The following is a 57,081-nucleotide window of genomic DNA, read 5'->3' on the forward strand; positions in this document are numbered from 1 at the left end:
ACCACGCCCCGCCGCGTGGCCGCTACGCCCCCGTACCGGCTCCCCAGACCGTCGCCGGGAACCCGGTCCTGCGCTGGGCGGCCCCCGCGGCGGCCCTGGCCCTGGCCTCGGCGATCGTCCTGGGCCGCGCCCTGCGCAAGCGTCACTAGGCCCTGTCGTCAAACTCCCGTCTGCCCCGCGACGCCATGCACGCACTCACCTGACGCCGCAGGGCCGCCCTCCGCGCGACGACGGGAGTTTGACGGCAGGACCCGGCGCCCGCCGGGCATCAGCTCTCTGATGCCTCGCCCATGCCGAACCAGTCGTGGATCGGCCGTACCTCGACCGCCACGACATGGAAGTCGAGGACACGCTCGGCGATCTCGCGCGCCCGCTCCGGGCTCGCGCACTCGATGACGTAGTAGGCGGTGAGCTGCTCGGTCGTGTCCGTGAGCGGCCCGTCCGCCGCCACCGACCCCTGCCCGGCCCGGCGCAGGGTGGCCGTGTCCCTCGGGTAGCCCAGCCCGGCGCCGTTCAGCATCTCGCCGGTGTCCGCCAGATCCGCGTGGAGCGCTTCGTGCCTGCGGAACACCTCGGCGCGCTGCTCGGCGGTCATGGCCTCGGTCGCCGCCGGGTCGGCGTACATCAGCACCATGTACTTCACGTCCCCACCCTGGCACCGCGCGGACGGCACACGCCCTCTTGATCGCCCCAGTAGGGTCGTCCCGTGAGTAACGAAGACATCACGCTGACCGCGGGCGACGCGGAAGTGGTCGTGCGGCCCGGCAACGGCGGCCGTATCGGTGGGCTCCGGATCGGCGGCGTGGAGCTGCTGCGCCAGGGCGAGCGCTTCGGCTGCTTCCCGATGGTGCCCTGGTGCGGCCGGATCCGCGAGGGCCGCTTCCTGGACGGCGCCACCGTCCGCCAGATGCCCCTGAACTCGCCGCCGCACGCCATCCACGGCACCGCGCGCGACGGCGCCTGGCGCACGGCCCGCGTCGACGCGCACGAGGCCGTCATCACGCACGACCTGGCCGACCCCTGGCCGCACCGCGGCCGTGTCACCCATGTCGTCACGCTGACCGAGGACAGCCTGACGCTGACGATGTCCGTGGAGGCGTACGACGACTCCTTCCCGGCGCAGATCGGCTGGCACCCCTGGTTCCACCGGAGCCTGGGCGGTGAGGACGTCTCGCTGGACTTCACCCCCGCCTGGCAGGAGGAGCGCGGCGCCGACCATCTGCCGACCGGCAGCCGCATCGACCCGAAGCCCGGCCCCTGGGACGACTGCTTCGGCATGCCCGGTGGTGTCGACGTCACCCTCACCTGGCCCGGACAGCTGGAGCTGAAGGTGACCAGCCGCGAGGAGTGGGTCGTCGTCTACGACGAGCAGGCGGAGGCCGTCTGCGTGGAGCCGCAGACCGGTCCGCCCAACGGCCTGAACACGCTGCCCCGCCTGGTCACGCCCTTGGAGCCGCTGGAGGCGACGACCACCTGGAGCTGGCGGCGCCTCTAGGGTCTGTCCGGCGGACCACGCCGACTCCGGCCAACGGCGCCTGGTAATCACCCTGAGCGGGGTCTGGTGCGTGCAGCTGCAAGGCGGAGGAGGGAGTCGACGCGGAGCGTCGGCTAGTGACGACAACGCCGCAGATGCGCGTGCCAGGCCCCGCGACCGCGGTGTGGTCCGCCGGAGAGGCCCTAGGCTGTTCGCCATGACGGACGTACGCGGCGCGCTGCTGCAGCAGATCAAGGACAAGGCCGTGGTGCACGGCAAGGTGACCCTGTCGTCGGGCAAGGAAGCCGACTACTACATCGACCTTCGCCGGATCACGCTGGACGGCGAGGCCGCGCCGCTGGTCGGTCAGGTCATGCTCGACCTGACCGCCGAGCTGGACTTCGAGGCCGTCGGTGGCCTGACCCTGGGCGCCGACCCGGTGGCCACCGCGATGCTGCACGCCTCCGCCGCGCGCGGGAAGGTCCTGGACGCCTTCGTGGTCCGCAAGGCCGGCAAGGCGCACGGCCTGCAGCGCCGTATCGAGGGCGCCGAGGTCAAGGGCCGCCGTGTCCTCGCCGTCGAGGACACCTCCACCACCGGCGGCTCCGTGCTGACCGCCGTGGAGGCGCTGCGCGAGGCCGGCGCGGAGGTCGTCGCCGTCGCCACGATCGTGGACCGGGCGACCGGCGCGGCCGAGGCGATCGCCGAGCAGGCCGGGGTTCCCTACGTCTTCGCCTTCTCGAAGGATGAACTGGGTCTGGACTGACGCGCCGGTTTGACCTGGACTTGACCGGGGCGCCGACCATCACGTCATGTCTGGAAAGATGGGGACGACGATGACGTCGCCCCCAAGGTCTAGGTCAGGGCCGTAGTACGCAGATCGCCAACCCGCACACCCAAGGAGCGGACAGATGCCCATCGCAACCCCCGAGGTCTACAACGAGATGCTCGACCGGGCGAAGGCAGGCAAGTTCGCCTACCCGGCCATCAACGTCACCTCGACCCAGACCCTGCACGCGGCGCTGCGCGGCTTCGCGGAGGCGGAGAGCGACGGCATCGTCCAGATCTCCACGGGCGGCGCCGAGTTCCTGGGCGGCCAGTACAGCAAGGACATGGTGAGCGGCGCGGTCGCGCTCGCCGAGTTCGCGCACATCGTCGCCGAGAAGTACCCGGTCAACATCGCGCTGCACACCGACCACTGCCCGAAGGACAAGCTCGACGGGTACGTACGTCCGCTGCTCGCGCTCTCCGAGGAGCGCGTCAAGACCGGCCGCAACCCGCTGTTCCAGTCCCACATGTGGGACGGCTCCGCCGAGACCCTGGCCGACAACCTGGCCATCGCCCAGGAGCTGCTGGAGCAGGCCCGCCGCGCCAACATCATCCTCGAGGTGGAGATCACCCCGACCGGTGGCGAGGAGGACGGCGTCTCCCACGAGATCAACGACTCCCTGTACACCACGGTGGAGGACGCGATCCGCACCGCCGAGGCCCTGGGCCTGGGCGAGAAGGGCCGCTACCTGCTGGCCGCCTCCTTCGGCAACGTGCACGGCGTGTACAAGCCGGGCAACGTCGTGCTCCGCCCCGAGCTGCTGAAGGAGCTGAACGAGGGCGTCGCCGCCAAGTACGGCAAGCAGTCCCCGTTCGACTTCGTCTTCCACGGCGGCTCCGGCTCCACCGAGCAGGAGATCCTGACCGCGCTGGAGAACGGCGTCGTGAAGATGAACCTGGACACGGACACCCAGTACGCCTTCACCCGTCCGGTCGCCGCTCACATGTTCCAGAACTACGACGGCGTCCTGAAGGTCGACGGCGAGGTCGGCAACAAGAAGGCCTATGACCCGCGCACCTGGGGCAAGCTGGCCGAGGCGTCGATGGCGGCCCGTGTCCTCGAGGCCACGCAGAACCTGCGCTCGGCGGGCAACAAGATCAAGTAAGCGCGTCCGACGACGTCTGCGGCGGACCCGGTGCCTCGGCACCGGGTCCGCTGTATATCTGGAGGCATGCCCGCCGTCCGGATCGCCTCGTCCCAGGGCAAGTGGATCCTGTTCACCACGGTCCTCGGCTCCAGCATGGCCATGCTGGACTCCACCGTCGTCAACGTGGCGCTCCCGACCATCGGCCGCGACCTCGGCGCGAGCCTCGCCGCCCTGCAGTGGACGGTGAACGCGTACATGGTCACGCTGGCCGGCCTGATCCTGCTGGGCGGCTCGCTCGGGGACCGCTACGGCCGCCGGACGATCTTCGTGCTGGGGGTCGTCTGGTTCGCGTCGGCGTCCCTGCTGTGCGGCCTGGCCCCCACGTCCGGGGTCCTCATCGCCGCCCGGGCCCTCCAGGGCGTCGGCGGCGCGCTCCTCACCCCCGGCTCCCTCGCCCTCATCCAGGCCTCCTTCCACCCGGACGACCGGAGCCGGGCGGTCGGCCTGTGGTCCGGCTTCGGCGGCATCGGCGCGGCTGTCGGCCCGTTCCTGGGCGGCTGGCTGGTGGACGGCCCCGGCTGGCGCTGGGTGTTCCTCCTCAACGTGCCGCTGGCCCTCCTGTGCGTCCCGGTCGCCCTGCGCCACGTCCCCGAGTCGAGCGACGCACGCACCCACGGCCGCTTCGACGTCCTCGGCGCGACGCTGGGCGCCCTGGCGCTCGCCCTGATCACGTACGCGCTCATCGAGGCCCCCGGCGGCTCCCCGGGCGTGGTGCTCAGCGCGGTCGCGGGCGTGGCCACGGCCGTCGCCTTCGTCTACGTCGAGAAGCACCGCCCCGACCCCATGCTGCCGCCGGACATCTTCGCCTCGCGCCAGTTCACGGCGGTCAACCTGGTCACGCTGTGCGTGTACGCGGCCTTCGGCGGGTTCTTCTTCCTCACCGCGCTCCAGCTGCAGGTGGTGGCCGGCTACTCCGCCCTGCAGGCCGGTACGGCCCTGCTGCCGACGACGGCCATGATGCTGCTGTTCTCGGCCCGCTCCGGCGCGCTCGCCGACCGCACGGGCCCGCGCCTGCCGCTCACCGTCGGCCCGCTGCTGTGCGCCGCGGCGATGCTGCTGATGCTCCGGGTGGGGCCCGACGCGAACTACCTCACGGACGTCCTGCCGCCCCTCCTCGTGATGGGCACGGGCATGGTCGTCCTGGTCGCCCCGCTGACCGCCACGGTCCTCGCCTCCGTCGACACCGCACGGGCGGGCCTCGCCAGCGGCATCAACAACGCGGCGGCGCGGGCGGCGGGCCTGGTGGCCGTGGCCGGGCTCCCTCTGCTGACGGGCATGGGTCCGGAGGCGTACCGGTCCGCTGCCGCGTTCGACGCGGCGTTCGACCGGGCGATGCCGATCGTCGCGGGCGTGCTGGTCCTGGGCGCGATCCTGGCCTTCACCCTGGTCCGCCGACTCCCTCCGCACTGCCTCCACCCCGAATGCAAACGACACGGCTCCGTCACGTCCCCACCACTGGAGCCGGACCACGAGCCCAGGCTCTAGGGGATTGCAGCACCGTCGGCTGAGCCGTCCCGGTCACGGTGCGCCAGACTGAACACATGACGATTCACGAGAACCTCCTCGGCGGCCCGCCTCCCACCCACCTCCCCGACGACCCGGAGCCCCGCGAACTCCTCGCTCAGGGCACCGCGCCGACGGACGTTGCCGCCAAGTACCCCACCTCCTCCCTCGCCTGGGCCCAGCTGGCCGACGAGGCGTTCGAGCGGGGCGCGGTCGTGGAGTCGTACGCCTACGCCCGTACGGGCTACCACCGCGGCCTGGACGCCCTGCGCCGAGGCGGCTGGAAGGGCCACGGCCCGGTCCCGTGGGAGCACGAGCCGAACCGCGGCTTCCTGCGCGCCCTGCACGCCCTCGCCCGTGCCGCCCAGTCCATCGGCGAGCAGGAGGAGTACGAGCGCTGCTCGCAGTTCCTGAAGGACTCCTCCCCGACGGCCGCCCAGACCCTGGGCTGACCGCAACGGGAGTTCCCGGTGTGGCCCGTCTGGCAGCAGACGGGCCTTGCCGTATCCGGTGGGATTGCGGAGGATGCGGCTTGGGGACCGGGGCCCCCGTGCCGGCATCGGCAGGGGCGGACCGCTACCCGGAGTAACACACAGGAGACAGCGATGTCCCAACCGGCTCGCCCCCTTCGTGAGGCCGCTGAGCCCGAGACCCCGCATCTCGACTTCGCCGGCACGACGCCGTACGAGGACTACGTCAGGGCGGACGTGCTCACCCACCTCCAGCACACCCTCTCCGACGACCCCGGAGAGATGGTCTTCCTGGTCACCACCCAGGTCATGGAGCTGTGGTTCACCGTGATCGTGCACGAGTGGGAGACCGCCGCGAAGGCACTCCGCTCGGACGACGTCCCCACCGCCGTCGCCGCGCTGAAGCGTTCCGTGCGGGAACTGGAGGCCCTGAACGCCTCCTGGAAGCCGCTCGGCCAGCTGACCCCGGCCCAGTTCAACTCGTACCGCTCCGCCCTCGGCGAGGGCTCCGGTTTCCAGTCGGCGATGTACCGCCGCATGGAGTTCCTGCTCGGCGAGAAGTCCGCGTCCATGCTCGTCCCGCACCGCGGCACCGCGCGCGTCCACGCGGAACTGGAGAAGGCGCTGCACGAGCCGAGCCTGTACGACGAGGTCGTACGGCTGCTCGCGCGCCGCGGCCACGCGATCCCCGAGTCCGTCCTGCGCCGGGACGTCGCCCTGCGCTACGAGACCTCCGACGCCGTCGAGGCGGCCTGGACGGAGATCTACTCCGGCGACCAGAACGCCGAACTCGCCCGCCTCGGCGAGGCGCTGTCCGACGTCGCCGAACTGGTCTGGCGCTGGCGCAACGACCACCTGGTCGCCACCCGCCGCGCGATGGGCGCCAAGCCCGGCACGGGCGGCTCCGCGGGCGTGGCCTGGCTGGAGAAGCGTGCCGGCAAGAACGTCTTCCCGGAGCTGTGGACGGCGAGGTCCCATGTCTGAGCCGACTCTGCGCGCGAAGCAGCTGGACGCGGCCGACGAACTGGCCCCGTTGCGCTCCCGTTTCGTCCTCGACACTGCATCCGATCATGCGGCTGACGTCGCGGGCGTCTACCTGGACGGAAACTCCCTAGGCGCCCTGCCGGCGAACGTGCCGGCCCGGGTCGAGGACGTCGTCCGCCGGCAGTGGGGCGAGCTGCGCATCCGCTCCTGGGACGAGAGCGGCTGGTGGACGGCCCCCGAGCGGATCGGTGACCGCATCGCCCCGCTCGTCGGCGCGGCGCCGGGCCAGATCGTGGTGGGCGACTCCACAAGTGTCAACGTTTTCAAGGCACTTGTGGCGGCGGTCCGCATGGTGGACCCGGCCCGCGACGAGATCCTGGTCGACGCGACGACGTTCCCGACGGACGGCTACATCGCCGAGTCGGCGGCCCGCCTGACCGGCCGCACCCTGCGCCCGGTGGCCCCCGCGGAGGTGCCCTCGGCGCTGGGCGACCGTACGGCGGTGGTGCTGCTGAACCACGTCGACTACCGCAGCGGCCGGCTGCACGACCTGCCGTCGCTGACCGCCGCGATCCACGCGTCGGGCGCGCTCGCGGTCTGGGACCTGTGCCACAGCGCGGGCGCACTGCCGGTGGGCCTGGACGAGCACGGGGTCGACCTGGCGGTCGGCTGCACCTACAAGTACCTGAACGGCGGCCCGGGCGCACCCGCGTTCCTCTACGTCCGCCGCGACCTCCAGGACCGCTTCGACTCCCCGCTGCCCGGCTGGAACTCGCACGCCGAGCCGTTCGGCATGAGTCAGTCCTACAACCCGGCACCGGGCGCACTGCGCGGCCGCGTCGGCACCCCGGACATCCTCTCCATGCTGGCCCTGGAGGCGGCTCTGGAGATCTGGGACGAGGTCTCCGTCGCCGCGGTCCGCGCCAAGTCCCTGGCCCTGACGGACTTCTTCCTGGAGTGCGTCGCGGCGTACACCGAGCCGGGCCGGGTCACCTCCGTGACCCCGGACCGCCACGAGGAACGCGGCAGCCAGATCGCCCTGCGCTGCCCCGACGCGGGTGACGTGATGAAGCAGCTCATCGACCGGGGCGTGGTCGGCGACTTCCGCAACCCCGACGTCCTCCGCTTCGGCTTCAGCCCGCTGTACGTGAGCTTCGCCGAGACGGAGCGGGCCGCGCGGGTGCTGGCGGAGGTGCTCGGCTAGGCCAGTCGCGGCAGCTGGGGGCGGGGTGCGATCGCGCCCCGCCCTCACCGTGCGTGACAACCCCATGTCCGCGCACGTCACCGGCCTGATACCGTCCCCGCCAACGGTCGACGAAGAATCGCCGCCTGGTCTTCAAATCTGTTCCGTCGCTGAGAGGTTGGAGCATGCCGGACGACGCCGCCGCAGCCCGCGCCGCCGCCGAAGAGGAGTCCGCCTTCTCGCACCCCGCGGTCGCCCCCGACGTCACCGCCGTATACGGCGACCACCCCGACCAGGTGATCGACTTCTACGCCCCGCGGACCGACACGACCCTCGCCCCCCTGGTCGTCGTCCTGCACGGCGGGGCCTGGCGCGCCCCCTACGACCGCCGCCACATCACCCCCTTCGTGGACTACCTGGCCCGTAAGGGTTTCGCCGTGGCCAACGTGGAGTACCGGCGCGGCGGCGACCCCCAGATCCCCGCACAGAACATGGGACCCGGACCCGGACTTGGCGCCGGAGCCCCGCCCGCGCCCGTGGCGGGCCGCTGGCCCGACACCTTCGACGACGTGGCCGCCGCCATGGACGTCCTCCCCTCCCTGGTCCACGGGGCGCTTCCGCAGGCCGACCCCCGCCGCATGGTCCTCACCGGCCACTCGGCGGGCGGCCACCTCGCCCTGTGGGCAGCGGCCCGCCACGTCCTGCCCGGCGACGCCCCCTGGCGCACGGACGGCCCGGCCCCGCTGCGGGGCGTGGTCGCTCTCGCCCCCATCGCGGACTTCGCGGTGTCGGAGAAGCTGGACGTCTGTGGCAACGCCGCCCTCCAACTCCTCGGCGGCCATGACAAGTTCGCCGAGCGCCAGCCGTATGCCGACCCCGCGCTGCTGCTCCCGACAGGCATCGCGACGACCCTGGTCCAGGGCCGCGCGGACCTCGTCGTACCGCAGGCGGTCGCCGAGTCCTACGCGGACGCGGCGGCGAAGGCGGGCGAGGTGGTGGGCCTGACGCTGCTGGAGGATGTCGGCCACTTCCCGCTGATCGACCCGGTGGCGGACGCCTGCGCGGTGGTGGCGGAGGAGATCGCCCAACTGGCGTGGTGACCCCTGCCCTCTGCCCCCGTCATACCCGTAGTACCTGAGAGCTACCTCGCAGAACAGCTCCCTGGCGGGACGCCGACGACACCCCCTGATTCCTAACTTCCCTCTCGGACAAGCCCGATGGCCGGGCACTCCGAGAGGAACCGAACCATGGGGCAGACACCGCGTCCGAACACGACGCTGCGACCATCACCGGCGCAGCCGCTCCGGACCGACAACGCGCAGCCGCCGACGGCGAATCCGCCCCATGAGGGCCACCCGCACCTGACGACGAAAGCGGTACGGGTGGTGCGGGTGGGAACCCAGACCCGGCCGAAGGCCGGGTGCCCACCCACGCACCCGCACCCGAAATCGCACCGTATCTGGCGGCAAGCCCTCCTCACGGCCACCACAGTCGCAGCCCTCACCGCAGCCGCCCACCCCCAGATCCCGGCCCCCACCCCTCCCCCGCTCCCCGCCCCCACCGCGGCCACCCTCCAGTCGACCTACGAGGCGAACCGCGAGAACGCCACCCGCGCAGCCGACATGGCCGCCAACCACGGCGACCTCCACCGAGCCGCAGCCGACCGAACCTTCGCCACCCGTAACCTCCTCACTTTCGACGGCAGAGGCTCTGGCCAAGCAGTAGAAGTCCTCGGCGACCCGACCCGCGCGGACCACATCGCCGTCCTGGTCCCCGGCTCCGACACCACCCTCGACACCTACGCCCGCTTCCACAGAACAGCAGCGGCCCTCTATCAGGAAGCGCACCGCACCAAACCGCGCACAACAGTCATCGCCTGGCTCGGCTACAAGACCCCCGCCACGATCAGCACCACGGTCACGACGACAACCCGAGCAGACGAAGCGACCCCGGAACTCCGCGCTTTCATAGACCAGTTGCACAGGCTCGCCCCCAACCACACCTACATATCCCTCCTCTGCCACTCCTACGGCTCCGTCGTCTGCGCCCGCTCCGCCCCCGCCCTGCCCGTGGACGACATGGTCCTGCTCGGCAGCCCCGGCACGGCAGCGGACACCGTCGCCGGCCTGCACACCCCCGCCCGAGTCTGGGCGGCCCGTGGCAGCAGGGACTGGGTCGCGCACCTGCCCCATGTCCGTGCCGGCCTCCTCCTCGCCACCGTCGGCTTCGGCACCGACCCCGTCTCCCGCGCCTTCGGTGCCCGGGTCTTCGACGCGGCGGACGCCGACCACAGCGGCTACTTCACCCCGGGCTCGGTCTCCCTCGCCAACCTGGCCCGCATCACCCTCGGCGAGACCTCGGAGGTGACCCGTGCCTGAGCCGATCCTGAGCGCTCCCCGCCGCGCACTGCAGGCGATCCGTCAGGGCGCCCACCGCGTGGACGCCGCCACACCCGTCTCCCGGGACCGAGCGGTGGACGCCCTGCGCGCTTTCGCGATACTCGGTGTCGTCCTCGGCCACTGGCTGGTCACGGCACTGGTCGCGCAGGACGGCGGCCTGCACACGGCGAGTCCGCTGCAGCACATGCCCTGGCTGGCCCCGGTCTCCTGGGTCTTCCAGACCCTGGCGGTGTTCTTCCTGGTGGGCGGCCATGTGGCGACCCGCAGCCTGGCCTCGGCACAGGCGCGCGGCACGTCGTACCGCGACTGGCTGCGCACCCGCCTCACCCGCCTCCTGCGCCCGGTGGCAGCCCTGCTCGCCCTGTGGACGGTGGCCGCACTCGCCCTCCTCCTCACCGGCGCCCAGCTCGCCACCCTCCACACGCTCCTCAAACTCGCCCTGTCCCCCCTCTGGTTCCTCCTGGTCTTCGCGGCTCTGACGGCCGCGACCCCCCTCCTCACCCGCCTCAACCCCCTCTGGCCCCTGGCCGTCGTCCTGCACGTGGACGTCCTGCGCTTCGGCCTGCACACCGGCCCGTCCTGGCTCGGCTGGGTGAACCTGGCGGCGGGCTGGCTGGTCCCGTACACCCTGGGCGCGGCCTGGACCCGAGGCGAACTGGACAGCCGCCGAACAGCCTGGGTCCTGCTCATATCCGGTACGACGGCGACGGCGTCCCTGATCCTCTGGGCGGGCTACCCGGCCTCGATGGTCGGAGTCCCCGGCACCCCGACCTCCAACCTCAACCCCCCGACCCTGGCGGCCGTCACCTTCGGCCTGGCCCAATGCGGCCTGGCCCTGCTCCTCCGAGACCACCTGCACCGGGCAATGACCCGCCCCCTCGCCTGGTCGGCAGTGACTCTGATCAACCTCTCGGCGATGACGATCTTCCTCTGGCACCAGACGGCCCTGATGGCCACCACGGCCACCGCCCTCCTGGCCGGCCGCCTCCCCGGCCTCCACACCCGCCCCGACTCCCTGACCTGGGTGGCGTCCCGCCTCGCCTACCTCCCTCTCTTCGCCCTGACCCTGACCCTCTTCTGGCTGACGTTCCGCCACCACGAACAGGGCCCCCGCCGCCCCCGAAACCGCCGTTCCCGCCTCATCCACCACCACACCCCCCGAGCAAAGACCCCACACAATGCCTAAAGTTGACCAAGTGACACCCGCGGCCGCCGATGGCGCTTCCGCCCCACAGGGGCCACCCGCACCCGACGACGAAAGCGGTACGGGTGGTGCGGGTGGGAACCCAGACCCGGCCGAAGGCCGGGTGCCCCCCAACGCACCCGCACGGGAAAGCGCACCCCCCAAGTCCCGCCTACGCACCTGGCTAGGAGAAACCCCCTCCCCCCACTCACCCCCTTTCTCCAAGTACCGCTGGCTCCGCCTCCTCACCTACCTCCTCACCGCCTACACAGCACTGGGCATCGCCCTCGCCGGCGGAGACGAACTGCACACCTCCTACGGCCTCACCACAGCCGTAGCCCTCCTCACCGCCTCCCTCCAGGCCACCGCCGTCGTCCTGGCCCTGTGGCGCCCCACCCCCGCCTGGGCCCTCTCCCTCACCGCCGCCACCCTCACCGCACTGCTGGCCCGCCCCCACCTGGAGCCGTCCTCCACCCCCGGCCCCAACTGGCCCTGGACCACGCCCACTCTGCTCGCCCACATGGCCGTGCTCCTCCTCCTCGCCCTGCGCGTCCGCATACGCCTCACGCTCGCCGCCCTGGCCGTGACGACCCTGGCGACCTACGTCGTGCAAGGCCTGATCGGCGCCCAGAGCTACTCCTCGACCGGCGTCACAGCGGTCGCACTCTTCGCCGTCTCCGTCCTCATCGGCACCGCCCTGCGCGGCCGCAGCGAGGCCCGCACCCAGCTGATCGAGCAGACGACGATCACCGCGGAGGAACGCGCCCGCCGCACCCTCCTGGAGGAACGCAGCCGTATCGCCCGCGAGCTGCACGACGTGGTCGCCCACCACATGTCGGTGATCTCCATCCAGGCCCAGGTGGCCCCCCACCTCGTGGAGAACCCCTCGGAGGAGCTGAAGGAGAACCTCGCCGGGATCCGCAACAACGCCCTGGAGGCCCTCACCGAGCTGCGCCGCGTCCTCGGCGTCCTGCGCTCCGAGTCCCCCGACGACCCCGAGGCGACCGAGGACCCGTACCGGCTGACGGCACCCGGCACCGGTCCGGCCCCCGACGCCCCGCAGCCGAACCTCGCCCGTCTGGGCGCCCTGATCGAGAACACCAGGGCGGCCGGCCTGGACGTCGTCATCGACTACCGCGGCACGTCCCGCGCCTATCCACAGGGTGTGGAACTGTCGGCGTACAGGATCGTCCAGGAGGCGCTCAGCAACGCCCTGCGGCACGCCCCGGGTTCGCGGGTCCGGGTGGAGGTCGACCACCAGTCCGACGGCATCTTCCTGTGCGTGACCAACTCCCGCCCCCGCCGCCCGGTCCAGCCCTCCCCGGGCTCCGGGCACGGCCTGCTGGGCATGCGGGAGCGCGCGGCGATGCTCGGCGGGCACCTCACCGCGACCCCGAACCTGCACGGCGGCTTCATGGTGACGGCGTTCCTCCCCAAGACGGGCACCCGCCGTCCGCCCCGGCCGCTGCGCCCGGACTTCCCCCGCCCCGAGATCTACTTCCCGCCCCTGTCCGACGACGACCCGCACCACCCCCAGCCCCCGACAGGAGAACCGACCCCATGACGAGCGGCGCCGGCACCATCCGCGTACTCATCGCCGACGACCAGCAGATGGTCCGCCAGGGCTTCACCGTGCTGCTCAACACCAAGCCCGACATCGAGGTGATCGGACAGGCGGTGCACGGGCGCGACGCGATCGCCAAGGTCGCCGAACTGACCCCGGACGTGGTCCTGATGGACATCCGGATGCCCGAACTCGGCGGCATCGAGGCGACCGACCGCATCACGGCCGACCACCCGGGCGTCAAGGTCCTGGTCCTCACCACCTTCGACCTGGACGAGTACGTGTACGACGCGCTGCGCGCCGGGGCCTCCGGGTTCCTGCTCAAGGACGCCTCCGCCGACCAGCTCGCCGAGGCGGTGCGCGTGGTGGCGGCCGGGGACGCGCTGCTCGCCCCGGGCATCACCCGCCGCCTGATCGCCGAGTTCGCCCGCCTGGACGGCTCGCCCCGGGGCCCGCTCAAGCAGCGCGTGGGCGACCTGACGGAGCGCGAGACGGAGGTGCTCGCACTGATCGCGCAGGGCCTGTCGAACGCCGAGATCGCCGAGCATCTGGTCGTCGCCGAGCAGACCGTGAAGACCCACGTGGGCCGCATCCTGGTGAAGCTGGGCCTGCGCGACCGCACCCAGGCGGCGATCTTCGCCTACGAGTCCGGTCTGGTCCGCCCCGGCGGCCGCTGACCCCGTCCGCCCGGCACCCCTGGGTACCGTCCCGCCCTCTACCTGTAGTACCTGAGAAGGATCCCCGAGGACCCCTCTCCGAGGGGACGACCGCGACCCCGCCCGGGCTCTACCGTTTTCCACGTGACCGAGACGACGCACACCCAGCCGACACCGCCGGGCGGAGCCGCGAGGCCGCGCAGCCCGGAGTTCCGGCTCGCCGCGGACGCCCTGCGCGGGCTGCGGCAGGACCTGTTCCACGACGCCTTCGCCTACCGCCCGCTGCCCCGCAGGGTCGCCGACGGCCGGCTCGCCCGCCGCGGCGGCCGGATGAGGGAGTACGCGGCCTGGTCACGGCACACGGTCGTGGTCGTCCTCGGCACGCTGGCGGGGTTCCTCGCCGTGGCGAGCACGGACGACTCCGGACTGCTGCCGCTGCTGTGCGGGCTGCTGGCCCTGGGGCCGGTCCTGCTGACCCTGGCGCGTCCGGTGGGAGCGTTCTGGTTCTCGCTCGCCGCGACCACGGCCACCGCCGCCCTGACAGGCGGCGGCTGGAGCGACTGGCCGTGGATGCCGGGCAGCTTCCTGTCCCACCTGCTGGTGCTCACGGTCGTGGCGCTGCGCACCCGCCCGCGCACGGCGGCCTGGATGTGGGCGCTGACCGCGGCCTACGGCTTCGTCGCCGAGAGCGCCTTCGGCTGGAACCACTACGACACCAACGTCGGCCCGATGCTGATCCTCTCCGCGCTGATCCTGCTGGTCGTCACCGTCCGTCAGATACGCAGGGAGGCCCAGCAGGAGGTGACCGCCCAGCAGACGGTGACCGCCGTGGAGCGTTCGCGGCGCACGCTGCTGGAGGAGCGCACGACCATCGCCCGCGAGCTGCACGACGTGGTCGCCCACCACATGTCGGTGGTCGCCATCCAGGCGGAGGCGGCGCCCTACCGGGTGGAGAACCCGCCGCCGGAGCTGGAGAAGGCGTTCGCCACCATCCGGGAGAACGCGGTGGCGGCCCTGACCGAGTTGCGCCGGGTCCTGGGCGTGGTCCGCGCGGAGGACTACGAGGCGCCGGACGCCCCGCAGCCCACCCTCGCCGACCTGGACGGGTTGCTCGCCAATGTGCGGGAGGCCGGGCTGGAGGTGGAGAAGGCGGTGACCGGCGCGGTGCGCGAACTGCCGCAGGGCGTCGAGCTGTCGGCGTACCGGATCGTGCAGGAGGCGCTGAGCAACACGCTGCGGCACGCTCCGGGTGCGGGGGCACGGGTCGAGATCGGGTACGTGCTCGGTGGCCTGGGCCTGCGCATAGTCAACGGCCCGCCGCCCGCTTCGGCCCAGCTGAGGCCCTCGCCGGGCGCCGGGCACGGCATCACGGGGATGCGGGAGCGCGTCTCGATGCTGAACGGGGAGATGACGACGGGCCCGACGGCCGACGGAGGATATGAGGTGACCGTGTTCCTGCCGGTGCCGGCGGCGGACACCGCGAGCGAGGGTGAGGCATGACGATCCGCGTACTGATCGCGGACGACCAGATGATGGTGCGCGAGGGCTTCTCGGTCCTGCTGAACGCGATGCCGGACATCGAGGTCGTCGGCGAGGCCGTCAACGGCCGCCAGGCGGTCGAGCGGGTGCGGGAACTCGCGCCGGACGTGGTGCTGATGGACATCCGCATGCCGGAGCTGAACGGCATCGAGGCGACCCGGGAGATCGTCGCGGCGGACGACACGGCGAAGGTGCTGGTACTGACCACGTTCGACCTGGACGAGTACGTGTACCAGGCGCTGCGTGCGGGAGCCTCCGGGTTCCTCCTGAAGGACGCCTCGGCCCGCCAGCTCGCCGACGGCGTACGGGTGGTGGCCTCCGGCGAGGCACTGCTCGCCCCCTCGGTGACCAGGCGGCTGATAACCGAGTTCTCCCGGCTGTCGGAGACACCGCGCATGATGCCGTCGGCGCAGGCGGCGTACGGAGAGCTGACGGAGCGGGAGACGGAGGTGCTGGTCCTGATCGCACAGGGCCTGTCGAACGCGGAGATCGCCGAGCGGCTGGTGGTGGCGGAGTCGACGATCAAGACCCATGTGAGCCGGATCCTGGTGAAGCTGGGCCTGCGCGACCGCACCCAGGCGGCGGTGTTCGCGTACGAGGCGCGGCTGGTGACACCGGGCTGACGGACCTGGGAGGGGACCCGGCTGCACCGAACACCGACCAGCAAGGAGTACACATGGAGATCGAGATCCGGCCGCACGTCGGCGTGGGGCCTTTCCGGCTCGGCATGTCGGTCGAGGAAGCACGTGGCACCGTCCAGGAGCGGGGGCTTTTCCGAACCGTCGCGAGTGACGCGGACCCGGGACAGATCACGCTCACGCACGACGCGTCCCGGCTGAGCGTCGTGCTCGGGTTCACCAAGGGCGCGCTGAGCGATGTGGAGCTGTTCCGGTTCCAGAACGAGGACGCCGACGTGCGGGTGCTGCTCGACGGGCTCGACGTCTTCCGCACCCCGAGCGAGGACCTCTTCGAACAGCTCGCGGAACGGGGCCACACCATCGAGGAGAACGACCTGGGCTTCGACGCCCTGCCGGAGCTCAAGGTGATCCTCGCGAACGAGAGCAGCTACGAGTACCCGGTGGACGAAGAGGGCGACCCGATCCACTACGACTACGTCCTGGTCGCCGAACAGATCTGAGTGGCGAGCATGCCCGATGGGGCGGACACCCCTGTTCAGACGCCGGTCCGACGCGTTAGCGTCCCCGCATGGCAGGCCCTGACGACCTCGTGTTCGACCCCTGGGACCCCGCGTTCCTCGCCGACCCGTACCCGGCCTACGCCGAGCTGCGTGCCCGCGGCCGGGTGATGCGGTACGAGCCGACCGACCAGTGGCTGGTCCCGCACCACGCCGACGTCTCGGCGCTGTTGCGGGACCGGCGCCTCGGCCGGACGTACCAGCACAGGTTCACGCACGAGGACTTCGGGCGCACGGCACCTTCGCCGGAGCACGAACCGTTCCACACGCTCAACGACCACGGCATGCTCGACCTCGAACCGCCGGACCACACCCGCATCCGGCGGCTGGTGTCGAAGGCGTTCACCCCGCGCACGGTCGAGCAGTTGAAGCCGTACGTGGCGAACCTCGCCGGCGAGCTGGTGGACCGGCTGGTCGAGGCGGGCGGCGGGGATCTGCTCACGGACGTCGCCGAGCCGCTCCCCGTGGCCGTCATCGCCGAGATGCTGGGCATCCCGGAGTCCGACCGGGCCCCGCTGCGCCCCTGGTCGGCGGACATCTGCGGGATGTACGAGCTGAACCCGTCCGAGGAGACGGCAGCGCGGGCCGTCCGGGCATCGACCGAGTTCTCGGACTACCTCCGCGAGCTGATCGCCGAGCGCCGCAAGGAGCCGGGCGACGACCTGATCTCCGGGCTCATCGCCGCGCACGACGAGGGCGACCGGCTGACCGAGCAGGAGATGATCTCGACGGCCGTCCTGCTCCTCAACGCGGGGCACGAGGCGACCGTCAACGCCACGGTCAACGGTTGGTACGCCTTGTTCCGTAACCCGGACCAGCTGGCCGGCCTCCGCGCCGACCACTCCCTGATCCCCTCGGCGATCGAGGAGCTGATGCGCTACGACACCCCGCTCCAGCTCTTCGAACGCTGGGTCCTGGACGACATCGAGATCGACGGCACGACGATCCCGAGGGGCGCTGAGATCGCCATGCTCTTCGGCTCCGCCAACCACGACCCCGAGGTCTTCCAGAACCCCGAGAACCTCGACCTCACCCGCAGGGACAACCCTCACATCTCCTTCAGCGCAGGCATCCACTACTGCATCGGCGCCCCCCTGGCCCGCATCGAGCTGGCGGCATCGATGACCGCCCTGCTGCAGAAGGCCCCGACCCTGACCCTGGCGGCAGAACCGGAGCGCAAGCCGAACTTCGTGATCCGGGGGTTGGAGGGGCTGAGCGTCGAGGTGGGGTGATCACCCGTTCGGATGATCGCAGGGTGATCCGGATCGCTGGGCACACGCGGCTCGGCAAGCTGGTGCGTGCCTGCGAAGGGGGGCACCATGACGGTTATGGCGCAGCACACGTCTCAGATGTCCGTAGAGGAGTTCGAGGAGCTTGCTGCACACGTGGCCAAGAGGTTCGACGCCGTCAGGTTGGAGTTCATCAACGGACGGGTCGGGATCAAGGGCATGACGGACGGCAATCACAGCGAGGTCATCCGGTGGCTGCAGGAGTGCTTTCTGTTGGCCGGCTCCGGGCTGTGGCTGTACGGACGCGGTGAGTTGGGGCTGCGGATCGAGAAGTACCGCAAAGGCCGGGCGCTCCCGGACGCCGTGCTTGCGCCTCGGGGAACGTTCACTGGGAAAGGGGACTGGGCCGACACGCAGGGGGTGATCATGACGGTGGAGGTCACTTCCTACGACGCGGACACCCACCGGCGGGATCGCGAGGAGAAGCCCGCTGGGTACGCAGATGCCGGGATTCCTTACTATCTGCTGATCGACCGCGACGACTGCTCGGTCACGCTCTACAGCGATCCGGCCCCGAACGTGGGGTATCGCAGCGCTGTGAAGAAGGCGTTCGGAGCCAAGCTCTCGCTGCCCGAGCCGCTCGGCCTTGAACTCGACACCGAGGAACTCAAGCAGTACGTCGACTGACGCCCCGCCCTCAGGTAGTCAGGTCCCGCCGCCTCAACCCCGCAAGCCCCGCTCCCACGAGCGCCACCGTCAGCCCCGTCAGGGCCAGTACCGGCCCCCACTCCATCCCCCCACCCGGCAGCTTCGGCAGGTGGCCGAACGGGGACAGGTCCAGCACGATCTGGGGGGCGTTCAGGGCCGGGCCCACCCAGCCGATCAGGAGGATGGCCACGGCGATGCCCCAGGCGGCCGGGGCCAGGCGGGGGGCCAGGCCGTAGAGCAGGAGGGTCAGCGCGCCGATCAGCCAGACCGCCGGGAGCTGGACCAGGCAGGCGCCCAGGATCGGGGCGATCTCCTTGCCGTAGCCCACCGCGAAGCCCAGGCCTGCCAGGAGCATGATCAGGGCCGAGCCGGCGAAGGCGATCGTCAGGTGGCTCGCGGCCCAGCGGAGGCGGCCGACCGCGCAGGCCAGTACCGGTTCGGCGCGGCCGGAGGTCTCCTCGCCGTGCAGGCGCAGGACCGATCCGACCACGTAGAGCGCCGCGATCAGGCCGAGCATGCCGACCATCGCCGCCAGGAACGCGTCCGTGAGACCGCTCTGGCCGCCCATCCGCTCGACGATCTGCCGGGCCTGCTCGTTGTCGCCGACCAGGTCGGCCGCGCCGTCCGTGAGACCGCCGTAGACGACCCCGGCGAGGAAGAAGCCGAGGGACCAGCCGAGGACGCTGCCGCGTTGCAGGCGCCAGGCCAGGGCGGCGGCTGTGCCGAGGCGGCCGAAGGGGGGTCCGGGGCGCGTGGGCAGGAAGCTCATGCCGACGTCGCGGCGGCCCGCCAGCTCGTAGGCGATCAGGGCCTGCACGGCCACTGCCGCCGCGAACAGCAGCAGCACCCACCAGCGTTCGGCGGCGAAGGAGCGCTGGTTCTCCAGCCAGCCCAGGGGGGACAGCCAGGTCAGGAGGGACGAGCCGTCGTTCGTCGTCGAATCGCCCGCCGCGCGCAGGACGAAGGCCGCGCCGAGGACCGCCGCCGTCAGGCCGCGGGCGAGGCGCGCGCTCTCCGTCAGCTGGGCGACGATCGCCGCCATCGTGGCGAAGACCATGCCGACCCCGGCGAGACCGAGCCCGAAGGACAGTGCGCCCGTGGCGCCCTGCCCGGCGAGACCCGCCGTGATCAGCAGGGCCAGTGCGGCGTTGGCCGTTGCCGCCGCCAGCAGGGCCGCCGTGAGGGAGGCCCGGCGGCCCACCATCCCGGACGCCACCAGCTCCTGGCGGCCGCTCTCCTCCTCGTCCCGGGTGTGCCGTACGACGATCAGCAGGCTCATCGCGGCCGCGAGCGCGGCGGCGTACACCCCCACGCGCCAGGCCGTCAGCGCGCCGATCGAGGTGTCGAAGACCGGGCCGATCAGGGCGCGGAAGGAGGCGTTGGTCTGCAACTGGCCCACCAGGTCGGCACGTTCGGCCGCGGTGCCGTACAGGGTCTTCAGGGTGTTCGGCATGGAGAGGACCATCAGCGCGTTCACCGCGATCCACACCGGGATCAGCAGTCGGTCGCGGCGCAGCGAGAAACGCAGCAGCACTCCCGTGCCCGTGAAGGTCGTCATCGCGTGGCCGCCTCGTCGAGATCCTGGTAGTGGCGCAGGAACAGCTCCTCCAGCGTCGGCGGGGTCGAGGTCAGGGACCGCACGCCCGACTCGCTCAACTGGCGCAGGACCGAGTCCAGTTGGTCGGTGTCCACCTGGAGGCGGACCCGGTGGCCCTGGACGTCCAGGTCATGGACGCCGGGCAGGTGTGCCAACCCGTTGGGCGGGCCCGCGAGTTCGGCGCTCACGCTCGTCCTCGTCAGGTGGCGCAGGTCGGCCAGGGAGCCGGTCTCCACGGTCCGGCCCTTGCGGATGATGCTGACGCGGTCGCACAGCTCCTCGACCTCGCTGAGGATGTGGGAGGACAGCAGGATCGTCCGGCCGCGGTCCCGCTCCTCCTCCACGCAGCGCTGGAAGACCTCCTCCATCAGCGGGTCCAGACCCGAGGTCGGCTCGTCCAGGATCAGCAGGTCCACGTCCGAGGCGAAGGCGGCGACCAGGGCGACCTTCTGCCGGTTGCCCTTGGAGTAGGTGCGGCCCTTCTTGGTGGGGTCCAGCTCGAAGCGGTCGATCAGATCCGCGCGGCGCCGCGCGTCCAGCCCCCCGCGCAGCCTGCCGTACAGGTCGATGACCTCGCCGCCGGAGAGGTTGCGCCACAGGGTCACGTCGCCGGGGACGTAGGCGATCCGGCGGTGCACCTCCACGGCGTCCTTCCACGGGTCGCGGCCCAGTACCTGCGCCGCGCCCGCGTCCGCGCGCAGCAGGCCGAGCAGGACCCGGATGGTGGTCGACTTGCCGGAGCCGTTGGGGCCGAGGAAGCCGTGGACCTCACCGGTGTCGACGTCGAGGTCGAGGCCGTCCAGCGCGTGGGTACGGCCGAAGGACTTGTGGAGTCCAGAGACCGTGATTGCCTTGGTCATGCCTCCGAACGTACGCTTTCTTCAGAAATTTGTGAAGTTAAGGAAGCGTATGAACCCCGGATAGGGTGAGGGGCATGACGGAGCCGAGTACTGAGCGGGACCCGGAGTCGGTCTCGAGGTTCGTGGAGCACTTCGCGGCTCAACTGGTCGAGGCGGGGATGCCGCGCATGCCCTCCCGGGTCTTCGCCGCGCTGCTCGCCTCCGACACCGGCACCCTGACCTCGGCCGAGCTGGGCGAACAGCTGAGGATCAGCCCCGCGGCCGTCTCCGGTGCCGTGCGCTACCTCGCCCAGGTCCACATGGTGTCCCGCGAGCGGGAGCCCGGCTCGCGCCGGGAGCGGTACCGGGTGCACAGCGACCAGTGGTACGAGGCGCTCACCAACCGCGAGGCGATCATCAAGCGCTGGGAGGACGCCCTCAGGGACGGCGTGGCCGGCCTGGGCCCGGACACGCCGGCCGGGCGCAGGCTGGCCGAGACGCTCGCCTTCTTCGAGTTCATCGAGCAGGACGTCGCCGAGATGATGGAACGCTGGCGCGCGTACCGGGAGGAGAGGTTCGGCAGCTGACCCGCCCTCCGGGGTCCGCAGGTCAGGTCAGCGCTCCTTCGTCTCCTCCAGCACCGTCCGCCCCAGCAGCGCGTACCGCTCCGGCGAGCGCCGCTTGAGGTACTGCGCGTAGCCGATCCCCGCCGCCGCGATCAGCGCGACCAGCCACGGCGTCGCCTTCAGGACCAGTGAGCCGGACTCCGGGCCGGCCGCCGCGCCCATGTTGGACACCAGCAGCGCGACCACCGCGAGCATCGCGATCCCGCCGATCAGCGGGGCGGCGGTGGTCCGGAACCAGTGCCGGCTCTCCGGGTGGTGGCCGCGGAAGTAGACCAGCACCGCGAACGAGCACACGGCCTGGACGACGAGGATCGCCATGGTGCCGAGGATGGCGAGCAGGACGTACGTGCCGCTGTACGGGTCCTTGCCCGCGGCCCAGAACGCGCCCACCAGCAGCCCGCTCACCACCGTCTGCACCAGGCCCGCGATGTGCGGGGAGCCGTGCCGGGCGTGGGTGCGGCCGACGGTGTTCTTCAGGGACGGCAGGACGCCCTCGCGGCCCAGCGCGTACATGTAGCGGGCGGCGCAGTTGTGGAAGGCCATGCCACAGGCCAGCGAACCGGTGATCATCAGCCACTGCATGACGTCGACCGCCCAGTGGCCGACGTAGCGCTCGGTGGGGTTGAAGAAGAGGCCCATCGGATCCTTGGTCGCCACCTCCACGGCGCTTGACGCGCCGGTGCCCGAGATGGCCATCCAGGAGACGAAGACGTAGAAGACGCCGACGCCCAGGACGCTGATCATCGTCGCCTTGGGGATGATCTTCTTCGGGTCGCGGGACTCCTCGCCGTACATCGCCGTCGACTCGAAGCCGACCCAGGACCAGAAGGCGAAGAAGAGCCCGAGCCCGGCGGACGTGCCCTTGAAGGCGTTGACCGGGTTGACCGGCGCGAAGGTGAAGCCGTGCGGTCCGCCGCCGTGGAAGGCGACCGAGACGGCCATCGCGGCCAGCACGGTCACCTCGGTCGCCAGCAGCACCACCAGCAGCTTCTCGGCCACGCTCACCCCGAACCAGGTGCCGGTGGCGTTGATCGCCAGCATCAGGATCGCGAAGGCCCACCACGGGACGTCCAGCCCCGACTGGTCCTTGAGGGTGGTCGTGGCGAAGGTGGAGAAGATCCCGATCAGCGCGGGCTCGAAGACGACGTACGCGAAGGTCGCGAGCAGTCCCGAGGCGAGGCCGACGGTGCGGCCGAGGCCGTAGGAGATGAAGCCGTAGAAGGCGCCCGTGGACGTGATGTGCTTCGCCATGGACGTGAAACCCACGGAAAAGATTGCCAGGACGACCATTGCGACGAGATAGCTTGCGGGCGCCCCGATGCCGTTCCCGGCGGACACCATGAAGGGCACGTTGCCGGTCATCGCGGTGATCGGCGCGGCCGTGGCGACGGCCATGAACACCACGCCGAGCAGGCCGACAGCGTTGGGTTTCAGCCGATGAACCACTCCGTCGCCGTCCGTCTTCGCCGCCGCGGCGACGCCCTCGTCCACTGCCATCGGGTGGCCCCTCTCCTGATCGCCACGCGCGGACGCACCACGCCTTGATGGAGCAGGATGGTGGAGGGAGAACCGGTCCCTCAAGGGGTCGGCACGGTTAAATATTTGTCACCAGACCTTTAGAGCTGGTCCGGGGGGCCGCAGGACGTCAGTGATGGGCGGGCAGCGTCAGCGCCCAGGCCGCCTCGCGCACGGTCCACGTCCGCCGTCGTACGGGCCCCGAGACCTGCGCGTCGGCCCGGTAGCGGAAGTCCGACCCGATCACCGTCACCGCGCGGCCACGGGCCCGCAGCGGGGTCGCCTCGGCGCCCACCGACAGCGGCCGGACCTCCACCTCGGCCATCCCGCAGGAGCCCGGCGTCACCGACACCGCCTCCACGGGCTGGTCCAGGTCCACGAGCGTCTCGCCGTCCAGCTCGACCCGGAGCCGGGAGGGGCCCGGGGCCGGTACGGCCGGCAGCCGGGGCGGGCGCGGGGCCAGGGTGCGCACCAGGGAGCGGTACGTCGTGCGCAGCCAGGGACGCCCGGAGGGGACGCCCACCGGCTCGTTGGCGCCCGAGGCCGCCCGCACCGGCGCCGGCGGGATGCCCAGCGCGCCCAGGACGACCCCGTCGCTGTCGTCCACGAGCAGGTCCAGGCGCCGCTCCGCGCCGTCCAGCACGGCCCGCGCGGCCGCGACCGCACCGGCGGGCACGCCGAGGGACTCCGCCAGGGCCGCACCCCCGACCGGGACCACCGACAGTGCACATCCGGCCAGCTCGCGATGGCGGTGCAGCAGGGTCACCGCGCGGACCAGTGCCCGGTCGTCGCCGACCACGACCGGGCGCCGGGACCCTCGCCGGCCGAGCGCCCGGGCGAATTCCTCGGGGCCGTCCGGCAGGCACACCTTGGTGGTCGCACCCGCGCTGAGCACGTCTTTCGCGATCCGTACGGACTCTCCGTCGGTTTGCCGTGCCGCCGGATCGATGATCACCAGCAGCTGTTCGGACATCGCGAAAGTCGCCACCTCGGTCCTGCCTCGCTTCCTCGGGTAGCATCTTTGTGCAAGAGCCCCTTGCGCTATTGCGCCAGGGGCTTCGTCTATTCCGGGGCATCCGGTCCGACGGTTGTGCGACCAAAGGCGGTCGCGGTGGTACGCGGCGGTGAACCTTACGCCCCTGCCCCCGACCTTGGACATGCCCCGCCCGGAAGGGGTGTACGCGCGTGCCCGCACTTGTGCTGCTCGGTGCTCAGTGGGGTGACGAAGGCAAGGGGAAGGCCACCGACCTGCTCGGTGGCTCGGTGGACTATGTAGTGCGTTACCAGGGCGGCAACAACGCCGGCCACACGGTGGTCGTCGGCGACCAGAAGTATGCACTCCACCTCCTCCCTTCCGGAATCCTCTCTCCCGGTTGTACGCCGGTCATCGGTAACGGTGTCGTCGTCGACCCGTCGGTCCTGCTCTCCGAGCTGAGCGGTCTGAACGAGCGTGGCGTCGACACGTCCAAGCTCCTGATCAGCGGTAACGCGCACATCATCACGCCGTACAACGTGACCGTCGACAAGGTGACGGAACGCTTCCTCGGCAAGCGCAAGATCGGTACGACCGGCCGCGGCATCGGCCCGACCTACGCCGACAAGATCAACCGCGTCGGCATCCGGGTCCAGGACCTGTACGACGAGTCGATCCTGCAGCAGAAGGTCGAGGCGGCCCTCGACGTCAAGAACCAGCTGCTCACCAAGCTGTACAACCGGCGCGCCATCTCCGCCGACCAGGTGGTCGAGGAGCTGCTGGGCTACGCCGAGCAGATCAAGCCGTACGTCACCGACACCGTGCTGGTCATCAACCAGGCGCTGGAGGAGGACAAGGTCGTCCTGTTCGAGGGCGGTCAGGGCACCCTGCTCGACATCGACCACGGCACGTACCCCTTCGTCACCTCCTCGAACCCGACCGCGGGCGGCGCCTGCACCGGCGCGGGCGTGGGCCCGACGAAGATCAGCCGCGTGATCGGCATCCTCAAGGCCTACACGACCCGCGTCGGCGCGGGCCCCTTCCCCACCGAACTCTTCGACGAGGACGGCGAGGCGCTGCGCCGCATCGGCGGCGAGCGGGGCGTGACGACCGGCCGTGACCGCCGCTGCGGCTGGTTCGACGCGGTCATCGCCCGCTACGCGACCCGTGTGAACGGCCTGACCGACTTCTTCCTCACCAAGCTGGACGTCCTGACCGGCTGGGAGGAGATCCCGGTCTGCGTGGCGTACGAGATCGACGGCAAGCGCGTCGAGGAGCTGCCGTACTCGCAGACCGACTTCCACCACGCGAAGCCGGTCTACGAGACCCTGCCCGGCTGGTCCGAGGACATCACCAAGGCGAAGTCCTTCTCCGACCTCCCGAAGAACGCCCAGAACTACGTCAAGGCGCTGGAGGAGATGTCCGGCGCCCCGATCTCCGCGATCGGCGTGGGTCCGGGCCGGGACGAGACGATCGAGATCAACTCGTTCCTGTAGGGCGCGGGAGGGCTCCCGCCGGGTGCCTGGACCGCCCGCCGCTCCGCCTTCGGGCGTGATCGGCGGGCGGTCTTTCGTCGTGCCCGGTGGACGTATGAGCGTCCACCGGAGCGCGCAGTGCCGGGGACCGTACGGTCGTGAGGGTCATCAGGCCGACGGCACGGACTGCTCCGATCCGGCCGTCTTCGAGGTCGCCCGGTACGACAGGGATCCGCTCCTGGTGTGCCCCGTGCGCCTCGGGCCGTCGCTGCTGATGGCGAGCGAGGCGCTGTGGCCGCCATCCACGGCATGGTGGAAGTGAGCAGGCAGGGCGAGCGTGTGCCGGTCCGCCTCGGCGGGCCGGGGCGACGTCATGTGCAATGAACTCAGAAGCGGGTAAGGGGAGTTGAGAGATACGGAGGCGTGACTGCGGTCGCGAAGAGACGGGGGAGGGGCAGGGGTGCGTGTCACACTGGCCGTGGAGACGGCGACGGGCGATCACGCGAGCGCCACGGACGACTTGTACGACTGGCTGCGCCAGGATCCCGAACTGCGCGGGCTCGTCCGGCGCGAGGCCCCGGGCGGCGTCCCGACCGGGGCGATGGGCGCGTGGAGTGAGCTGCTGACGCTGCTCCTGGCGCCCGGCGGCCCGACGGCAGCCGTGGGCGCGGCCGTCGTCGTATGGCTGCAGAACCGCCGCGGCAACGTGACCGTCACCGTCAGCCAGCCGGACGGCACGCAGGTAGTCGTCTTCTCGGAGAAAGTGCGCGGGCTGACCGCCGAGGCAACCAGCGAGCTCGCCCAGCGCGTGGCGCGGGCACTTGACCACGAGCCCGCCGGTGAGGGGACGGGCGCGGTGACGGAGCGGGAAGGTGAGTCCGGGGGCTCGCGGGAGGCGCGTTGATGGAGCCGTTACGGGGGAGGCTGGATCTGACGGGCCCCGGCTGCCACGCGGTGGTGGTCGGCACGGGAAGTCACCCGGGCGACCTGCTGCACGGCCTTCCGGCCGCCGTTTCGTCGGCACGGGCGCTGGCCGATGCCCTGCGCACCGAGTGTGGGATGGGAGACCGGGTCCGGTTCCTGCCGGATCCGCAGTCGCCGAGCGAGGTGCTCGAGGCGTTGGCGGAGGCCGCGGACCAGGCCGCTCCTCGCGAGGACCGGGCCGTGGACGGGATCGTCGTCTTCTGCTTCGTCGGTCACGGTCTGCGGGGGCCGGGAGGGCGGCTGTATCTGGCAACGGCCGCGACGAGATCCCTGACGGACACCGCGCATTCCGTGCCCTACTCGGAGGTCGAACGCTATCTGAGCGATGCGGCGGCGGACCCGGTTGTGATCCTCGACTGCTGTTTCTCCGGAAACGCCACGGAGCCCAGCCGCGCGCCTGTCTCGGACCCGTTCGGGGGCGCCCGGCCCCAGGGCAGCTACCTGCTCGGGTCGGCCCTGCGCAACACCCTGGCCTACGCCCCTGAGGGAGCCGAGCGCACCCTGTTCACCGGTCACCTGCTGGACCTGCTGCGCGAGGGCGACGCGGGCGGGCCCAGATGGCTGACCCTGAACACGGTCTACCGGCTTCTCGATCAGCGGCTCCAGAACGAAAGGCAACGTGCCGCCCGGCCGTACGGAGGCGGCACCGCACGCATGTCGGAGCTGGTCCTCACGGCCAACCACCGCTACGCGTCACGCCCAGCCACCGAAGCCGTACCGCCCACGGACGACGACTCGGACGCGGTGTGCCCGTACCCGGGCATCGTCCCGTTCCTGCCCGAGCAGCACCACCTCTTCTTCGGCCGGGAACAGGTGACCCGAGCCCTGCTCCGGCGTGTCGAGGAGACCCGGCCCGGCAAGCCGCTGCTCGTGATCGGGACATCGGGTGTCGGCAAGTCCTCGCTGCTGCGGGCCGGCCTGAGCGTGGCGGCGGAGCAGGAGGGGCTGGGGCGGGTACGGATCATGTCCGGCCCGGGTGCGCAGCCGTTCCGGGAGCTGGCCGAGACCTGGGCCGCGGCGGTGGACCGGCCGCTTGCCGACGTCGTACGCGACCTGGATCAAGGCCGCTTCAGCCGTCCTGTGGCCGGACAGCCGCCGCGGGTGCTGGTCATCGACCAGCTGGAGCAGTGCTTCACGCCCGGCGCCGACGCGACCGAACGGGAGCGGTTCGCCGCCGCCCTCACCGCAGCGGACGGCCCCCGCATCGTGCTGGTCCTGCGCGCGGACTACCACGACGACGCCCTCACGGATCCTCACCTCGCCCCTGTGGTGGAGCGGGACCACTTCACCGTGCCGGCTCTGAACGATGCCGAGATCGAACAGGCCGTCGTCGGCCCGGCGCGGCAGGTCGGCCTGGAGTGGGAGGAAGGCGTACCACGGATCCTGCGGCGCGAGGTGAACGAGGAGCGGTGGGGCGGCGGCACGGGTGACGCCGCCGGGCTGCCGTATCTGGCGTACGCCCTCCGGGAGATCTGGCTGCGGCGGCACGGCAACACGCTCACCTACGCGGCGTATCAGGACGCCGGAGGCATCCGGGACGCGGTGGCCAGAGCGGCGGACCAGATCTACGGCGGCCTCGACGACGAGGGCCGCAGGCGCCTGCGGCAGATGATGCTCGCCATGGTCCACGTGGCCGACGGGGAGGGCCGGCTGGTACGCCGCCGGGTGCCCCCGGAGGAGCAGGACGGCACCCAGGACCTGCTGCGCCGGTTCGCGGACGCCCGGCTGGTCGTCGTGGACGAGGACGGCTGGGCCCAGCTCGGCCACGATTCGCTGCTGTACGCGTGGGGCAGGCTGAGCGGCTGGATCACGGAGGTACGGGACGACCTGCTGCGCCTGCGGCGGTTGACGGAGGCGGCGGAGGGATGGGCCGCGGCGGGGCGCACGTCGAGCGGGCTGTGGACGGACGCACACCTGGCGGACGCGAAGAAACTCACCGGCGCCGATGCGGGGGAGGACGGAGAACCGGCGATTCCGCGCGTGCTGGTGCGGCAGGTGGTGCGGGACTTCGTCGGCGCGAGTGAGCGGGCGCAGCAGCGCGCCCGTCAGGCGGCGGAACGCAGAAGGCGCCGAGCACGCGCCGTGTTCGCCCTGGTCACAGCCATGGGGCTGATCGCCGGCTCGCTGGCCGCCTGGGCCTTCTACGAGAACGGACAGGCGGCGAGCCGGGAGAGGAGCCTGATCGCCAGGGAGTTGGCCACCCGGGCCGACGACATACGGGAGCGTGACCCGCTCACCGCGCTGCGGCTCAGCCTGGCCGCATACCGCACGGCGAAGACCCCGGAGACCCGCTCGAGCCTGTACACGGCGGCGACGACGGCGGCACCCGTCCAGCTCCTTCCCGCCGACGCACACCGGGAGGAGCCGGTGCTCAACCTCGCGTACAGCGCCGACGGCAAGGTGCTGGCCGCCAGTCACCGACGGGGCCGAGTGCGGCTGTGGAGCCTGTCCGGACCGCGACCCGTGGAGGCAGGCCGGTTCAAGTTCAAGGGCAGCGCGGCCATCGCGTTCCATCCGCGCACGCGCTTGCTGGCGGCGCAGTCGGAGAAGGAACTGACGCTGTGGGACACCTCGGACCCGCGCCGTCCCCGGCGGCTGTCGCGTCTCCCCCTGGAACAGAAGGGCATGACGTACTCCGTGGCGTTCAGCGGCGACGGGGAGACGCTGGCGGCGGGCAGCGCGGCGGGCCGGCTGAGGCTGTGGAACGTGAGCGATCCGGCGCATCCCGCACTGCGGATGCAGCGGACGGTCGCGGAGGCGGCCGTCATCTCGCTGGGTTTCACCCGCGACGGCGACCATCTGATCACGGGCAACGGGGTCGGCGAGGGAGCCAGTAAGGCGCCCGCACAAGTACGGCTGTGGGACCTCGCCGATCCCGATCACCCCGTGCTGCGGGACACGGAGCGAGCCGACTCGGTGATGGCCGTCGCGGCCCACCCACGGCGCGACCTGGTCGTCGCGACCGGCGGCGGAGGCAAGAGCGCCTGGTGGCGGGTGGAGGGCGGACGGCAGCTGCGGCGGGTGGCAGCGAGCTCCTTCGCGGGCTGGGGCAACGCACTCGGCATTCCGTCGCTCGCCTTCAGCAGGGACGGCAAGTTCCTCGCGGGCGCGGACCGGGGCCAGGGGATCAGCCGGGTGGACGCCACGCGCAAGGTGTCCGACCTGGCGGACTACCCACCGGAGCTCGCCAAGCTGCCGACGGGGGAGCCGGCCCAGTCGGTCGCCTACAGCCCCGACGGCCGGCTGCTGGCAGCCGGTGAGGTGGGCGGGACGATACGGCTGTGGTCTTCCGAGCACGCCTGGGCTCCGGCACTTCCGGGAAGCCTGCCCGCGGTGACCGAGGCGGGGACCAGCCCGTTCAGTGCCGACGGCGAACTGGTCATCACCAAGAGGGAGGAACCGGACTACACGACGACCACGCAGGTGTGGGACGTGGGTGATCCCGGCGGGCCGCGGCTCCGGTACACGTTCCCGAAGGGATGGGAGGCGAACTACTTCCTGACCCGTCGGCATGGCAAGCCCATGGTCCTGGCCCACTACTGGACCAAGGGGCTTCACAATTCCTTCCAGCTTTGGGAGTTCGACGGGAACGGACCTCCGAAGAAGGGCGGCAGCATCCCGCTCACCGCAAACGTCCCGTCCGCCGTCGTGAGCCCCGACGGCCTCCTCCTGGCGACGGGATCGCGGGAGGAGAGCGGCATCGCGCTGTGGGACCTCCGGGATCCGGCGAAGCCCGTGCGTCGGTCCACGATCGGCGCTCAGGTCAAGGGTGGCCTCTTCAGCACGGGAGACCTGTGGTTCGCCGGACCGCGCTCACTGGTCACCATAGAGGACGGAGAGGACCTCAGATTCTGGGACGTCTCGAACGCCGCCCACCCCCGCAAGGGAGGCAGTATCTCGGAGGGCGCGCTGGCGAAGAGCGCGATGTACGACGCGGTGTCCCAGTTGCTCGTGACGGAGGAGGCGGGGGACAACATCCGGCTCTGGGACCTCTCCCGGCCCACGCATCCCGACAAGGGCGGCTCGATACCGTCGGCGCCGGGTGACTTCTTCCCCACGGGCGCGGGGGAGTTGGCCACCACACTCCGAGACGGAACCGTCGAGTTCTGGGACGTCACCAATTACAAGCGACCCCACAGGAAGCAGCATGACGTACGGCTCGACCGGGAGGTCCAGTCGCTGACCGTGACCTCCGACGGCCGCTACGCGGTGACCGGCGACCCGTATCGCATCTGGTCCATCGGTGAGGACGGGCGCTGGCGCACTCCGGAGCTGGTCCGGCTGGACGACGTCAAGGCCGTGCGTCTCCCCCCGTCGAGCTCACCTACGGGTCTGAGGTGGCTGGCCGTCACCAAGGAGAGCCCACTGGGCGGTGACTACGACGAAGAGGTCACCTACGTGCTCGACTTCGACACCGACCGCCTCTACGAGGACATGTGCGCAGGCAACCCCGAAAGCGTCCCCGAAGACCAGTGGAAGGCGCTCCTCCCACACCTGGAGTACCGAAGGTCCTGCGACTGAGACGGCGCGAGAACCACCCCGGCCGGTCATGGACATCCTTGACCGGCACATGGGGTGCTCCTGGTTCCGCACGGAGCTGGAGGACGGAGACCATCTACGCGGGTAGTGCGTCCCTCCTTCGTCTCCAGTTCCAGGAGCCCCCTTATGCCCCTCAGCCCCATGAACCGCCGGGAGTTCGTGAAGAAGTCGGCCGTCACCGGTGCGGCGGTCGCCGCCACCGGGACCGTCGCCGCGGCGCCCGCCCAGGCGGCCGGGCTGCAGCCCGAAAAGGCGCCCCGCACCTGGTCGTTCTCCATCCTGGGCACCACCGACCTGCACAGCCACGTCTTCGACTGGGACTACTACAAGGACGCCGCCTACACCGACAAGGCGGGCAACTCCGTGGGTGTGGCCCGGGTGGCCACCCTGATCAAGCAGCAGCGGGAGGCGAAGGGCGAGCACCGTGTGCTGCTCGTCGACGCCGGCGACATCATCCAGGGCACCTCGCTGGCCTACTACTTCGCGCGCGTCGACCCGATCACCGGCACCGACGGCAAGCGCGGCCCCAAGCACCCGATGGCCGTCGCCATGAACCACATGCGCTACGACGCCGCCGCCCTCGGCAACCACGAGTTCAACTACGGCATCGACACGCTGCGCAAGTTCGAGAGCCAGTGTCGCTTCCCGCTGCTCGGCGCCAACGCGCTGGACGCGAAGACGCTGCGCCCCGCCTTCCAGCCGTACACCGTGAAGCGGATCTGCGTGCCGGGTGCCCCGGACATCAAGGTCGGCATCCTGGGCCTCACCAACCCCGGCATCGCGCTGTGGGACAAGGACAACGTCAGCGGCAAGATGGTGTTCCCGGGCCTGGTCGAGCAGGCGAAGAAGTACGTGCCACGGATGCGCGCGCTCGGCTGTGACGTGGTGTTCCTGACGGACCACTCGGGCCTGGACGGCTCCTCGTCCTGGGGCGACTCGCTCCCGTACGTCGAGAACGCCTCGAACCTGGTGGCCGAGCAGGTGCCGGGCATCGACGCGATCCTGGTGGGCCACACGCACGTCGAGGTGCCCTCGTACACGGTGAAGAACGCGGAGACCGGAGAGGAGGTCCTCCTCTCCGAGCCGTACTGCTGGGGCTACCGCCTGAGCGTCTTCGACTTCGAACTCGAACTCCACCACGGCCAGTGGAAGGTGACGAGCAAGACGGCGCAGACCCTCAACCCCAAGGACGTGGACGAGGACCCGGAGATCAAGAAGCTCCTGGAGGCCGACCACGAGCTGGTCGTGAAGTACGTGAACACGGCGGTCGGCACCTGCACGCAGGACCTCTCCGCGGCGGAGTCCTGCTGGAAGGACGTGCCGATCATGGACTTCATCCACAAGGTCCAGATGGAGACGGTGAAGGCCGGACTCTCGGCCTCGGACGCGGCGCTCCCGCTGATCTCGGTCGCCGCGCCCTTCAGCCGCACGGCCGACATTCCCCAGGGCAACGTCACCATCAAGGACATCGCCGGGCTCTACATCTACGACAACACCCTGTACGGCAAGAAGCTGACGGGTGCCCAGCTCAAGAACTACCTGGAGTTCGGGGCGAAGTACTACTACCAGGTCCCGGCCGGCACGAAGGTCGACACCGCGACCCTCACCAACGCCAACAAGTTCTGGGACTACATGTACGACACGGCGGCGGGCGTCGACTACGAGATCGACATCGCGCAGCCCGAGGGCTCCCGGATCAAGAACCTCACCTACAACGGTGCCCCGGTCGCCGACGACCAGGTCTTCGTCGTAGCGGTCAACAACTACCGGGCGAACGGCGGTTCGGGCTACCCGCACATCGCCTCGGCGCCGATCGCCTACAGCTCCACCAACGAGATCCGCCAGCTGATGATCGACTACGTGACGGCGAAGAAGGCGCTCGACCCGGCGGACTTCGCGGACGTGAACTGGAAGCTGACGCAGGACGGGACACCGGTGTTCTGAGCAGGCCGTCAGCCGTGGATCTGTCTCACGTCGCCGCTGGGACAGATCCACCCGTTGCAGCATGCCGGGGTGGGGAGGCTGGGCCGAGCGGTGGGCTGTCGCGTGTCGGTCGGGCGGGATGCGGGGCGGTTGTGCTCACAGTGGCGTTCGGGGTGGGGATCTGCCTGTCCTCGGGTCCTTGAGGGAGCGTCATGCGGGTGCGTCTGATCAAGTCGCTGGTCGCGGCTGCCGTGGTGCTGGCGAGTGTGGTCGCCGGGTCTCCGGCTGCTCAGCCGCGGACCTCGGCCCAGCCTGTCTGCGCGGACCCGCACGACCCTGATCGGGCGTTCTGCCAGTCGATGGTCCGTACCGACGTGAGCGCGACGGGAGTCCTTCAGCCGCGCCAGCGGCCCGCCGGCTACGGACCGCAGGAGATTCAGAGCGCCTACGGGCTGCCCTCTGCCGCCCCGGGAGGGACGGTGGCCATCACCATCGCCTATCACGATCCGAACCTGGAGAGTGATCTGGCCGTCTACCGCAGCCAGTTCGGCCTGGCGCCGTGCACGAAGGCCAACGGGTGCCTGCGCGTGATCAACCAGTACGGCAAGCCCACGCCGCTCCCGGCCACCACGGACCCCGGCTGGGCAATGGAAGAGTCCCTGGACGTGGACGCGGTCAGCGCGGCCTGTCCACAGTGCAAGATTCTGGTCGTCGAGGCCGCCGACAACCTCACCGGCAGCATGCTCTCGGCGGTCGACCAGGCCGCAGCGCAGGGCGCGAAGTTCGTGGCCAACAGCTGGGCTGCCAGTGAGTACTCGGGCGAGGGCTCACTCGACTTCCACTTCCGGAACCGCCCAGGCGTCGCCTTCGCCTTCGCCTCGGGCGACACCGGAGGCCAAACCCTCTACCCTTCCGCCTCGCCCTACGTCACCTCGGTGGGCGGCACCACGCTGAGCAGGACCTCTACCGGGCGCTTCTCCGAAAGCGCCTGGAGCGGCGGCGGCAACGGCTGCTCTGTGTTCGAACCCAAGCCGTCCTTCCAGCATGACAGGTTCTGCCCCAGCAAGCGCACCACCGTCGATGTCTCCGCAGACGCGAATCCCGCTACCGGCTTGGCGGTGTACGACACGGTCCCCCTCTCCGGCCGCTCCGGCTGGATGATCGTCGGAGGCACCAGTCTCGCCGCGCCGCTGATCGCCGGCATGTACGCCCTGGCCGGCACGCCCGCCGCCGGCACTTACCCCAACTCCTACCCCTACGCGCACCCCCAGAACTTCTACGACATCGTCACCGGCTGCGCCGGCACGTTCTGCGCGGGTACGGGATACGACCCGCCCACGGGCATCGGCGCGCCCCGCGGCGTCGGCGGCCTGCGCTAAGAAGGCCCTCCAGAGCTGTCCGAAGGTCACCGTGGACGGGGTGGTGGGTTCCGGCGTCGACGGCCAGAGGGGTCCCGACACCACCCGGCACCTCCAGCAGGCGCTCAACGCGGACACCTTCTGATCCGGGCAGCCGGGTTCAGCTGAACACGATCATCGACCCCTGCGCCAGGGACCGCGTCGCCGCCGCGTGCAGACCGAGCCACACGTGGCGCTCGCGGGCGAAGGGGCTGGGGTCGTAGGGCGCCGGTACCGCGGGCTCCTCCAGTTCGGTGGGGGCCGCCGGCGGTGCCGGTGCCGCCGGCGGGTTGGCCGGGTCGATGCCGATCGTCGGGGCGACGAGTTCGAGTTCCCTGAGCAGGGACTGGGAGGAGCCCAAGGGGCCGCCGCCGGCGAGGAGTTCGTCGCTGGACAGTGGGTGCGGGAAGTCGACCGGGACGTAGGCGCCCGCGTGGTCGTAGTGCCACACCAGGTGGGACTGCTGGGCCGTCGACTCGAACATCTCCAGCAGCTGCTCGTAGTCACCGCCCAGCTCGCCCACCGGGGTCACCGGCAGCCCGCACACCTGGAGCAGGTAGGCCCGGCGCAGGAAGTGCAGCGCGTCGTAGTCGAAGCCGGCCACCGGGGCGACGTCGCCGGACAGGCCCGGCATGTACTGGTACACCGGCACCGGTGGGAGACCGGCCGCGGCCAGCGCGTTGTTGTAGTGCGCGAGTTCCTCGGCGAACGGGTTGTCCGGGGTGTGGCACAACACGTCGACGAGCGGGACCAGCCACAGGTCACAGGCCAAAGGACAGCTCCTAGTGTGGGTCGATCAGAGGCCGCACTCCGCGGGGCAGGGCGTTCAGGAAGCGTAATCGCTGAGGGCCATGTCGAGGCCCCCTGGTGCGACTTCTACCCTCTGTCCGGCTTGTTCGCACGGCACGTGACGTAGCCGATCAGGGCTGCTCGGCCAGGCTCTCGATGAGCGCGAGGGAGTGGGTGTTGGCCGCGGCCACGATGGCCCTGGCCGCCTCGGCGTCGCGGCGGGCCAGGGCGTCGACCAGTTCGGTGTGGTCGGCCCACAGGTGGTGGCGCACGTCGGGGAGGCGGCGCAGGTGCTGGACCGCGCAGACCCAGGACTGGACCCGCAGGCGGTGCAGGAAGTCGGCCAGGTAGGGGTTGCCGAACAGGCCGCTCAGTTCGCGCCAGAAGCGCAGGTCGTAGCCGATCAGCACGGTCAGGTCACCGGCCGCCGCGGCCCGCTGGGCCTCCTCGCCGCGCCGGCGGACCGTCGCCAGGGCCGCCGCCGTCCGCGGGTCCTCCGCGGCGGTGAAGGCCGGGTGGTGGGTGGTGAGAGCCTGGAACATGCCGTCGGTGACCAGGCTGCGGGCCTCGATCATGCCCCGGTAGTCGGCCGGCGAGTACTCGGGGACGCGGAAGCCGCGGTGCTGGTCGGCCTCCAGGATGCCCTGCGCGGACAGGTCGACCAGCGCCTCGCGGACCGGGGTCGCCGAGACGCCGTACTGGTCGGCGATCTCCTTGACCGTGACCGCCCGGCCCGGCTGCAGCCGCCCCGCCAGCACCTCGTCACGCAGCGCGTCCGCGATCTGCTGGCGCAGGGTGTTGCGCGTCACGGCGCCGTTGCCGGGCATCGTCCGGGCCTCTCCTCACACGTATGGGTGACGCACTCGTAGGTGCTCGTCATCTCTTACGAGCACGTCACCTTACGCGTTCGGGTCGCCCCGGCGGCAGCTGCCGTTCGGTTACGCGGTGTACTCGTCGGCGACGCCCAGCGCCGCGTCCAGGGCCGCCAGGCCCTCCTTCAGCTCGGCCTCGGAGACGTTGCAGGGCGGGACGATGTGGGTTCGGTTCATGTTGATGAAGGGCCACAGTCCGTGCTGCTTGGCGGCGGCACCGAACGCGGCCATGGGGGCGTTCGCCTCGCCGGCCGCGTTGTAGGGCACCAGCGGCTCCCGGGTCTCCCGGTTCTTCACCAGGTCCAGCGCCCAGAACATGCCGACGCCACGGACCTCGCCGACGCTCGGGTGCCGCTCGGCCAGCTCGGCCAGGGCGGGACCGACGACGCTCTCGCCGAGCCGCTTGGCGTTCTCGACGACGCCCTCCTGCGCCATCACGTTGATCGTGGCGACGGCGGCGGCGCAGGCCAGCGGGTGCCCGGAGTAGGTGAGCCCGCCCGGGTAGGCCCGCTTGCCGAAGGTCTCGGCGATCTTCTCGGAGATGGCCACACCGCCGAGGGGCACGTAACCCGAGTTCACACCCTTGGCGAAGGTCATCAGGTCCGGCACGACACCGAACAGGTCCGCCGCGAACCACTCACCGGTCCGCCCGAACCCGGCCATGACCTCGTCCAGGATGAACACGATCCCGTACTTGTCGCAGATCTCCCGGACGCCGGCCAGATAGCCCGGCGGCGGGACCATGATCCCGGCGGTGCCGGGCACGGTCTCCAGGATGATCGCGGCGACCGTCCCCGGCCCCTCGAAGGCGATCGTCGTCTCCAGGTGCTCCAGCGCCCGCGCGGTCTCCTGCTCCTCGGTCTCGGAGTAGAAGCGGGAGCGGTAGAGGTAGGGCGCCCAGAAGTGGAGGACACCGGCGCTGCCGGTGTCGGAGGGCCAGCGGCGCGGGTCACCGGTGATGTTCACGGCCTGCTGGGTGCCGCCGTGGTACGAGCGGTACGCCGAGAGCACCTTCGGGCGACCCGTGTGCAGCCGGGCCATGCGCACCGCGTGCTCGACGGCGTCGGCGCCGCCGTTGGTGAAGAAGATCTTGTCCAGGTCGCCGGGGGTCCGCTCGGCGATCAGCCGGGCCGCCTCCGAGCGCGCCTCGACGGCGAACGCGGGCGCGAACGTCGTCATCTTCGCCGCCTGCTCCTGGATCGCGGCGACGACCTTGGGGTGCTGGTAGCCGATGTTGGTGAAGACGAGTCCGCTGGTGAAGTCCAGGTAACGCCTGCCGTCGTAGTCCCAGAAGTACGACCCCTCGGCGCCGGCGACGGCGAGCGGGTCGATGAGGTCCTGGGCGGACCAGGAGTGGAAGACATGCGCACGGTCCGCGGCCTTCACCGCGGCGCCGGCTTCGGGGCTGAGCTGAGGGGTCATGCGGGCGAGCGTAAATGTCCGGGATGCGGACGCGACATCGGCGTCTTGTTCCGTGGGCGGGGCTTTTCCGCGACAGGTTGTCGACGTGGTCTACGTGGGCGACGTGCGACGGCACCGCCGTTACTGAACCGTAGACCCAGGTCCGCGCGGCTCCCCGTGCGATCGCACTATTCTCGGTCCGTTGCAGACCTATGGGGGGAAGGCGGCGCGGGGATGGACAAGCTGGGTCCGGGGGATCCGCAGCGGATCGGGGCGTACCGGCTGCTCGCGCGGCTCGGCGCGGGCGGTATGGGGCATGTGTACCTGGCCCGGTCGGACCGGGGCCGTACGGTCGCCGTGAAGCTGGTCCGCGAGGAGCTGGCCGAGCAGGAGGAGTTCCGGGCGCGGTTCCGGCAGGAGGTGACGGCCGCGCGGCGGGTCGGCGGGCACTGGACCGCGCCCGTGCTGGACGCGGACACCGAGGCCGCGGTGCCCTGGGTGGCCACCGGCTATGTCGCCGGGCCCAGCCTGCAGCAGGTCGTCTCACACGATCACGGGGCGCTGCCCGAGCGGTCGGTACGGATCCTCGCGGCGGGGCTTGCGCACGCGCTCAAGGACATCCATGCGGCGGGGATCGTGCACCGGGATCTGAAGCCGTCCAACGTGCTCGTCACCATCGACGGGCCGCGGGTGATCGACTTCGGGATCGCGCGGGCGATGGAGACCATGGCGGGGGACGGGCTGACCCGTACCGGGTCGCTGGTGGGGTCGCCCGGGTTCATGGCGCCCGAGCAGGTGCGGGGGGATCGGATCACGCCCGCGTGCGATGTCTTCTGCCTGGGGTCCGTGCTCGCCTATGCCTCCACCGGGGTGCTGCCCTTCGGCGGTGCCAACAGTGGGGTGCATGCCCTGATGTTCCGGATCGCTCAGGAGGAGCCGGATCTGGAGGGGGTGCCGGAGGGGATCGCGGATCTGGTGCGGGACTGCTTGAAGAAGGATCCCGCTGCTCGGCCTTCGCTGGACCGGATTCTGGAGCGGACGGGGGCGGAGGACACGGTGTCCGGGGGGCGGTCCCGGGATCCCTGGCTGCCGGGGGCGTTGGTGGCGCAGTTGGGGCGGCATGCGGTGCAGCTGCTGGATGCGGAGGATCCTTCGCCGAGCACCCGGCCTTCGGCCGGGTCTGGGTTCCCACCCGCACCACCCGTGCAGCAATCGTCGTCGGGTGCGGGTGGCCCCGGTGGGGCGGATTCGCCGTCGGCGGGTGCGGGTGCGGATGCGGGTGCGCCAGGGGGTCCGGGTGCGGCTGCGGGTGCGCCGGGGGGTGCGGGGGTGCCGGGGGTGGCTGCTCCTGCTTGGGTGCGTCAGCAGGGGGGTGGTGGGTCGCCTGAGCATGCTTCTGCTGCTGATGATGGTTCTGCGGCGCCGCCCTCGCCCTCGATGCCGGGTGGTGGGGCCGTCAATCATCTTCCGACCCTGGTGTCCGGGCAGACCCCGCCGCCCGGTCCGCCTCCCGCCGCCCCGGGGTACGGTGCGGCGGCCGGGCCGTATGCCTCGCCGGGGCAGTACGGGTATCCGCAGCAGCCCCAGCAGCATCCTCAGCCCCATGCCGCCGCCTACGGCTACCCGCAGCAGCCGTACAACCCCTACGGCGGGGGTGGGCTCGGTTCCACCCCGCCCTACGGGCCGCCGCCGGTCGGGGTTCCGCAGGAGCCCGAGCGGCGGAACGGGCGGTCCACCGCGTTGCTCGTCGTGATCGCGTTGGTGGTTGCGCTTGGTGCGGGTGGGTCGGTGTATGCGCTCATGAATCGTGGTGCGGATGACGGCAAGGCCGGGGGGACTGTCAGTCCTGCGCCTACGGTCACCACCACCGCGCCGGGCGGTACCTCGCCGGCGCCCACTCCCACGACCTCGGCGCCGTCCTCCTCCGCGCCCGCGGACGGGGTGATCCCGGCCGGGTACCTCGGCACCTGGGAGACCACGATCGACAACTCCAGCGGGACCAACACCCGGCAACTGACCATCCAGCAGGGGAAGGTGGGCGACACCGTCCTCACGCTCGTCGCGGACGGGCCCACCGAGGGCGGTGGCACGTACCACTGCGTGTTCGAGGCGGAACTCACCGAACAGCCGGGCAACAACGGGCCGTTGGAGATCGGGCCGTCGAGCGTCAGCTCCGGCGAGCCGCTGTCCTCCTGCTCGCCGGGTGAGGCCACCGAGGTCACGCTGCTGTCGGACGGGCGGCTGAAGCGGGTGAAGAGGAGCGGCGGGGAGAGCCTGACGTACACCAAGCAGTGAGGTGAACCCGCCTTCCTGTCACGGCTGTTGAACGTTGGGCGAACTTCGGCCCACGCGTCCGGTTCGTCCCCTTCTTCGCGCGTACCGTGACCCCACCATCCGACTCCGGGGAGTGGCGGGGGCACCCACATGGAGTGGCTGAGCGCGGAGAACGTCGTCGCCATCGGCACGGCGGTGCTGGGCATCGTCGCGTCCGCGGGCATGGTCTGGTACGAGCGCCGGGTGCCGCGCCGCAAGCGCGTGGGCTACCGCGTGCAGATGGACAACCCCATCGGCGACGACGTCCGCTCGGGCCGGGCCAACCGCCGGCTCGGCCTCTTTCTCTTCGACGGGGCGCCGGACATGAGCGACGCCACCCTCGTGCTGCTCCGCATCGAGAACGACGGCTCGCAGGGCATCGACCGCGACGACTACACCAGCCCCGAGCGCCATGGGCTGACCGCGGTGTTCACGGACCGTACGGTGCGCGGTGTGTCGGTCACCCAGCCGACCGACACCGACCATCTGATGGACCACTTCACCGCCGAGCGCGGCTTCGGGTACGAGGGCAACACCCTGCGCATCCCGCGTGTCCCGCTGAACCGGGGCGACCACTTCAAGCTGCTCGTGCTGCTGTCCGGCGGGGACGTCGGCCGGGAGATCCGGATCGTCGGCGGGATCAGGGACGGCGAGGTCCATCCCAACCGCAGCGCCACGCCCGACGACAAGCCGCCGCTGTTCAGCCGGGCGTCCCGGATGATCACCCTCATGCTCACGGTGTGCGTGGTGACCCTGGCGGCGATCGTCGTGGCCCGCGACGACACGCCACCGCCGATCGGCTGCGAGAAGGGCACGCTGACCCTCACGGGGTCGACCGCGTTCGAGCCGGTGATGCGGGAGGTGGCGAAGAAGTACGAGGAGGACTGCGCGGGGGCGACCGTCACGGTGGATCCGCATGGATCGACCGTGGGGATAAGGGAGTTGGTCATCGCCGGCACCCGGGCCAAGGGGCACGGCTCACCGCCGTTGATCGCCCTGTCCGACGGGCCCGAACCCGCCGACATGCCGGAGCTGCGCGATAACCGCGTCGCTCTGTCGGTCTTCGCACTGGTGGTGAACGACGACGTGGGTCTGACGAACCTCTCCACGGCGGACGTACGGCGCCTCTACCAGGGCGAGATCACCAACTGGCGGCAGCTGGGCGGGCGTTCGCTGCCCGTGCACCTGGTCAGCCGGGACGCCAACTCCGGTACCCGGCAGGTCTTCCAGCGGCGTGTGCTGGGGCGGGGCGAGATGGCGAACTCCTCCGTCGACTGCGTCAACAAGGACTACCCGACGGCCCCGGTGACCCGGTGCGAACTCGACTCCACGGACCAGGTGCTGACCCAGGTGGCCAGACTTCCCGGTGCGATCGGCTACAGCGAACTCAACCTGGCCGGCCGGGCGAAGGGTCTCCACGCCCTCTCCCTGGACGGCAACGCCCCCTCGGTGGACGCCATCGAACACGGCCACAGCCCCTACCCGTACCGAGAGATCGAGTACGCCTACACCTACGGCCGGCCGCCCGCGGACTCGCTGGCGTCGAGCTTCCTGACGTACCTGTCCAGAGGGGACGGCCAGAACATCGTCCGCACGCACGGCCACGTCCCGTGCTGGACTCCAGAGGGCATGAAACTGTGCGCGTAGCCGGTCGAAGCGTCGGGTGTCTATCGAGGCTCGGGCGGTCGCTGGCGGGGCATGTTCGGGCGGGTGCCGTTCGCCGGTGGCAGCGGAAACCGTCCCACTGGGCTGCCCGAATCCACTCGCGCCCCGGACGCCACCGCCGCCTGGATGCCCAGCGGTGCCGAACCCGTGCGGAACTCCACCATCCAGTCGGCCGTCTCCGTGCGCACCAGCTCCATCACGTCCTCGGAGAACCGCCGCAGCACCCCCAGGCACCGCTCGGCCGCCTCGCCGGCCGTCCCCTCCGCCGGTCCCAGAACCTCCCGCACGCTCTCCGACGCCCAGTCGAACTGCAACGCCTGCAACCGCCGCTGCACAGCCTGCGCGGTCGCCACGTCCCTTATCCAGCCGGACGTGACCCCGAAGAACCGGTCGACCGCGACGCACGCCACCGCGAGCATCAGCGCCAGATACCCCCAGGGCGCCACCCCGCCGACCACCCCGGTCAGGTCCAGCAACGGCAGCGCGGCCCCGCACACCGCCCCCGCCGCCGCCCCGGCCCGCAGCGCCCGCGCCCCGCGCCGCTTCCACACCCGGTCCGCGAGATACCAGGACGCCGTCTGCAGTGCCCCCCGCTCCACCCACCGGTACAGCTCGTCGAGCCGCTCGGCGGGCTCCCCCCAGTCCCCGAGCGGGAACGACCGCCCGGTCAGATCGCCCGGCCGCAGCCCGGCCGCACCCTCGCCCCACCCGTCCTGAGGCGGACCCTCGGGCTGCATCTCCGGCTGAGCCACCCGGCACTCCCTACTGAACACGACACTGAACACGGCCCGTCACACTGCGTGACATTGCATGCCGACGCGCGCCACCCTTCCTACCGCCCAATGGGTGGCGGGGACGTAGCTTTCCCCTCTTTTCCGCCCGGAAGAGGGCCTTGATCAGGTATGCGCCTGCCGCTGCTATCACTCGAAAGAGTGGCGGGGCGATGGTCGCGTAGACCACGTAGGCTCGTGCACAACGGAGAATCGACAGAATCGACGCCGCAGGCGAAGACGAGGAACCAGGAGCTGATCGTGATCCCCGGTGGTGGCCAGCCCAACATGCAGCAGTTGCTCCAGCAGGCCCAGAAGATGCAGCAGGACCTGCAGCGGGCGCAGGAGGAACTGGCGAACACGGAGGTCGACGGGCAGGCGGGCGGCGGACTGGTACGGGCCACCGTCACCGGTTCCGGCGAGCTGCGCGGCCTGAAGATCGACCCGAAGGCGGTGGACCCGGAGGACACCGAGACCCTCGCCGACCTCATCGTCGCGGCCGTCCAGGCGGCCAACGAGAACGCGCAGACGCTCCAGCAGCAGAAGCTGGGCCCCCTGGCGCAGGGCCTGGGCGGCGGCAGCGGCATCCCCGGCCTGCCTTTCTAAGACGGGCCGTGGCCAACTACCGTACGTACTGAAAGACTCCAGGAAGGGCAGTCCGTTGTACGAAGGCGTGGTTCAGGACCTCATCGACGAGCTGGGGCGGCTGCCCGGCGTCGGTCCCAAGAGCGCGCAGCGGATCGCCTTCCACATCCTGCAGGCGGAGCCGACGGACGTCCGCCGGCTCGCCCAGGCCCTCCTCGAGGTGAAGGCGAAGGTCCGCTTCTGCGCGACCTGCGGCAACGTGGCACAGGAGGAGCTGTGCAACATCTGCCGCGATCCTCGCCGCGACGCCTCGGTCATCTGTGTCGTGGAGGAGCCCAAGGACGTCGTCGCCATCGAGCGCACCCGCGAGTTCCGCGGCCGTTACCACGTGCTCGGCGGCGCGATCAGCCCGATCGAGGGCGTCGGCCCCGACGACCTGCGTATACGAGAACTTCTTGCGCGGTTGGCCGACGGGACGGTCACGGAGTTGATCCTGGCCACGGACCCGAATCTGGAAGGCGAGGCCACGGCCACGTACCTCGCCCGCATGATCAAGCCCATGGGCCTCAAGGTCACCCGCCTGGCCAGCGGCCTCCCGGTGGGTGGCGACCTGGAATACGCGGACGAGGTCACCCTCGGCCGCGCCTTCGAGGGGAGACGACTCCTAGATGTCTGACGCCACGCTGCACGCGACCGGGCACAACCCGGACGACTTCGCGGTCCAGATCGCGGACCAGGTCGAGAGCTTCCTGGTGGCCGTCACGGAGGTGGCGAAGGGCGACGAACCCGACTCGGCCGTCCCCTTCCTGCTTCTGGAGGTCTCCCAGCTCCTCCTGGCCGGCGGCCGTCTCGGCGCGCACGAGGACATCGTCCCCGACGAGCGCTACGAGCCCGACCTCGGCCCCGAGGCGGACGTGGACGCGCTCCGCGAGAACCTGGCCCGGCTCCTCGACCCCATCGACGTCTACTCCGAGGTCTTCGACCCCTACGAGCCCCGGACGGCCCCCGTCCCGGCCCGTATCTCCGACGACCTCGCCGACGTCGTCACCGACCTCCGCCACGGCATGGCCCACTACCGCGCGGGCCGCACCACGGAGGCCCTGTGGTGGTGGCAGTTCTCCTATTTCTCCAACTGGGGCGGCACCGCCTCCGCCACCCTCCGCGCCCTCCAGTCCCTGGTGGCGCACGTCCGCCTCAATCAGCCCCTGGACGAACTGGACGGCCTCGACACCGACCAGGCCACCATGGGCGACGAGACCCTGGAGTTCGAGGCGGGCCGGGTCATGGCGGAGGAGATCGGCGGACCGCTGGGGATGCGCCCGGGGAAGTGATCCCGATCAGCGCCTCCGTGTCGACGTACGGCGCGGTCGGCGTCGGCTCGCTGTACCAGCGCAGCGGCCAGGTGTCGCCGTCCAGCGCCGGGATCCCGATGTAGGTCACGCTACGGTCCGCCCGTCGGCCGAAGTGCTGCACGCCGAGCGGCCAGTCGTAGCGGTGTGCGACCCCGGGCCGCAGCAGGAAGTACACCCACCGATTCCTGCCGCCGCCCTCGCACACGATCGGCCCTGCGTCCCCGTCGGCCCGCTCGATCAGCCACTCCGCCACGGTCTCGCCCCCGCGCCCCTCGATCCGCACGGCGTCGAAGTGGACGCCGGCCACGCGCAGTCGGTGCCCACGGGTGGGGACCCAGGCGGGCCGGTGAATTGCGTTCGTCATGGTCACACGGTGGCGTCCGCGCGGCTACCCTCGGTAGTGACCCAGGTGCTACACGCCGAGGTGTACCGGTCGGAGGTGCGAGCTGTGTCCCAGTCGCCGCCCATGTGGCGCTTCAGCGGCAACCAGATGAAACGCTGGTGCACCAAAGCCAACGTCTCGCGCGAGCAGTTGGCCGCCGCCTCCAACTGCTCCCCGGACACCATCAAGGCGATGGAGCAAGGGGTACGGATGCCGACGCCCCGAGTCCTCGACGCGGCCGACGACTTGTGCCGGGCGGACGGGATGCTGAGCGCGGCGAAGGAATACCTCAGCAGGGAGAAGTTCCCGCCCAGGGCGCAGGAGTTCATGGAGCGGGAGAAGGAGGCGATCACCATGTGGTGGTACGAGACCACCTTGGTGCCGGGCCTCCTGCAGACAGAGGAGTACGCGCGCAGGCTGATCGAGAACCGGTACCCGCCGCTGGACGACGAGACGATCGCGACACGGGTCGAGGGGCGCATGGAGCGGCAGGCGACCATGGCTTCACGTAAACCGCCGGTCGGCCTGTGTTTTGTCTTCTACGAGGCGGTCCTGCGCAGCCCGTTCGTGAACGCCGAGCAGTTGGACCGACTGCTCGTGGAATCACGCCAGCCGAACGTCCACATCCAGGTGCTTCCGTTCGAACGGGCCACGTTCCCCGCGGCGTTGATGGGCCCCATGGTGCTACTGGAGACCCGGGACCACGAGCGCTTCGCCTTCACGGAGGGACAGTTCGCGAGTGAACTCTCCGCCGACCCGGCGACCATCAGTAACGTGACCGAGCGGATGAGCATGATCCGCGCGCTGGCACTCAGCCCTGCTGAGTCCGCCGGTTTCATAGAGGAGATGGTGAAGCACCGATGAGCGAGCCGCAGCAGTGGTTCAAGTCCAGCTATAGCGATGATGAGGGCGGCGCCTGCGTCGAAGTAGCGTTCGCCACCGGCATCCACATCCGCGACTCCAAGAACCCCGCCGGCCCGGAGATCCACCTCCCCGCCCCCGCCTGGTCGGCCTTCGTCTCCGCACTTCAGCCGGGAGCTTGAGCCTCGGGCTTCGAGCCCTTCTCTGGGTCTTTGGGCTGGGTGAAAACCTCCCAACCAACCAGGCCTGTAGGTGAGTTAAGGCCGCCTACCTCGAATGAGTGACATTCCGTGATCGGCTTGCGTCGGAACGTAAAGCCGCTCTAGGTTCGCGGCAAATAGATCGGCCCCGGTCGGTGCTCCAACACCGGCTCCGGGGCCTGGACCTACGTATCGAGGGACCTCGACACCTACGCAACCGAGGAGCCTCGCTCGTGGCTTACGCCCAGCCTAGCCCCGCCCTGCCGTCCCCGTCTCACCCGATGGCCAAAACGGGTTACGGCAAACGCTCTACCGGTGACGAAGACCCGCACGCCGACGCGGACTTCGCACACCTGAGTGGGCGTGAACGCGACCTCGCCATCTTCATGGACCGCCTTGAGAACGGCCATGCGGCGGGTTACAAGGCGATCGCCGCGGTGCACCCGCTCTACGGCCAGCAAGCGGTGCGCGCTGCGCAGGGGCGTCTCAGCCGTGCCGGGCACCTGTATCGGATCCGGGAGCACATCACCCTTGAGGACAACTCGATGCGGTGGGTCACCCGGACGTACTGGTCGCGTACTCCCAGGTCGGTGGAGTGGTGGCAGGAATTCGCGCGGTCGCGCAACGGCAGGATCGTGACCGACCACCACCACGACGGACTGGCCCGCGTCGAGAAGGCCGAGCGGACGCCGCCGGAGGCCGATGCCGGCCAGGCGCCGGACGACGAGCCGCAGCCCACGGTGGCGTACCGGACCCTTGCGGAACTGCGCGAAACGGACCGCCGTATGCCGCTGTCCGAATCCGACTGCCGGTCTCTCGAATCCCTCGCCGCGGAGTGGCTGTCGCGGGGCTCGACCGCTGAGGACATCACCCGCGCGCTCACCGCCGGACTTCCGAACCCCGTGACCAACCCGGGCGGACTCGCCCGTGATCGACTGGAGAAAAGGATGCCGCCGAAGAAGGCCAAGGTGAGTCAGAAGAAGACCCGGCTCCGTGGGCGTGTCGATCGGGTGCTGCTCGCCTGCGTCACGTGCGACGCGGACGAGCGGACCGTGGAGATCGTCGGCGGCGTGTGCCAGGAGTGCCGGGTGGAGCTCGGTCTGGACACGCCCGGCGGGGAGCCGATCGCGCCAGTGCCGGAGACGTTTCTTGCCGGGCCGGTCCCCAGTGCCGAGGAGGTGCACCGCTGGGCAGCCCAGGTGCGGGCGGCGGGTGGGCTCCGCTCGTCCGGGGGCAAGGCGCTGTGGGAGGGCGTATGAGCGTGCAGGACGTGCCGGTCAGGGCACCATGGAGCCGAGGAGGCGACGCCATGACCCCCAGGACCGAGCACCGGCCGCAGATGTCCGTCGAGGAGTTCGAGGAGCTGGAACGCCACGCCCCGGAGAACGTACGGCTGGAGTTCATCAGGGGAAAGGTCCAGGTCAAGCCCGTGACCGATGGCAACCACGACCAGATCATCGCCTGGTTGCAGAGGCTGTGCATGCAGCATCGTCCCGAGCTGTGGCTGTATGGCGACCGTGGCATGAAGGTCGAGCGTTACCGCAACGGACGGGCTCGCCCGGACGGCGTTCTCGCGCCGTTTGGATTCCCTGTGGGGCATGCGGACTGGTCCGAGGCTGAAGGCGTCCTCATGGCCGTAGAGGTCACCTCGCACGACTCCGCCACGCACCAGCGCGATCGAGTGGAGAAACCCGAGGGCTACGCAGCCGCCGGTATCCCCGTCTACCTCCTCATCGACCGTGACGCCTGCTCTGTCATCGTGTTCAGCCAGCCCGAGGAGGGCCGCTACCGCCGAGAGGAAAAGCTGCCTTTCGGAGCGACTGTCAAGCTCCCCGACCCGGTGGACATCACCTTGGACACCGAGCCGCTGAAGGAGTACGTCGACTGATGCGCGGTGCCGAGGAGATCAACGCCGAGACATGGCACTCCTACGGGATCCATCACATCCGGCGCGGTACGCCCCTGCCCGACGTGGACCGGATTGCCTGGGGCCCCGGGGGAACCGGGCCGGGAGACGAGGCGCTCGGGGAGCTGACGGGGCGGCGTGTGCTGGACCTCGGCTGCGGGACGGCTCGGCATGCCGCACATCTCGTGCGCACCTACGGGGCGGTGCTGGACGCGGTCGACGCCTCGTCCAGCCAGGTCGAGCGAGCCCGCACCCGCTACCCGGATCTGCCCGGACTCCGGCTGGTCCACGCGGACGCCGTCGAGCACCTGCGCACGGCGGCGTCGTACGACGTCATCTACTCCCTCAGCGCGCTCCACTTCCTCGACCCCCACCGGCTGCTGCCCGCCCTGGCCCCGGCCCTCAAGCCGGCCGGCCGGCTGTGCTTCACCGTGCTGCACACCAACTCCCAAGGAGACGGCCCTGATTCGGCCGTCACTCCCCGCCCCGAGATCCTGCGGCTGGCCGGCGGCGGAGAGCTGACCGGCCAGATGTGGGTGCTCACCCCGGAACTCTGGGAAGACCTGCTCGTGCAGCATGGGCTGCGCGTGGAGGACGTCACCGTCCTCGACGCTCCGGAAGAGGGCAACCACGCTTCCTACCGGCTCTTCCAGGTCCGTCGGCCCGCCCGTGTCACCTCCCGCCCGCGTACCGTCAAGCCGCCCGTCGCACATGCGGCGGTCGGTGTCGGCGCCGTGCTGCTCGGACCCCGTGGTGTGCTGCTGGGCCGGCACCGGCGCGGGACGTTCGAGCTGCCCGGCGGGACCGTGGAGCCGGGCGAGTCACTGCAGGAGACGGTGGTTCGCGAACTCGCCGAGGAGACCGGTCTGCACGCCGACCCGGCGGACGTCCGCCTTCTGGGAACGCTCGTCGACCAGGTCGGCGGGGTCGTCCGGATCACCGTCGGCGCGATCGTCACCGCTTGGCGCGGCGAACCGGCCGACCAACCGAACGAGAGCGTCGGCGACTGGCGCTGGTGGCCCCTGGACGCGCTGCCGCCAGGCCTCTTCGAATGCAGCGCCCAGATCCTCACCGCCTGGCGCCCCGACCTCCCGATCGACCACCCTCCGGCCCACTTCACCGGCTTTGCTTGAAACTTAATTCACAGTGGCCACTGTGACCCGGGGCACGTTTCGCGTGGTGTGCCGTGTGCTGGGCAGGTTCCGGTCGCGAGCGTGTCGGCCTTCCGCCTCCCGACGTCTCACCATGCGGGAGCAGGATGGTGGATTTCGGACGCTCGTTAGACTGAGCCGACACAAACGAACCGAGCGAGGAGCGCACGTGGGCCTTGTCGTGCAGAAGTACGGAGGCTCCTCCGTAGCCGATGCCGAAGGCATCAAGCGCGTCGCCAAGCGGATCGTGGAAGCGAAGAAGAACGGCAACCAGGTGGTTGTCGTCGTTTCCGCGATGGGCGACACGACGGACGAGCTGATCGATCTCGCCGGGCAGGTTTCTCCGATGCCTGCCGGGCGCGAATTCGACATGCTGCTGACCGCCGGAGAGCGGATCTCCATGGCTCTGCTGGCGATGGCGATCAAAAACCTGGGCCACGAGGCCCAGTCGTTCACCGGCAGCCAGGCAGGCGTCATCACCGACTCGGTCCACAACAAAGCCCGGATCATCGACGTCACGCCCGGCCGTATCCGGGACTCCCTGAACAAGGGCAACATCGCGATCGTCGCCGGGTTCCAGGGCGTCAGCCAGGACAAGAAGGACATCACCACGCTGGGCCGCGGTGGGTCCGACACCACGGCCGTGGCGCTGGCCGCCGCGCTCGACGCCGAGGTCTGCGAGATCTACACCGACGTCGACGGCGTGTTCACCGCCGACCCGCGTGTGGTGAAGAAGGCGAAGAAGATCGACTGGATCTCCTTCGAGGACATGCTGGAGCTCGCCGCCTCCGGCTCCAAGGTGCTGCTCCACCGCTGTGTGGAGTACGCCCGCCGATACAACATCCCGATCCATGTCCGGTCCAGCTTCAGCGGGCTGCAGGGCACGTGGGTCAGCAGTGAGCCGATTGGGGACAAGAAGGTGGAGCAGGCCATCATCTCCGGTGTCGCGCACGACACCTCCGAGGCCAAGATCACGGTCGTCGGCGTGCCGGACAAGCCGGGTGAGGCTGCCGCGATCTTCCGGACCATCGCCGATGCCGAGATCAACATCGACATGGTCGTGCAGAACGTGTCGGCGGCCTCCACGGGCCTGACCGACATCTCCTTCACGCTGCCGAAGACCGAGGGCCGCAAGGCCATCGACGCGCTGGAGAAGAACCGCGCGGGCATCGGCTTCGACTCGCTGCGCTACGACGACCAGATCGGCAAGATCTCCCTCGTCGGCGCCGGTATGAAGACCAACCCGGGCGTCACGGCCTCCTTCTTCGAGGCGCTGAGCAACGCGGGCGTGAACATCGAGCTGATCTCGACGTCGGAGATCCGCATCTCGGTCGTCACCCGTGCCGACGACGTGCAGGAGGCCGTGTGCGCCGTGCACACCGCCTTCGGCCTCGACTCCGACACCGACGAGGCCGTCGTCTACGGAGGCACGGGCCGGTAATGGCGCCGACCGGGAAGCCGACGCTCGCGGTCGTGGGTGCGACCGGAGCCGTCGGCGCGGTCATGCTCCAGATCCTGTCCCAGCGCGCGGACGTCTGGGGCGAGATCCGTCTGATCGCCTCCCGGCGCTCGGCCGGCCGCAAGCTGGCCGTGCGCGGGGAGGAGGTCGAGGTGGTGGCCCTCACGGAGGACGCCTTCGACGGGGTCGACATCGCCATGTTCGACGTGCCCGACGAGGTCTCCGCCGAGTGGGCGCCGATCGCCGCCGCGCGCGGTGCGGTCGTCGTCGACAACTCGGGCGCCTTCCGGATGGACCCGGACGTGCCCCTCGTCGTCCCGGAGGTCAATCCGCACGCGGTGCGAAACAGGCCGCGCGGGATCGTCGCCAACCCCAACTGCACGACCCTGTCGATGATCGTCGCCCTGGGCGCGCTGCACGCCGAGTTCGGGCTGCGCGAGCTGGTGGTGTCGTCGTACCAGGCGGTGAGCGGGGCGGGCCGGGCCGGGGTCGAGACGCTGCGGGCCCAGCTGTCCCTGGTCGCCGGGACCGAGCTGGGGACCAAGCCCGGCGACGTACGGCGGGCCGTCGGGGACGACACCGGGCCCTTCCCGGAGCCGGTCGCGCTGAACGTCGTCCCGTGGGCCGGATCGCTCAGGGAGGACGGCTGGTCGTCGGAGGAGATGAAGGTGCGGGACGAGTCCCGCAAGATCCTCGGACTGCCGCAGCTGCCGGTCGCCGTGACCTGTGTCCGGGTGCCGGTGATCACCACGCACTCGCTCACCGTCCACGCCCGCTTCCAGGGCGAGGTGACCGTCGACGGCGCCCGCGAGATCCTCGCCACCGCGCCCGGTGTCGTGCTCTACGACGACCCCGCCGCCGGTGAGTTCCCCACCCCCGCCGACGTGGTGGGCACCGACCCGACCTGGGTCGGGCGGGTGCGCCGGGCCCTCGACGACCCGACCGCGCTCGAACTCTTCGTCTGCGGCGACAACCTGCGCAAGGGCGCCGCGCTCAACACCGCGCAGATCGCCGAGCTGGTCGCCGCGGAATTCCGGGGAGAGGCATCCACCCGCGGATAAGACGTTTGTAGGATCCAGTTAAGAAATGTGGCCGGGAGCATGGTCAAAAAAGCTTGAACCGCGCTCCCCGGCGACAGAGGATTCTCCTCCCCGCTCCTCGCAACCATGCGAAGGGCGGGGAGCGTCTTTGCGGTCACCTTTGCGGGGCGTGGGACGTGAGGATCCTGGCGTGGGGACGCCGTGATCGGGGCGTGGGGACGCCCGTTCAAATGGGATATAGGGGAAGAGCGGGACGCATGACGGCACTTGGGACACCATCGGTTGTCGGACATGTGACGCCCGGCACGTACAACCCTGGCGGGGGGAGACGTGTCCAACTGGCGTGGCAGAGGTACTCGAACTCAGTGCGGCCCGCGGCACCGCCGCGCTCCGGCCGCCCCGCGCGGCGCTCCGGCCGCGCATTCCCGGCGGCATGCCGGTGATCGCGCCCATGCCCGCAGCGCGGCCCGCCCGCATACCCAGTCAGCGTGACGGCTCCGACGACACGGCGGCCGCCACCGCCACCGCGGACACCGCGGTCGCCGGCACGACCGTCGACCACCTCACCGAGACCTACCGGGCGCACTACCGCTCCCTGCTGGGCCTCGCCGCGCTCCTCCTCGACGACACCGCCTCCTGCGAGGACGTCGTGCAGGAGGCCTTCATCCGCGTCCACTCGGCCCGCAAGCGCGTCCGCGACCCCGAGAAGACCCTGGCCTACCTGCGGCAGACGGTCGTCAACCTGTCCCGCTCCGCCCTGCGCCGGCGCATCCTCGGCCTGAAGCTCCTCTCCAAGCCGATGCCGGACATGGCGAGCGCGGAGGAGGGCGCCTACGACTCGCTGGAGCGGCGCGACCTCATCAAGGCGATGAAGGGCCTGCAGCGCCGCCAGCGCGAGGTCCTCGTCCTGCGCTACTTCGCGGACATGACGGAGGCCCAGGTCGCCGAGACGCTCGGCATCTCGCTGGGCTCGGTGAAGGCGTACGGCTCGCGGGGCATCGCCGCGCTGCGGGTAGCCATGGAGGCACCGGCATGAGCGAGCACGCCGAAGGGGGCGATTCCCATGAAGGCCCTTCCAGTGAAGGCCACTCCGAGGGACGCCATGAGCCCTACGCTCGGCACGAGCCGACGAAGCAGCACGAACAAGAGCACACGCAATCGCACGCTGGGAACGGAACTGTGAACCACGGCCCCGATGAAAAGGGCCCCGAGGGGCTAGGCCCGGGCCCGGACGGGCTCGGCTCGGACGAGCTGGACCTGCGCCGACTGCTGCACTCCGCGGTCGACGACCTGGAACCGCGCACCGGCACGCTGGACCATCTGCGCAAGGCGGTGCCCGCCCGACGGGCCCGCAAGCGCCAGGCCGCCGTCGGCATGGCGGCCGCCGCCCTGTTCGTGGGCACAGCGGTCCCCGCGCTGATCCACGTCTCGAACTCCGCCGGCACCGACCCCAACACCGCCATGGCCGGGCAGAGTTCCCAGGCCCAGGGCGGCGCCACCCAGGGCAAGGGCCCGGACGGCGGCTCCAGCAGCGTCGGCGGCTCCCCCGGCAAGACCCCCGGGCACGGCAAGGACGGCACCAAGGGCGGTGAGCCGAGCAAGACCGGCGGCAACGGCACCGGCTCGTCCACCGGCGCCAACCCGTCGGCCACCCTCGCCGCGGGCACCCCGGTGTGCACGGCGGCCCAGCTCGGCTCCGCCACCCAGACCGTCGACGCCCCCGACTCCGCGGGTGTCGTCTACGGCACCTTCCGCGTCACCAACATCTCCACCGCCGGCTGCACCGTCGGCGGCCCGGGCACGATCGGCGCCTCGGCGCAGGGGGCCGCGGATCCCGCCAAGGTCCTCAGCGCCCGGCATGTGGCCGGGGACGCGGCGGCCTCCCTGCCCGACCCCTCCCTGGAGGTCGCGGGTCTTGTCCTGCAGCCGGGTGCGGCCTACGAGGAGAAGTTCGCCTTCGTGCCCTCCGAGGCCTGCCCCGCCACCGGTGGCACCCCCACCACCGGCGGCTCGGACACCGGCGGTCCCTCGCCCGACCCGACGCCCTCCCAGGACGCCGGCGCCACCGGGAGCACGGACACCGGCACCACGTCCTCCGGCACCACCACCCAGCTCGTCACCGAGGACGGCGCGACGGCCGACGGCAGCGTCCTGGTCACCCACACCGCGCAGGTGGGCTCGCCCACCATCTCGGCGACCGTGCCGAACGCGTGCGCCGGGACGGTGTACTACACCGAGGTGCTCGCGGGGGCGTAGTCAGGAACCGCGTGGTCAGGAGCCGCGTGGTCCGAGGCCGTGGCCGGGGGCCGTGGTCAGACCGTGGCGGCCGGGGCGGAGGTGTCCTCCTGCCCTTCCTGCCCGTCCTGCTCCTCCTGTTCCTGCGGCACCAGGCCGAGCGCCGCGTCCCGCTGGAACTCCACCTCGCGGCGCAGCAGCCGGAACCACATGAAGACCACGAAGCCCGCGAAGACGAACCACTCCCCGGTGTAGCCGAGGTTCTGGAACGCCTTCAGGTCGAGACCGGTGCCGGCCGGCGCGGTCGCGGGCACGGCCTTCATCCCCGCGTCGGCCTTGTCGAGCGTGACCCAGGCGTCGTAGAGCTTGTCCGGCACCAGGTTCACCAGCGAGGCCGCGCTGATCGCCGCCGTCTGCCCGGCGGGCAGCCCGCCCTGGGCACCGACTCCGTTGTCCCCCGGGGTCTCGGAGGCCTGCAGCGCGCCGGTGACGCTGACCTCACCGGCCGGCGCGGCGGGGGCCTTCGCCGGATCCGCCTTGCCGGGCAGCCAGCCCCGTACCACGGGCAGCGCCCTGCCGGAGTCGGTGCGCAGCAGCGTCAGGACGTAGAAGCCCTGCTTGCCGTCCAGCTCCCGGCCCGGCACGAGCAGCTGCCTGCCGTACCGGCCGCTCGCGGTGGCCCGGCGTCCCGAGGTGCTCTTGTCGACGGGCAGCATCTCGGCCAGCGGACGGGCCGCCTCGTGTCTGCCGGAGGCGGCCTGCTCGGTCGCGGCGCGGTGGTCCTGCACCCGCCCCTCGAACCGGCTCAGCTGCCACGACCCCATGAAGACGCAGAACGGGATGGCGAGCAGCACGAAGACGTTGATGCCCCACCAGCGGGGTGTCAGCAGAAACCGGTACACGCCCTCAACGGTACGGCGCCGTTCCGGGTGCTCGGGCGGGGGGTTCGGCTCAGACGTGTGTGCGCAGTGGGTGGGCGCGAGGTGCGGAGGCGGTGGGCGCGGTCGGGAAGTTATCCACAGGCTGGGTACACCGGCCAGCGCATTGTGGGTGGGGCCAGGCAATATGGGCGCATGACTGGGGCCATGAGTGAGAGCAGGACGCCGGACACACCGGACATGCCGGACTGGGAGAAGCGCTTCAGGGCGCCGCGGGTCTCGCTGCCCGACTGGGCGGAGGACGCGCCGGACCGCTCCCTGTTCGTGTCGAACGCGACGGGCACGTACGAGCTGTACGCCTGGGACCGGGCGACGGGCGAGCAGCGGCAGGCGACGGACCGGCCGAACGGCACGACGGACGGCGTGCTCTCCCCGGACGGCACGTGGATCTGGTGGTTCGACGACAAGGACGGCGACGAGTTCGGCATCTGGCGCCGCCAGCCCTTCGCGGGCGGGGCGGACGAGACCGCCGTGCCCGGCCTGGAGCCCTCCTACCCGGCCGGCCTGGGCCTCGCCCGTGACGGGCGCACGGCGGTGGTCGGCCGCTCGACGGACGAGGACGGCACGACCATCCACCTCGCGCGCGAGGGCGAGGACCCGGTCGAGATCTACCGGCACCGCGAGTCGGCGGGCGTCGGCGACCTCTCCTACGACGGCTCCCTGATCGCGATCGAGCACACCGAGCACGGCGACGCCATGCACGCGGCCCTCCGTGTGCTGCGCCCGGACGGCACGACGGTCGCCGAGCTGGACGACACCAAGGGCGGCAGCGAGGAGCTGGGCCTGGAGATCCTCGGCTTCGCACCCGTGGACGGCGACACCCGCCTCCTCATCGGCCACCAGCGCCGGGGCCGCTGGGAACCGCTGGTGTGGAACGTGGCGACGGGCGAGGAGAGCGACCTCGCCCTCGACCTGCCCGGCGACGTCGCCGCCGAGTGGTACCCGGACGGCAGCGCCCTGCTCATCGCCCACAGCTTCGAGGCCCGCAGCGAGCTGTTCCGCTACGACCCGGCGGCGCGCGAGCTGACCCGCATCCCCACCCCGCCCGGCACCGTCTCCGGGGCGACCGCCCGCCCCGACGGCAGCGTGGAGTACCTGTGGTCGTCGGCCGCCGAGCCGCCCGCGGTCCGCTCCACCACCGGCGAGGTCGTCCTGGACCCGCCCGGCATGACGTGCCCGCCGTCCGTGCCGGTCGAGGACGCGTGGGTGGAGGGCCCCGGCGGCCGCATCCACGCCCTGATCCAGAAGCCCGCAGGCACAACCGGCCCCCTCCCCACGATCGTCGACCTGCACGGCGGCCCGACCTGGCACGACAGCGACTCCTTCGCCGCCGGCCCGGCCGCCTGGGTGGACCGGGGCTACGCGGTGATCCGCATCAACTACCGCGGCTCCACGGGATACGGCCGCGCCTGGACGGACGCCCTGAAGCACCGGGTCGGCCTGATCGAGCTGGAGGACGTGGCCGCCGTTCGCGAGTGGGCGATCGGCTCCGGCCTCGCCGACCCCGAGCGCATGGTCCTCACCGGCGGCTCCTGGGGCGGCTACCTCACCCTCCTCGGCGTCGGCACCCAGCCGGAGGCGTGGGCGGTGGGCATCGCGGTCGTGCCGGTCGCGGACTACGTCACCGCGTACCACGACGAGATGGAGTCCCTGAAGGCCATGGACCGCACCCTGCTGGGCGGCACCCCCGAGGAGGTCCCGGAGCGCTTCGAGGCGTCCTCCCCGCTGACCTACGTCGACCAGGTCAAGGCCCCGGTCTACATCTCCGCGGGCGTCAACGACCCCCGCTGCCCGATCCGCCAGATCGACAACTACGTCAAGCGCCTGGAGGCCCGCGGCGCGGTCCACGAGGTGTACCGCTACGACGCCGGGCACGGCTCACTGGTGGTGGACGAGCGGATCAAGCAGCTGAGACTGGAGATGGAGTTCGCGGGGAGGCACTTGGGTGGGATGTGAGCCGACCTTTTGACCGGCCGAGCCGCGCTTTCCCACCCGCCCCGAGCCGGGGCGGGTCGGGGCGCTTTCCAGCCGACCGAGACGGGTGGGCGGGTAGGAAGCGGGGGTCCAGGGGGCGGAGCCCCCTGGGTGGGTCAGCCCAGCTCGGCCAGCCCCCGGCGAGTAGCGGCAACGACGACCCGGTCCCCCTTGCGGAGCACGTAGTCGCCGGGAACGTCGGCGCGGCCCTCCAGCGCCAGCACCCGGAACGCCCCCGCCCGGAACGCCTCGGCCATGCTGTGCCCCTCCAGCTCCGGATGCCCGGCCACCTCGACCGCGGCGAGCAGCAGCACCCGCCGCTCCACCGGAATCGCCCCCAGCACCTGCCGCCCCAGCATCGCCCCGGCGAACGCGGGGGCGGCCAGATGCGACACGCTCCGGCTGCGCGTGGACGCCTGCGGATGCGCGGCCCGCAGGGTCCGGTACACCGCGGTCGCGAAGTCGTCGTCGTACAGCCGCAGCACCACCCGCAGATCCGGCCGCACCGACCGCGCGTACAGCACGGCCTCCAGATTCGTCGTGTCCGCGCTGGTCACCGAGAGCAGTGCGTGCGCCCGGTGGATCTTCGCGGCCTCCAGCACCCCCTCCTGGGTGACATCGCCCAGCACCACCGGCACCCGCAGCCGCCGCGCGGTCGCGAGCCCCCGCGCCTCCGGGTCGGACTCCACGCACACCACGGGAATGTGCAGCTCCCGCAGCCGGGTCAGCACCCGTGTACCGATCTTCCCGAGGCCCAGCAGCACCACATGCCCGCCGAGCCCGCGGGGCGGCTTGCGCAGCGCGGACGCCGTCCGGAAGGTGCCCAGCGCCTCGAGCACCGCCGCCAGCAGCACCGGCAGCAACAGCAACCCGACCAGCCCGGAGAGGAGTTGGAGGATCTGCCGCCCGAGGGACGCCCCGAGCGCCGGATCGTCGATCGCGAACAGGTCCAGCAGCGTCAGGTAGAAGGCCCCCAGCGGATGGATCCCGGTGACCACCCACAGCGCGACGGCGAGCGCGACCACACACCCCACGAGCCCCGCCAGCGACCACCGCAGCCGCCGCGAGAAGAGGGAGGCGAGCGGCGGTACGACCCCCATCCCGCGCCCCGCCGCGGCCGCCTCGGGACCGCCGAAGGAGGACACCTGCTCCAGCACCACGGCGGCCCGCCCGGCGGCCTGCCGCACCTCCTCGTCGTCCGGCAGCAGCACGGGTTCCTGCTCCCTGCCGCCGTCGGACCCGTCCGCCCCGGCCGGA

52 protein-coding genes (2 of these 52 only partly in view) are annotated in these 57,081 nt (G+C 71.0%); 39 read left to right on the forward strand and 13 right to left on the reverse strand.

The window, feature by feature from the left end; genetic code table 11:
• Positions 1–149, forward strand: the final stretch of a protein-coding gene (locus tag ACFY3C_RS17965; protein WP_390771399.1) for an SRPBCC family protein. 643 nt of this gene lie to the left of the window's left edge; 149 of the gene's 792 nt are visible here — the last part of the coding sequence; its start codon lies beyond the left edge, outside the window; it ends in the stop codon at positions 147–149.
• 119 nt (positions 150–268) lie between these two features.
• On the opposite strand, the gene ACFY3C_RS17970 is transcribed toward ACFY3C_RS17965, so the two are convergent.
• The gene (locus tag ACFY3C_RS17970) at positions 269–634 is read right to left on the reverse strand and encodes a YciI family protein (RefSeq protein ID WP_386573137.1); all 366 of its coding nucleotides are present in this window, start codon (positions 632–634) and stop codon (positions 269–271) included.
• A 72-nt stretch (positions 635–706) separates the two neighbouring features.
• Between ACFY3C_RS17970 and ACFY3C_RS17975 the strand changes: the two genes are divergently transcribed.
• The 17 genes from ACFY3C_RS17975 (at position 707) to ACFY3C_RS18055 (ending at position 18,042) form a co-directional block, all read left to right on the forward strand.
• A complete protein-coding gene (locus ACFY3C_RS17975) occupies positions 707–1,495 on the forward strand; it encodes an aldose 1-epimerase (RefSeq protein WP_386573025.1) in 789 nt (262 codons plus the stop codon).
• 196 nt (positions 1,496–1,691) lie between these two features.
• Entirely contained in the window at positions 1,692–2,240 is a 549-nt protein-coding gene (gene pyrE / locus ACFY3C_RS17980) for an orotate phosphoribosyltransferase (protein WP_145886215.1), read from the forward strand.
• A 145-nt stretch (positions 2,241–2,385) separates the two neighbouring features.
• Entirely contained in the window at positions 2,386–3,408 is a 1,023-nt protein-coding gene (gene fbaA / locus ACFY3C_RS17985; RefSeq protein WP_390771400.1) for a class II fructose-bisphosphate aldolase, read from the forward strand.
• Positions 3,409–3,474: 66 nt separating this feature from the next.
• Positions 3,475–4,935 carry an MFS transporter gene (locus ACFY3C_RS17990; RefSeq protein ID WP_390771401.1) on the forward strand — a complete coding sequence of 487 codons (1,461 nt, stop codon included), beginning with the start codon at positions 3,475–3,477 and terminating at the stop codon, positions 4,933–4,935.
• Positions 4,936–4,991: 56 nt separating this feature from the next.
• Positions 4,992–5,405 carry a DUF3151 domain-containing protein gene (locus ACFY3C_RS17995; protein WP_386573030.1) on the forward strand — a complete coding sequence of 138 codons (414 nt, stop codon included), beginning with the start codon at positions 4,992–4,994 and terminating at the stop codon, positions 5,403–5,405.
• Positions 5,406–5,558: 153 nt separating this feature from the next.
• Positions 5,559–6,407: a tryptophan 2,3-dioxygenase family protein gene (locus ACFY3C_RS18000; protein WP_390771402.1), complete on the forward strand. Its 849-nt coding sequence runs from the start codon at positions 5,559–5,561 to the stop codon at positions 6,405–6,407.
• Positions 6,400–7,611 (forward strand): kynureninase, encoded by a 1,212-nt coding sequence (gene kynU / locus ACFY3C_RS18005; RefSeq protein WP_390771403.1) that lies wholly within the window; start codon positions 6,400–6,402, stop codon positions 7,609–7,611. Before ACFY3C_RS18000 ends, kynU begins: the two co-directional genes overlap by 8 nt.
• Before the next feature lie 164 nt (positions 7,612–7,775).
• Positions 7,776–8,690 (forward strand): alpha/beta hydrolase, encoded by a 915-nt coding sequence (locus ACFY3C_RS18010; protein ID WP_390771404.1) that lies wholly within the window; start codon positions 7,776–7,778, stop codon positions 8,688–8,690.
• Between the two features lie 147 nt (positions 8,691–8,837).
• A complete protein-coding gene (locus ACFY3C_RS18015; protein WP_390771405.1) occupies positions 8,838–9,968 on the forward strand; it encodes an alpha/beta hydrolase in 1,131 nt (376 codons plus the stop codon).
• Complete coding sequence (locus ACFY3C_RS18020) at positions 9,961–11,175, forward strand: acyltransferase (protein WP_390771406.1); 1,215 nt, start codon at positions 9,961–9,963, stop codon at positions 11,173–11,175. Before ACFY3C_RS18015 ends, ACFY3C_RS18020 begins: the two co-directional genes overlap by 8 nt.
• 121 nt (positions 11,176–11,296) lie before the next feature.
• Positions 11,297–12,736 carry a sensor histidine kinase gene (locus ACFY3C_RS18025; protein WP_390771407.1) on the forward strand — a complete coding sequence of 480 codons (1,440 nt, stop codon included), beginning with the start codon at positions 11,297–11,299 and terminating at the stop codon, positions 12,734–12,736.
• A complete protein-coding gene (locus ACFY3C_RS18030) occupies positions 12,733–13,413 on the forward strand; it encodes a response regulator (protein WP_386573040.1) in 681 nt (226 codons plus the stop codon). The genes ACFY3C_RS18025 and ACFY3C_RS18030 overlap by 4 nt, the downstream gene beginning before the upstream one ends.
• 123 nt (positions 13,414–13,536) lie before the next feature.
• Complete coding sequence (locus tag ACFY3C_RS18035) at positions 13,537–14,892, forward strand: sensor histidine kinase (protein ID WP_386573041.1); 1,356 nt, start codon at positions 13,537–13,539, stop codon at positions 14,890–14,892.
• Positions 14,889–15,554 (forward strand): response regulator, encoded by a 666-nt coding sequence (locus ACFY3C_RS18040; RefSeq protein WP_386573042.1) that lies wholly within the window; start codon positions 14,889–14,891, stop codon positions 15,552–15,554. The genes ACFY3C_RS18035 and ACFY3C_RS18040 overlap by 4 nt, the downstream gene beginning before the upstream one ends.
• A gap of 53 nt (positions 15,555–15,607) precedes the next feature.
• On the forward strand, positions 15,608–16,069 hold the full coding sequence (locus tag ACFY3C_RS18045; RefSeq protein ID WP_390771408.1) for a hypothetical protein: 462 nt from the start codon (positions 15,608–15,610) through the stop codon (positions 16,067–16,069).
• A 68-nt stretch (positions 16,070–16,137) separates the two neighbouring features.
• Complete coding sequence (locus tag ACFY3C_RS18050; RefSeq protein ID WP_390771409.1) at positions 16,138–17,358, forward strand: cytochrome P450; 1,221 nt, start codon at positions 16,138–16,140, stop codon at positions 17,356–17,358.
• An 87-nt stretch (positions 17,359–17,445) separates the two neighbouring features.
• Positions 17,446–18,042 (forward strand): Uma2 family endonuclease, encoded by a 597-nt coding sequence (locus ACFY3C_RS18055; protein WP_390771410.1) that lies wholly within the window; start codon positions 17,446–17,448, stop codon positions 18,040–18,042.
• A gap of 10 nt (positions 18,043–18,052) precedes the next feature.
• Here ACFY3C_RS18055 and ACFY3C_RS18060 read toward each other — a convergent pair whose 3' ends face one another.
• Positions 18,053–19,621, reverse strand: coding sequence for an ABC transporter permease (locus tag ACFY3C_RS18060; protein WP_390771411.1), 1,569 nt, complete (start codon positions 19,619–19,621; stop codon positions 18,053–18,055).
• A complete protein-coding gene (locus ACFY3C_RS18065) occupies positions 19,618–20,520 on the reverse strand; it encodes an ATP-binding cassette domain-containing protein (protein WP_390771412.1) in 903 nt (300 codons plus the stop codon). Before ACFY3C_RS18065 ends, ACFY3C_RS18060 begins: the two co-directional genes overlap by 4 nt.
• Positions 20,521–20,594: 74 nt before the next feature.
• Between ACFY3C_RS18065 and ACFY3C_RS18070 the strand changes: the two genes are divergently transcribed.
• Entirely contained in the window at positions 20,595–21,086 is a 492-nt protein-coding gene (locus tag ACFY3C_RS18070; RefSeq protein WP_386573049.1) for a GbsR/MarR family transcriptional regulator, read from the forward strand.
• Positions 21,087–21,113: 27 nt separating this feature from the next.
• Here ACFY3C_RS18070 and ACFY3C_RS18075 read toward each other — a convergent pair whose 3' ends face one another.
• Both ACFY3C_RS18075 and ACFY3C_RS18080 read right to left on the reverse strand, forming a co-directional pair.
• A complete protein-coding gene (locus tag ACFY3C_RS18075) occupies positions 21,114–22,622 on the reverse strand; it encodes an APC family permease (protein WP_390771413.1) in 1,509 nt (502 codons plus the stop codon).
• A gap of 148 nt (positions 22,623–22,770) precedes the next feature.
• Positions 22,771–23,613, reverse strand: coding sequence for a diacylglycerol kinase (locus ACFY3C_RS18080; protein ID WP_390771414.1), 843 nt, complete (start codon positions 23,611–23,613; stop codon positions 22,771–22,773).
• Between the two features lie 212 nt (positions 23,614–23,825).
• Here ACFY3C_RS18080 and ACFY3C_RS18085 point away from each other — a divergent pair, with 212 nt between their 5' ends.
• Positions 23,826–25,109 carry an adenylosuccinate synthase gene (locus ACFY3C_RS18085; RefSeq protein WP_390771415.1) on the forward strand — a complete coding sequence of 428 codons (1,284 nt, stop codon included), beginning with the start codon at positions 23,826–23,828 and terminating at the stop codon, positions 25,107–25,109.
• A 147-nt stretch (positions 25,110–25,256) separates the two neighbouring features.
• Here the strand turns inward: ACFY3C_RS18085 and ACFY3C_RS18090 are convergent, their stop codons facing one another.
• Entirely contained in the window at positions 25,257–25,463 is a 207-nt protein-coding gene (locus ACFY3C_RS18090) for a hypothetical protein (protein WP_390771416.1), read from the reverse strand.
• Between the two features lie 85 nt (positions 25,464–25,548).
• On the opposite strand from ACFY3C_RS18090, the gene ACFY3C_RS18095 reads away from it, so the two are divergent.
• The 4 genes from ACFY3C_RS18095 to ACFY3C_RS18110 all read left to right on the forward strand — a co-directional run bounded on the left by ACFY3C_RS18095 (position 25,549) and on the right by ACFY3C_RS18110 (position 33,913).
• Entirely contained in the window at positions 25,549–25,992 is a 444-nt protein-coding gene (locus ACFY3C_RS18095; protein WP_390771417.1) for a hypothetical protein, read from the forward strand.
• Positions 25,992–30,593, forward strand: coding sequence for an AAA family ATPase (locus ACFY3C_RS18100; protein WP_390771418.1), 4,602 nt, complete (start codon positions 25,992–25,994; stop codon positions 30,591–30,593). The genes ACFY3C_RS18095 and ACFY3C_RS18100 overlap by 1 nt, the downstream gene beginning before the upstream one ends.
• Positions 30,594–30,737: 144 nt before the next feature.
• Complete coding sequence (locus ACFY3C_RS18105; RefSeq protein WP_390771419.1) at positions 30,738–32,555, forward strand: bifunctional metallophosphatase/5'-nucleotidase; 1,818 nt, start codon at positions 30,738–30,740, stop codon at positions 32,553–32,555.
• Between the two features lie 191 nt (positions 32,556–32,746).
• Positions 32,747–33,913, forward strand: coding sequence for a S8 family serine peptidase (locus tag ACFY3C_RS18110; protein ID WP_390771420.1), 1,167 nt, complete (start codon positions 32,747–32,749; stop codon positions 33,911–33,913).
• Between the two features lie 139 nt (positions 33,914–34,052).
• Here the strand turns inward: ACFY3C_RS18110 and ACFY3C_RS18115 are convergent, their stop codons facing one another.
• From ACFY3C_RS18115 to ACFY3C_RS18125, 3 genes are all read right to left on the reverse strand, one after another.
• Entirely contained in the window at positions 34,053–34,703 is a 651-nt protein-coding gene (locus ACFY3C_RS18115) for a hypothetical protein (RefSeq protein WP_389188967.1), read from the reverse strand.
• Positions 34,704–34,851: 148 nt separating this feature from the next.
• Positions 34,852–35,547 (reverse strand): GntR family transcriptional regulator, encoded by a 696-nt coding sequence (locus ACFY3C_RS18120; protein ID WP_386573060.1) that lies wholly within the window; start codon positions 35,545–35,547, stop codon positions 34,852–34,854.
• Between the two features lie 111 nt (positions 35,548–35,658).
• A complete protein-coding gene (locus tag ACFY3C_RS18125) occupies positions 35,659–37,014 on the reverse strand; it encodes an aspartate aminotransferase family protein (protein ID WP_390771421.1) in 1,356 nt (451 codons plus the stop codon).
• Positions 37,015–37,227: 213 nt separating this feature from the next.
• Between ACFY3C_RS18125 and ACFY3C_RS18130 the strand changes: the two genes are divergently transcribed.
• Complete coding sequence (locus tag ACFY3C_RS18130) at positions 37,228–39,288, forward strand: protein kinase (RefSeq protein WP_390771422.1); 2,061 nt, start codon at positions 37,228–37,230, stop codon at positions 39,286–39,288.
• A 129-nt stretch (positions 39,289–39,417) separates the two neighbouring features.
• The gene (locus ACFY3C_RS18135) at positions 39,418–40,953 is read left to right on the forward strand and encodes a substrate-binding domain-containing protein (protein ID WP_390771423.1); all 1,536 of its coding nucleotides are present in this window, start codon (positions 39,418–39,420) and stop codon (positions 40,951–40,953) included.
• Between the two features lie 20 nt (positions 40,954–40,973).
• Here ACFY3C_RS18135 and ACFY3C_RS18140 read toward each other — a convergent pair whose 3' ends face one another.
• Positions 40,974–41,723: an SLATT domain-containing protein gene (locus ACFY3C_RS18140; RefSeq protein ID WP_386573065.1), complete on the reverse strand. Its 750-nt coding sequence runs from the start codon at positions 41,721–41,723 to the stop codon at positions 40,974–40,976.
• Between the two features lie 279 nt (positions 41,724–42,002).
• On the opposite strand from ACFY3C_RS18140, the gene ACFY3C_RS18145 reads away from it, so the two are divergent.
• Genes ACFY3C_RS18145 through ACFY3C_RS18155 form a run of 3 tightly spaced genes read left to right on the forward strand, consistent with a single transcriptional unit; the run spans position 42,003 to position 43,657 of the window.
• Positions 42,003–42,347: a YbaB/EbfC family nucleoid-associated protein gene (locus tag ACFY3C_RS18145; RefSeq protein ID WP_145886284.1), complete on the forward strand. Its 345-nt coding sequence runs from the start codon at positions 42,003–42,005 to the stop codon at positions 42,345–42,347.
• 55 nt (positions 42,348–42,402) lie between these two features.
• Positions 42,403–43,002, forward strand: coding sequence for a recombination mediator RecR (recR, locus tag ACFY3C_RS18150; protein ID WP_386573066.1), 600 nt, complete (start codon positions 42,403–42,405; stop codon positions 43,000–43,002).
• A complete protein-coding gene (locus ACFY3C_RS18155; RefSeq protein WP_390771424.1) occupies positions 42,995–43,657 on the forward strand; it encodes a DUF5063 domain-containing protein in 663 nt (220 codons plus the stop codon). Before recR ends, ACFY3C_RS18155 begins: the two co-directional genes overlap by 8 nt.
• Here ACFY3C_RS18155 and ACFY3C_RS18160 read toward each other — a convergent pair.
• A complete protein-coding gene (locus ACFY3C_RS18160) occupies positions 43,608–44,048 on the reverse strand; it encodes a hypothetical protein (RefSeq protein WP_390771425.1) in 441 nt (146 codons plus the stop codon). The two genes, ACFY3C_RS18155 and ACFY3C_RS18160, sit on opposite strands and share 50 nt — an antisense overlap.
• Before the next feature lie 78 nt (positions 44,049–44,126).
• Between ACFY3C_RS18160 and ACFY3C_RS18165 the strand changes: the two genes are divergently transcribed.
• From ACFY3C_RS18165 to ACFY3C_RS18205, 9 genes are all read left to right on the forward strand, one after another.
• Positions 44,127–44,924 carry a helix-turn-helix domain-containing protein gene (locus ACFY3C_RS18165; RefSeq protein ID WP_390771426.1) on the forward strand — a complete coding sequence of 266 codons (798 nt, stop codon included), beginning with the start codon at positions 44,127–44,129 and terminating at the stop codon, positions 44,922–44,924.
• A complete protein-coding gene (locus tag ACFY3C_RS18170) occupies positions 44,921–45,103 on the forward strand; it encodes a DUF397 domain-containing protein (protein ID WP_390771427.1) in 183 nt (60 codons plus the stop codon). Before ACFY3C_RS18165 ends, ACFY3C_RS18170 begins: the two co-directional genes overlap by 4 nt.
• A gap of 299 nt (positions 45,104–45,402) precedes the next feature.
• Positions 45,403–46,380 (forward strand): hypothetical protein, encoded by a 978-nt coding sequence (locus ACFY3C_RS18175; RefSeq protein ID WP_390771428.1) that lies wholly within the window; start codon positions 45,403–45,405, stop codon positions 46,378–46,380.
• A gap of 50 nt (positions 46,381–46,430) precedes the next feature.
• Positions 46,431–47,009, forward strand: coding sequence for a Uma2 family endonuclease (locus tag ACFY3C_RS18180; protein ID WP_390771429.1), 579 nt, complete (start codon positions 46,431–46,433; stop codon positions 47,007–47,009).
• Entirely contained in the window at positions 47,009–48,160 is a 1,152-nt protein-coding gene (locus ACFY3C_RS18185; protein WP_390771430.1) for an NUDIX domain-containing protein, read from the forward strand. Before ACFY3C_RS18180 ends, ACFY3C_RS18185 begins: the two co-directional genes overlap by 1 nt.
• 187 nt (positions 48,161–48,347) lie before the next feature.
• The gene (locus ACFY3C_RS18190) at positions 48,348–49,619 is read left to right on the forward strand and encodes an aspartate kinase (RefSeq protein ID WP_386573076.1); all 1,272 of its coding nucleotides are present in this window, start codon (positions 48,348–48,350) and stop codon (positions 49,617–49,619) included.
• Positions 49,619–50,698, forward strand: a complete 1,080-nt coding sequence (locus tag ACFY3C_RS18195) for an aspartate-semialdehyde dehydrogenase (protein ID WP_386573078.1) — start codon at positions 49,619–49,621, stop codon at positions 50,696–50,698. The genes ACFY3C_RS18190 and ACFY3C_RS18195 overlap by 1 nt, the downstream gene beginning before the upstream one ends.
• A 322-nt stretch (positions 50,699–51,020) precedes the next feature.
• Complete coding sequence (locus tag ACFY3C_RS18200) at positions 51,021–51,713, forward strand: SigE family RNA polymerase sigma factor (RefSeq protein WP_386573079.1); 693 nt, start codon at positions 51,021–51,023, stop codon at positions 51,711–51,713.
• A gap of 143 nt (positions 51,714–51,856) precedes the next feature.
• Positions 51,857–52,933 (forward strand): hypothetical protein, encoded by a 1,077-nt coding sequence (locus tag ACFY3C_RS18205; RefSeq protein ID WP_390771431.1) that lies wholly within the window; start codon positions 51,857–51,859, stop codon positions 52,931–52,933.
• 56 nt (positions 52,934–52,989) lie between these two features.
• Here ACFY3C_RS18205 and ACFY3C_RS18210 read toward each other — a convergent pair whose 3' ends face one another.
• Positions 52,990–53,814, reverse strand: coding sequence for an SURF1 family protein (locus ACFY3C_RS18210; RefSeq protein WP_386573082.1), 825 nt, complete (start codon positions 53,812–53,814; stop codon positions 52,990–52,992).
• Positions 53,815–53,997: 183 nt separating this feature from the next.
• Here ACFY3C_RS18210 and ACFY3C_RS18215 point away from each other — a divergent pair, with 183 nt between their 5' ends.
• Positions 53,998–55,806 carry a prolyl oligopeptidase family serine peptidase gene (locus ACFY3C_RS18215; RefSeq protein ID WP_390771432.1) on the forward strand — a complete coding sequence of 603 codons (1,809 nt, stop codon included), beginning with the start codon at positions 53,998–54,000 and terminating at the stop codon, positions 55,804–55,806.
• 134 nt (positions 55,807–55,940) lie between these two features.
• On the opposite strand, the gene ACFY3C_RS18220 is transcribed toward ACFY3C_RS18215, so the two are convergent.
• Positions 55,941–57,081, reverse strand: partial view of an NAD-binding protein gene (locus ACFY3C_RS18220; protein ID WP_390771460.1) — the 3' portion only. It continues 716 nt past the right edge of the window; only the last 1,141 of its 1,857 coding nucleotides appear in the window; its start codon lies beyond the right edge, outside the window; its stop codon occupies positions 55,941–55,943.

Source organism: Streptomyces sp. NPDC001410 (assembly GCF_042895235.1).
In the GTDB taxonomy this organism is placed as follows: domain Bacteria; phylum Actinomycetota; class Actinomycetes; order Streptomycetales; family Streptomycetaceae; genus Streptomyces.

What these genes read in the sequence shown, in the direction of transcription:
- ACFY3C_RS17970 (WP_386573137.1), bottom strand. Translation starts at nt 634, where the DNA reads ATGGTGCTGATGTACGCCGACCCGGCGGCGACCGAGGCCATGACCGCC.
- pyrE (WP_145886215.1), top strand. Translation starts at nt 1,692, where the DNA reads ATGACGGACGTACGCGGCGCGCTGCTGCAGCAGATCAAGGACAAGGCC.
- fbaA (WP_390771400.1), top strand. Translation starts at nt 2,386, where the DNA reads ATGCCCATCGCAACCCCCGAGGTCTACAACGAGATGCTCGACCGGGCG.
- ACFY3C_RS17990 (WP_390771401.1), top strand. Translation starts at nt 3,475, where the DNA reads ATGCCCGCCGTCCGGATCGCCTCGTCCCAGGGCAAGTGGATCCTGTTC.
- ACFY3C_RS17995 (WP_386573030.1), top strand. Translation starts at nt 4,992, where the DNA reads ATGACGATTCACGAGAACCTCCTCGGCGGCCCGCCTCCCACCCACCTC.
- ACFY3C_RS18000 (WP_390771402.1), top strand. Translation starts at nt 5,559, where the DNA reads ATGTCCCAACCGGCTCGCCCCCTTCGTGAGGCCGCTGAGCCCGAGACC.
- kynU (WP_390771403.1), top strand. Translation starts at nt 6,400, where the DNA reads ATGTCTGAGCCGACTCTGCGCGCGAAGCAGCTGGACGCGGCCGACGAA.
- ACFY3C_RS18010 (WP_390771404.1), top strand. Translation starts at nt 7,776, where the DNA reads ATGCCGGACGACGCCGCCGCAGCCCGCGCCGCCGCCGAAGAGGAGTCC.
- ACFY3C_RS18015 (WP_390771405.1), top strand. Translation starts at nt 8,838, where the DNA reads ATGGGGCAGACACCGCGTCCGAACACGACGCTGCGACCATCACCGGCG.
- ACFY3C_RS18030 (WP_386573040.1), top strand. Translation starts at nt 12,733, where the DNA reads ATGACGAGCGGCGCCGGCACCATCCGCGTACTCATCGCCGACGACCAG.
- ACFY3C_RS18040 (WP_386573042.1), top strand. Translation starts at nt 14,889, where the DNA reads ATGACGATCCGCGTACTGATCGCGGACGACCAGATGATGGTGCGCGAG.
- ACFY3C_RS18045 (WP_390771408.1), top strand. Translation starts at nt 15,608, where the DNA reads ATGGAGATCGAGATCCGGCCGCACGTCGGCGTGGGGCCTTTCCGGCTC.
- ACFY3C_RS18050 (WP_390771409.1), top strand. Translation starts at nt 16,138, where the DNA reads ATGGCAGGCCCTGACGACCTCGTGTTCGACCCCTGGGACCCCGCGTTC.
- ACFY3C_RS18055 (WP_390771410.1), top strand. Translation starts at nt 17,446, where the DNA reads ATGACGGTTATGGCGCAGCACACGTCTCAGATGTCCGTAGAGGAGTTC.
- ACFY3C_RS18060 (WP_390771411.1), bottom strand. Translation starts at nt 19,621, where the DNA reads ATGACGACCTTCACGGGCACGGGAGTGCTGCTGCGTTTCTCGCTGCGC.
- ACFY3C_RS18065 (WP_390771412.1), bottom strand. Translation starts at nt 20,520, where the DNA reads ATGACCAAGGCAATCACGGTCTCTGGACTCCACAAGTCCTTCGGCCGT.
- ACFY3C_RS18070 (WP_386573049.1), top strand. Translation starts at nt 20,595, where the DNA reads ATGACGGAGCCGAGTACTGAGCGGGACCCGGAGTCGGTCTCGAGGTTC.
- ACFY3C_RS18075 (WP_390771413.1), bottom strand. Translation starts at nt 22,622, where the DNA reads ATGGCAGTGGACGAGGGCGTCGCCGCGGCGGCGAAGACGGACGGCGAC.
- ACFY3C_RS18080 (WP_390771414.1), bottom strand. Translation starts at nt 23,613, where the DNA reads ATGTCCGAACAGCTGCTGGTGATCATCGATCCGGCGGCACGGCAAACC.
- ACFY3C_RS18090 (WP_390771416.1), bottom strand. Translation starts at nt 25,463, where the DNA reads ATGACGTCGCCCCGGCCCGCCGAGGCGGACCGGCACACGCTCGCCCTG.
- ACFY3C_RS18100 (WP_390771418.1), top strand. Translation starts at nt 25,992, where the DNA reads ATGGAGCCGTTACGGGGGAGGCTGGATCTGACGGGCCCCGGCTGCCAC.
- ACFY3C_RS18105 (WP_390771419.1), top strand. Translation starts at nt 30,738, where the DNA reads ATGCCCCTCAGCCCCATGAACCGCCGGGAGTTCGTGAAGAAGTCGGCC.
- ACFY3C_RS18110 (WP_390771420.1), top strand. Translation starts at nt 32,747, where the DNA reads ATGCGGGTGCGTCTGATCAAGTCGCTGGTCGCGGCTGCCGTGGTGCTG.
- ACFY3C_RS18120 (WP_386573060.1), bottom strand. Translation starts at nt 35,547, where the DNA reads ATGCCCGGCAACGGCGCCGTGACGCGCAACACCCTGCGCCAGCAGATC.
- ACFY3C_RS18125 (WP_390771421.1), bottom strand. Translation starts at nt 37,014, where the DNA reads ATGACCCCTCAGCTCAGCCCCGAAGCCGGCGCCGCGGTGAAGGCCGCG.
- ACFY3C_RS18130 (WP_390771422.1), top strand. Translation starts at nt 37,228, where the DNA reads ATGGACAAGCTGGGTCCGGGGGATCCGCAGCGGATCGGGGCGTACCGG.
- ACFY3C_RS18135 (WP_390771423.1), top strand. Translation starts at nt 39,418, where the DNA reads ATGGAGTGGCTGAGCGCGGAGAACGTCGTCGCCATCGGCACGGCGGTG.
- ACFY3C_RS18155 (WP_390771424.1), top strand. Translation starts at nt 42,995, where the DNA reads ATGTCTGACGCCACGCTGCACGCGACCGGGCACAACCCGGACGACTTC.
- ACFY3C_RS18170 (WP_390771427.1), top strand. Translation starts at nt 44,921, where the DNA reads ATGAGCGAGCCGCAGCAGTGGTTCAAGTCCAGCTATAGCGATGATGAG.
- ACFY3C_RS18175 (WP_390771428.1), top strand. Translation starts at nt 45,403, where the DNA reads ATGGCCAAAACGGGTTACGGCAAACGCTCTACCGGTGACGAAGACCCG.
- ACFY3C_RS18180 (WP_390771429.1), top strand. Translation starts at nt 46,431, where the DNA reads ATGACCCCCAGGACCGAGCACCGGCCGCAGATGTCCGTCGAGGAGTTC.
- ACFY3C_RS18185 (WP_390771430.1), top strand. Translation starts at nt 47,009, where the DNA reads ATGCGCGGTGCCGAGGAGATCAACGCCGAGACATGGCACTCCTACGGG.
- ACFY3C_RS18195 (WP_386573078.1), top strand. Translation starts at nt 49,619, where the DNA reads ATGGCGCCGACCGGGAAGCCGACGCTCGCGGTCGTGGGTGCGACCGGA.
- ACFY3C_RS18215 (WP_390771432.1), top strand. Translation starts at nt 53,998, where the DNA reads ATGAGTGAGAGCAGGACGCCGGACACACCGGACATGCCGGACTGGGAG.